Genomic DNA, 56494 nt, shown 5'->3' with positions numbered 1-56494 from the left:
GCCATCGCCCATCCGCGCGACCTGGACCAGGAGCTGATCGAGGCCTATCTGGCGCGCCGGGCGCTGGACTACCTGGTCGGCTTCACCCTGTCGCCCGTCCTGTGGCGCAAGCTGCCGGGGTCGCGCTCCGCCGGCCGGGTCCAGTCGGTGGCGCTGCGGCTGATCTGCGAGCGCGAGCTGGAGATCGAGCGCTTCAAGGCGTGCGAGTTCTGGAGCATCGAGGCGGTGTTCCGCACGCCGAAGGGCGAGGAGTTCACCGCCCGGCTGACCCATATCAACGGCCGCAAGCTCGACAAGTTCGACCTGCCGGACGAGGCCTCGGCCAAGGCCGCGGTGGCGACCATCGACCCGCTGGCCTTCGCCATCGCCGCGGTCGAGGCCAAGCAGGTGCGGCGCCACCCGTCGCCACCCTTCACCACCTCGACCCTGCAGCAGGAGGCGTCGCGCAAGCTGGGGATGAGCGCGACCCAGACCATGCGCACCGCCCAGCGGCTGTATGAGGGCGTCGACATCGGCGGCGAGACCGTCGGCCTGATCACCTATATGCGGACCGACGGCCTGACCCTGGCCGGCGAGGCCATCGCCCAGGCCCGCCAGGCGATCGGCAACCTGTACGGCCAGCCCTATGTGCCGGCCCAGCCGCGGGTCTACAAATCGACCGCCAAGAACGCCCAGGAAGCGCATGAGGCGATCCGCCCAACCGACCTGGCCCGCCGGCCCGAAGACGTCACCCGCTTCCTGTCGCGGGAGGAGCTGCGGCTGTACGAGCTGATCTGGAAGCGCACCATGGCCTGCCAGATGGAATCGGCGGTGCTGGACCAGGTCATCGTCGACGTCGCCGACGAAAGGCAGACCGCGGTGTTCCGCGCGGTCGGCACCGTCATCCGCTTCGACGGCTTCCTGAAGGTCTACCAGGAGGACCGCGACGACCCGGTCGCCCCAGGCGAGGAGACGGATGAGGGCCAGCGCCGCCTGCCCGCGGTGGCCAAGGGCGACGCGGTCGAGCGCCGCAAGACCCTGCCGGAGCAGCATTTCACCCAGCCGCCGCCGCGCTTCACCGAGGCCAGCCTGGTCAAGCGGATGGAGGAGCTGGGCATCGGCCGCCCCTCCACCTACGCCTCCATCCTGCAGGTGCTGCAGGACCGCGAATATGTCCGGCTGGAGAAGAAGCGCTTCTTCCCCGAGGATCGCGGCCGCATCGTCACCGCCTTCCTGGAAAACTTCTTCAAGCGCTACGTCGAATATGATTTCACGGCGAAGCTGGAGGAGCAGCTCGACGACATCTCGGGCGGCAAGCTCGACTGGAAGCAGGTGCTGCGCGACTTCTGGGCCGCGTTCCACGCCGCGATCGACGAGACCAAGGACCTCAAGATCGGCGACGTGATCTCGGCGCTGGACGAGGCGCTGTCGAGCCATCTGTTCCCGCCGAAGAGCGACGGCACCGACCCGCGGCTGTGCCCGTCCTGCGCCAAGGGGCGCCTCGGGCTGAAGCTGGGCCGCACCGGCGCCTTCATCGGCTGCTCGAACTATCCGGAATGCCGCTTCACCCGGCCGCTGGGCGTGCCCGGCGAGGAGGGCAGCGCCGAGGAATCGGCCCTGCCGCGCCTGCTGGGCGAGGACCCCGCGACCGGCCTGCCAGTGTCGATCCGCAAGGGCCCCTACGGCATCTACGCCCAGCTGGGGCCCAAGGACGAGGCCGCGAAGGACGAGGCGGCCAAGGCCGAGAAGCCGAAGCGCGCCTCGCTGACCAAGGCCCAGGACCCGATGGCGATGACGCTGGAGGAGGCCCTGGCACTGCTGTCGCTGCCCCGCGAGATCGGCCGCCACCCCGAATCGGGTGAGCCGATCCTGGCTGGCATCGGCCGCTACGGCCCCTATCTGAAGCATGGCGACAAGTACAAGAACCTGCCGCCGGAAGAGGACGTGCTGAAGATCGGCATGAACCGCGCGGTCGACCTGCTGGCGGCCGATGCCGCCAAGGGCCGGGCCAGCGCCGAGCCGCTGCGCGAGGTCGGGCCACATCCCGAGGGCGGCGATCCGATCAAGGTCTTCGCCGGCCGCTACGGCCCCTATGTCCGCCACGGCAAGGTCATGGCCTCGCTGCCCCGGGGTGTCGAGCCCGAGGCGGTGACGGTGGAGCAGGCGCTGGTCTGGCTGGCCGCCAAGGCGGCGAAGGGCCCGGTCAAGGGCGGCCGAGGCCGGTCGGCACCCAAGGCGGCGGCACCCAAGGCCGCTGCCGCCAAGAAGGTCCCGGCCAAGGCGAAAGCCGCCCCGAAGAAAGCCGCCGCACCGGCACGCAAGACCAAGGCCGCGGAGTGAAGCTCACCCCTTCCCTTCTATCGACCCGCACTTTTGCGAGTCCCCCCTCCCCTCGCGGGAGGGGGTTAGGGGGAGGGGGTTTGCGCCGGGGGAGTTGTTCGACACCGACAGGCCCGGTGGCTGCCAGATCCCGATTCCGCATTAGCGGCTCGCTTCGATCGACAGCCCCCTCCCCCTACCCCCTCCCGCGAGGGGAGGGGGGACTTGTTTTCTCTGCCGGTGACGACGGCTGCGCCGACCCAGGAGCGGCAGGCCAATCCCTGTCGGCCATATCATGAACGAGCCCCCGACCCGGAAGCCGCCGGTCCGCAGGCCGATCAAGCGGAGGAAGGTCCGTAACGTCGTCATCCCGGAAAAGACGCCGCTGGGCAAGGGCAAGAAGGCGGCCAAGCCGTTCCCGACCCGCGAGCAGATCCTGGAGTTCCTGCAGTCGCGCGACGACACGGTGGGCAAGCGCGAGATCGCCCGCGCCTTCCATGTCACCGGCGACGACCGGGTGCGGCTGAAGGAGCTGCTGCAGGAGATGGCCGAGGCCGGCCAGCTGGAGAAGCGCCGCGGCCGCCGCATGCGGGTGCCCGGCGCCGCCCTGCCCGGCGTGGCGGTGCTGCGCGTCGTCGCCATCGACAGCGAGGGCGAGGCCGTGGCCCAGCCGATGCGCTGGGAGGAGGCGGAGCCGCCGCCCCGCATCGCCATGGCGGCGGAAGGCCGCGGCCAGGGCGCGCTGGCGGTCGGCGACCGGGTGCTGGCCCGGCTGGAGGAGAACGAGGACGGCAGCTGGACCGGCCGGACCATGCGCCGGCTGGAGAACCAGGCCGATGTCCGCGTGGTCGGCGTGTTCCGCCGCGGCCGCGACGGCCAGGGCCGCATCGTGCCGGTCGACAAGCGCGCCCGCGACACCTGGCCGGTGCGCGAGGGCGACACCGCCGGCGCCCAGGACGGCGACCTGGTCGAAGGCCTGGTCGAGGCGTCGGACCGGCTGGGGCCCCGCCGCACCGTGATCACCGGCCGCTTCGGCGATGCCGAGGATCCGCGCTCGATCAGCCTGATCGCGATCCACGCCGCCGGCATCCCCACCGAGTTCCGGCCCAAGGCGCTGGCCCAGGCCGAGGCCGCCGAGCCAGCCGCGCTCGGCAAGCGGGTCGACCTGCGTCAGATCCCGCTGGTCACCATCGACGGCGCCGACGCCCGCGATTTCGACGACGCGGTGTGGGCCGAGCCCGACCCCGACCACCCCGGCGGCTGGCACCTGATCGTCGCTATCGCCGATGTCGCGCATTACGTGCCGCCGGGGTCGCCGCTGGACCGCGACGCCTTCGAACGCGGCAATTCCTGCTACTTCCCCGACCGCGTCGTGCCGATGCTGCCCGAGGCGCTGTCGAACGGGCTGTGCTCGCTGCGGCCCAACGAGGACCGCGCCTGCCTGGCCGCCGACCTGTGGATCGACGAGCACGGCCAGCTGAAGCGGCACCGCTTCCGCCGCGGGCTGATGCGGTCCTCCGCCCGGCTGACCTACGAGCAGGTGCAGGCCGCCCGCGACGGCCAGCCGGACGAGACCACCGGCCCGCTGGTGGAGACGGTGATCGCCCCGCTGTACGGCGCCTATGAGACGCTGCTGGCGGCCCGGGCGAAGCGCGGCACGCTGGAGCTCGACCTGCCCGAGCGCAAGGTCAACCTGGGCGAGGATGGCCGCGTCGCCTCGATCGGCATCCGGCCGCGGCTCGGCAGCCACAAGCTGATCGAGGAGTTCATGATCGCGGCCAATGTCGCGGCGGCGGAGACGCTGAGCGACAAGTCCCTGCCCGCGCTGTACCGCGTCCACGACCAGCCCGACCGGGCCCGGCTGGAATCGCTGAAGGAGTTCCTGGGGCCGCTCGGCTACATCCTGTCGCTGGGCCAGGTGATCCGGCCACGCGTCTTCGGCCAGATCCTGGAGCGGGCCGAGGGCCGGCCGGAGGAGCTGATGGTCAACGAGATGGTGCTGCGGTCCCAGGCCCAGGCGGTGTACAGCCCGGACAATCTCGGCCATTTCGGCCTGGCCCTGCCGCGCTACGCCCATTTCACCTCGCCGATCCGGCGCTATGCCGACCTGATGGTGCATCGCGGCCTGATCCGGCTGCTGCATCTCGGCGACGACGGGGCGACCGAGGAGGAGCTGTCGCGGCTGGACGAGATCGGCACCCACATCTCGGTCACCGAGCGCCGCGCCGCCCAGGCCGAGCGCGACGCGATCGACCGCTACCTCGCCAGCTGGCTGTCGGACCGGATCGGCGCGATCCTGCCCGGCCGCATCGGCGGCGTCGCCAAGTTCGGCCTGTTCGTGAAGCTGGACGAATCGGGCGCCGACGGGCTGGTGCCGGTCTCGACCCTGCCCGACGATTTCTACGACTATGACGAAGCGGCCCAGGCCTTGATCGGCCGGCGCTGGAACCGCGTGTTCCGGCTCGGCGCCAAGGTCCGGATCCGGGTCACCGAGGCCGACCCGCTGACCGGCAGCACGGTCTTCGCCCTGGTCGATGCCGGCCACGGCGCCGATCTGGAGGGGATGGCGCCGCTGCCGACCCAGCGCCGCCGGGTCAGCGACCGCGGCCCCAGGTCGCCCTGGAAGCCCCGGCGCTGAACGCAGGCCTGCTGCGCTGCAATATCGCCTTTTTCCTGACAGATCCGTAGCCTAGGATGGGTGGGACCAGTGCTGGGGCCGGAGTTGCATTAAGTGTTTCGTCAGAAGCGTTTCGCGGCTGTTGTTGCGGCGCTGCTCGTGCTCCCGGGCTGTATGGCTTCCGCCCCGGACCCCTCCCTGCCCCAGGCCGAGTCCGAACCCCGTGAAGCCGGCCATTTCTCCGATCCTTCGGTGTTCACCGTCGGCTTCGGCCGGATCCAGGAAGTCTATCTGGTCAAGGAAGATTTCGGGAAGCTGGCCCTGGACGGGCTGAATGGGCTGAGCAAGCTCGACGACACCCTCAGCGCCCGCCGTGACGGCACCCAGGTGCAGCTGATCCGGGCCGGCCATGTCTTCGCCGATTTCGACGCCCCCGCCCCCGACGCCGCCTATGACTGGGGCACCCTGGCCGCCTCGTCGCTCGACGCCGCCTCGCTGGCCTCGCCGAAGGTCGCCACCGCCGGGGTCGAGGCCGGCTACCAGGCGATCTATGACGGGCTGCTGGCCGATCTCGACCCCTATTCCCGCTACGCCAACCCGGACCGCGCCCGCGACGACCGCGCCACACGCGACGGCTACACCGGCGTCGGCATCGTCCTGAGCCAGGACGAGAAGGGGCGCGCCGTGATCGGCGACGTCTTCCCGGACACCCCGGCCGCCCGCGCCAATCTGCTGAAGGGTTCGCTGATCATCGCCATCAACGGCGTGTCGGTGGAGGATGCGAAGGTCGACGAGATCGCCGACCTGATGCGCGGCCCGGTCGGCACCAAGGTCGACCTCACGGTGCGCGAGCCCAGGGGCGGCAGCCGCACCGCGACCATGATTCGCGAGAAGGTGATCGAGAACATGGTCCGCGCCCAGGTGCGCGACAATGTGGTCATCGTCAAGCTGCTGCGCTTCAACACCACCAGCGCCGCCGCCGTACGCAACGCCGTGACCGGCCAGTTGCACGGCCTCAACGGCCGGGCCCGCGGCATCATCCTCGACCTGCGCGGCAATCCGGGCGGGCTGCTCGACCAGTCGGTCGCGCTGGCCGACCTGTTCATGGAGCGCGGCCCGATCATCTCGACCCGCGGCCGCAACCCGGACAGCGTCCAGAACTTCAACGCCCATGGCGAGGACATCACCGGCCACCTGCCTCTGGCCGTCCTGGTCGACGGCCACTCCGCCTCGGCGGCGGAGGTCACGGCGGCGGCGCTGCAGGATTCCGACCGCGCGATCCTGGTCGGCTCGACCTCCTTCGGCAAGGGCAGCGTCCAGACCGTGACCCGGCTGCCCAATGACGGCGAACTGTTCCTGACCTGGAGCCGGATCTACGCGCCCTCGGGCTACACCTGGCACCGCCAGGGCATCGTGCCGACGGTGTGCACCAGCAGCAGCACCGAGACCGACGCCAAGACGGTGATCCAGGCCTTCCGCGCCGGCCAGCTGCCGCGCCCGGCCGACATGATCGCGGACCGCTTCGCTGCGCCGGAGGACGACAAGGCCCTGCGGCGACTGCGCAGCGTCTGCCCCTGGCAGGTGCATGACGCCGATCTCGACATCAACGTCGCCGTCGACCTGCTGACCGACCCGGCGCTCTACGCCCAGGCGATGGGCGCCCAGGACATCCACGCTGTCGCCGCCACCCACGAGCCGTAGAAGCCCGCGGCTGGAGGCTGCGATGCCCATCGCCGGGCTTGACTCGCGCGCGCCGGACGGTATGGTGCGCGCTCCCCGGCCCGTGATGCGGCGCCGAGCATCATTGATATTGGAGCCAGCATCATGGCGAAGCCGAGCACCATCAAGATCCGCCTGAACAGCACCGCGGACACCGGGTTCTTCTACGTGACCAACAAGAACCCGAAGACCAAGACCGAGAAGCTGACGCTGCGCAAGTACGACCCGGTCGTGCGCAAGCATGTCGATTTCAAGGAAGGCAAGATCAAGTAAGCAGGCCTCGCGCTGCTTAGCTTCGATCTTCGCGTCGACGAAGCCCCGCCCTCGGCGGGGCTTTTCGCGTTGGCCTATCCGTCGAGATGCCGCCGCACCGTGGCGATGAAGCCGGCCACGCTGATCGGCTTGGAGATGTAGTCGTCGCAGCCGCCGGCGCGGACCATCGCCTCGTCGCCCTTCATCGCCAGGGCGGTCACCGCGATCACCGGGATCGGCGCCAGCGCCTCATCCGCCTTCAGCCATTTCGTCACCTCCAGCCCCGAGATCTCCGGCAGCTGGATGTCGAGCAGGATCAGGTCGGGCCGGTGCGCCCGCGCCAGCCGCATCGCCTCGGCGGCGTTGTCGGTGCCGATCGTGGCGTAGCCATTCGCCTCGAGCACATCGACGAACAGCTTCCGGTTCAGCTCGTTGTCCTCGACGATCAGCACCGTCTTCGCCATGGCTCGATTCCCCCCTCGCGCCGCTTCCGGCGGCGCCCCCGATGGCAAGGATCGGCCCCCGCATCATGCGTTGTAAAGGCCGCGCGGATCACAACCGCAGATGAGCCTTCGATCGGCGGCGCCGTCGCCCTCCCTGCACCGCTGACGGCCGGGTACAAAAGGAGTACGATGCGCGCCATGACCGAACCGTCCGGGCGCCGCGGCGTTCCCTTCCATGTCTCCGCGGCCACAGCAGGCTGACCTGCTGCCAGGCCTGTGCCGGGACTGCGGCGCGCATCCGCCGCCGGGCGCGCGGCGCTGCGCCAAATGCGGGTCGCCGCGCCTGATCCGCCATGCCGAGCTGCACAGCCTGACCATCGCCCATCTCGACTGCGACGCCTTCTACGCCACGGTGGAGAAGCGCGACCGGCCGGAGCTGGCGGCCCTGCCGGTGGTGGTCGGCGGCGGCACCCGCGGCGTGGTCTCCGCCGCCTGCTATGTCGCCCGGCTGTACGGCGTGCGCTCCGCCATGCCGATGTTCAAGGCGCTGGAGGCCTGCCCCGACGCCGTGGTGCTGCGCCCCGACATGGCCAAATACGCCGCGGTCAGCCGCCAGATCCGGGCGGTGTTCCTGGCCGCCACGCCGAAGGTCGAGCCGCTGTCGCTGGACGAGGCCTTCCTCGACCTGTCCGGCACCCAGGCGCTGCACGGCCGCAGCCCGGCCGAGACCTGCGCCGCCATCGCCCGGCAGGTCGAGCGCGAGATCGGCGTGACCCTGTCGATCGGCCTGGCGCCGAACAAGATGCTGGCCAAGATCGCGTCGGACCTGGACAAGCCGCGCGGCTTCGCCGTGATCGGCCGGGCCGAGGCCATGGCCTTCCTGGCCGACAAGCCGGTCGGCATCATCCCCGGCGTCGGCCAGGTGATGCGCGAGAAGCTGTTCAGCGACGGCATCCGCAGCGTCGGCGACCTGCGCCGGCTGGACGAGAGCCGGCTGGTGCGCCGCTTCGGCGTGTTCGGCCGCCGGCTGTACCGCTACGCCCGCGGCGAGGACCAGCGGCCGGTCGACCCCGACGGCGAAACCAAGAGCATCTCGGCCGAGACCACCTTCAACACCGACATCCAGAACCCGCAGGCGCTGCAGCGCGAGCTGTGGCCGCTATGCGAGACGGTGGCGGCACGGCTGAAGAAGCAGGAGCTGGCCGGCGGCACCGTGGTGCTGAAGCTGAAGACCGCGGGCTTCCGGCAGCTGACCCGCAGCCATCGCCTGGCCGACCCCACCCAGCTGGCCGAGACGATCTGGCGCACCGCCGCGCCGATGATCGAGCAGGTCGCCACCGGCGAGGCCTTCCGGCTGATCGGCATCGGCTGCAGCGACCTGGTCGAGGGCCGCCTGGCCGACCCGCCGGACCTGCTGGACCCCGCCCCGGCCCAGCGCCGCGCGGTGGAAGCGACAATCGACGCCGTGCGCCGCAAGCTGGGCCCGGATATCATCGCCAAGGGCCGGTCCGGCCCGCCGCGGCGAACCGGGTGAGTCGCGCCGCGGCCTTGCTTTGACCTCAGGGACGACAGCGACATGCGCCATCACAGGATCGCGGCGATACCGGGCGACGGCATCGGCGGCGAGGTCATCGCCGCGGGGATCGAGGTACTGCAGGCCCTGGCCGCCCGCGACGGCAGCTTCGGGCTGGCCTTCGAGAGCTTCGACTGGGGCTCGGACTACTACAAGGCGCATGGCGTGATGATGCCGGCGGACGGGCTGGCGCGGCTGAAGCCGTTCGACGCGATCTATTTCGGCGCGGTCGGCGCCCCCGACGTGCCCGACCACGTCACCCTGTGGGGCCTGCGCCTGGCGATCTGCCAATCCTTCGACCAATACGCCAATGTCCGCCCCACCCGGCTGCTGCCCGGCATCGCCGGGCCGCTGCGCGATGTCGGGCCGGCGGATCTGGACTGGGTGATCGTGCGCGAGAACTCCGAGGGCGAGTATGCCGGCCAGGGCGGCCGCAGCCATCGCGGCCTGCCGGAGGAGGTGGCGACCGAGGTCGCGATCTTCACCCGCGCCGGCGTTACCCGCATCATGCGCTTCGCCTTCGCCCTGGCCCGGTCGCGCCCGCGCCGGCACCTGACCGTGGTCACCAAGTCGAACGCCCAGCGCCACGGCATGGTGCTGTGGGACGAGATCGCGGCCGAGGTCGCGGCCGAGTTCCCGGAGGTCACCTGGGACAAGATGCTGGTCGACGCCATGACCATGCGCATGACCCTGAAGCCGCGCACCCTGGACACCGTCGTCGCCACCAACCTGCATGCCGACATCCTGTCCGACCTGGCGGCGGCGCTGGCAGGGTCGCTGGGCATCGCCCCGACCGCCAACCTGAATCCGGAGCGGCGCTTCCCCTCGATGTTCGAGCCCATCCACGGCTCCGCCTTCGACATCACCGGCCAGGGCATCGCCAACCCGATCGGCACCTTCTGGACCGCGACGATGATGCTGGACCATCTCGGCGAGGCCGCGGCCGGGCAGCGGCTGATGCGGGCGATCGAGCGGGTCACCGCCGACCCGGCGCTGCACACGCCCGACCTCGGCGGCCGGGCGACCACCCGCGCCGTCACCGACGCCGTGATCGCCGCCATCCAGGGCGACAACGCCTGAGGAGAGGCCGCGCGTCGTTCGGTCGCGGCGTGTGATCCGCTATGGGCGCAGCCTCATATGAGGGGAAGACTGCGTCCGTCCTTCTCCCTGGTCTCGACGCGATCCGCTGGCCGCCGGCCGGCGCCAACCCGAGGAAGAGCCCCATGAACCCCATGCTGCCCCTGAATCGGCGTGAAGCCCTGATGCTCGGCGGTGCCGCCGCCCTCGCCGCCACCGCCGCCCCCCGCCTGGCGGCAGCCCAGACCGCGGCCGCGGCGACCGGTCCGTTCAAGCAGCCGAAGCTGCCCTTCGCCGAAAGCGCGCTGGCCCCGACCATCAGCGCCGAGACCGTCGGCCTGCACTACGGCAAGCACCACAAGGCCTATTTCGACACGCTGAACAAGCTGGTGCCCGGCACGCCCTATGAGTCGATGACCTTGGCCGAGGTGGTGGTGAAATCCGCCACCAACAAAGACACCGCGATCTTCAACCAGGCCGGCCAGGCCTGGAACCACGATCTGTACTGGGAGCAGTTCACCCCCGGCGGCCCGAAGGCACCGCAGGGCCAGCTGGCCGCAGCCATCGCCGACGCCTTCGGCGACCAGGCCGGCCTGGTCAAGGCCACCACCGAGGCCGCCGGCAAGGTGTTCGGCAGCGGCTGGGTCTGGCTGGTGGCCGATGCCGGCAAGCTCAGCCTGGTCGGCAGCTCCAACGCCGACTCGCCCTTCGCCCATGGCGGCCAGCCGCTGTTCGGCATCGATGTCTGGGAGCACGCCTACTATCTGGACTACCAGAACCGCCGCCCCGACCACGTCAAGGCCGTGCTCGAGACCATCGTCAACTGGTCGATCGTCTCGGACCGGCTGGGGGCCTGAGAGCCCATTCGACAATGCTACTGGTGCGGCCGTCTGATGGCGGTTTCTGCGCTTCCGGTGCTCGCGGACGACCATGTCCGCTGCGCGCCGGTTCTCGAAACCACCACCAGCCGACTCGCACCAGCGCATTCTCGAACGGACTCTGAAACCGAAGGGCCTAGACTCAATCGCAGTGCGGCGCCTCGATCGGCTCGATCTTGTCGAGCTTCGCGGCCATGGCGAAATCGCCGTAGTCGATGACGATCTGGTCGGCGATGCCGTTCTCGAACAGGCGCTGCCGCAGCTCGTAGCCGGGCAGTTCCACGTTCTCGTCCTTGTCCTTGGCCGTCCCGAGAGTGAAGAACGCCATGCTGACGGTGTGCGACGGGCCGCGCAGCAGCGGGTCGGCCGACGGCTCGCCCGACTTGGCGCGGCCGATGGCGACGCTGACATATTGCGGCCCGTCGGTGGAGCTGCCGTCGAAGAAGCCGGCGGTGAAGATCGGCCGGCCCGCCTGCATCGCGCCGATCAGCCGCTCCATATGCATGGTCGGGAACAGGCTGCCGGCCGGGATGCCCTGCTCGAGGTCGGCCGGGGTCTTGAACACCGCATCGCCCTGCCCCGCCCCGTCGAGCTGCGCCGTGCCGCGGATGTCCTCGTTGTCCTTGCCGTTGGTGGAGGAGCTGAGATTGTAGGTCAGCTCATGCCCATCGGCGGATTCCCAGCCGGCGTAGCGGGTCTTGCGCGTCAGCGTGTCGCCCGAGGCGTAGACCATCGCCACCTGGTAGTTCTGCTCGAAGCTGGAGCCGTCGCAGGCCGTGGCCCAGCGATACTCCATCTGGCCGTCGATCGCGATCACGCTGCGCTGGCCGCGCGTCATGTCGAGCTTCAGCGAATAGATCGCCCGGTGCGGCTGCAGCACCACGGTCGGGGCCGCCTGGGCGGCGCCGACCGGCAGCAGGAGGGCGAGAAGGGCGAGGGAGGAGAGCCTGCATTGCATCGCAGCATCTGAGCCCGAGCCGCGGGCGGACGCAAGGCCCACGGCGTCGCCCCTCACTGGGCCGCCCCTCACTTGGCCGCTTCGATCTTCACGCCCTGCAGGCGGATCAGCCCGTCGGGATAGGCGGTGAAGCCGGTGACCGCCCGGCGCATCCCCCACACCGAGGTGTAGTGGTAGAGCACGATCTGCGGCAGATCGGTCAGGAAGACCCCGGCCGCCTGCCGGTACAGGGTCGCCCGGCGCTCGTCGTCGGTGGTCTCGCGGGCCTGGGCCAGGATGCCGTCGAAATCCGGGTTGCAGTAGCGGCCCCAGTTCTGGAATGCCTCGCAGCCGGCCCAGGCCGCGATGTTGGCGTCCGGGTCGGGCCGGCCGCTCCAGATCGCGATCGCCGCCTGGTAGTTGCCGTCATTGGCGCTGGCGGCCAGGGCCGCCGCCTCCAGCGCCTGGACCTTGATGTCGAAGCCGGCCTCGCCCGCCATCGCCTGGATCATCTGCCCGACCTGCTGGGTGACCGGGTTGTTGGTCACCAGCAGGGTGAAGGACGGGCTCGGCACACCCGCCTCGGCCAGCAGGGCCTTGGCCTTGTCGAGGTCGCGGGCCGGCAGCGGGTGGCCGGGATCGTAGAACCGCGTCCCCGGCCCTTCCGGCTGGTTGCTCGGGGTGAACAGCCCGTCATAGGCGACGGCGTTGATCGCCTCGCGGTCCAGCGACAGCTCCAGCGCCTGCCGCACCTTGGCGTTCTGCCCGATCGGGCTGTTGGCCTGGTCGCCGTGATGGATGTTGAAGGTGATCAGATCGTAGGCCAGCGACGGCGCCTGGACCAGCGCCACATCCGGGTCGTCGCGCACCGACGGGATGTCGGTCGGCGCCACATGCTCGACGATGTCGAGGTCGCCGGAGCGCAGGTTGAGCAGCCGCACGGTGCCGTCGGGGATCGGCAGGTATTCGACCGAGTCGAGGAAGATCGCGTCCTTGTTCCAGTACCGGTCGAAGCGCTTCAGCAGGATGTGGTCGCCCTGGCGCCGCTCGACGAACTGGAACGGGCCGGCGCAGACCGGGTGCAGGCCGATGGCGTCTCCCGCCGCGGCGACGGCCTTCGGCGACAGCATCATGCCGGCACGGTCGGACAGCACCGCGATCAGCGGCGCATAGGGCCGCGACAGCGTGATCTGCAGCGTCAGGCGGTCGACCACGGCGATGCTGTCGATCGGCTTCAGCTCGGATTTCCGGCGCGAGACCGGGGCCGAACGGTAGCGTTCGAGATTGGCCTTCACCGCCGCCGCGTCCAGCGGCTCGCCGTCATGGAACACCACGCCGTCGCGCAATGTCAGGGTGAGGACCTTGTTGTCGGGAGACCAGGTCCAGCCGGTGGCGAGCTGGGGGGCGAACCCGCCCTCCGGGGTGGCGGTGACCAGCTTGTCGCACAGGGCCGCGAAGATCTCGCGCCCGGAGACGGACCCGCCCTGCGCCGGGTCCAGGATATCAGGGTCGGCATCGATGCCGATGCGGATGCCGGCCGCGGTGGCCGGCGATGCCATGACATGCATGGCGACGAGCGCCGCAATGACGGCTCCCCCACGAAATCCCAGCATTCGAGTGCTTCCCTGCTTGTTTTGGTCTGCCGGCAGGGCAAACCGCCCGGCGCCGGGCCAGGGATGCAGGCTAACACACTTGTCTGACGAGTCGACCCGATGCGGCGACCGGCGATCGCCTATCGGCTTCCGCCTCACCCCCAATTGTCACTGCCCGGCTTGACCGGGCAGTCCAGGGGCCACCAAGAACTGCTCCGGCCGCCCCTGGATGCCACGGTCAAGCCGTGGCATGACAATAAATGCTGAGACTCGAGCCCCGATCTGCGGCTCAGCCGGCCTTCTTCGGCAGATCGAGCTTGATCGAGAGCTCCTTCAGCCGGGCCGCATCGACCTCGGCCGGGGCGCCCATCAGCAGGTCCTCGGCGCGCTGGTTCATCGGGAAGGCGATGACCTCGCGGATGTTCGGCTCGTCCGCCAGCATCATGACGATGCGGTCGATGCCGGGGGCCGAGCCGCCATGCGGCGGGGCGCCGAAGCGGAAGGCCGACAGCATGCCGCCGAACTTGGCCTCGAGCTCGTTGCGGCCGTAGCCGGCGATCTCGAACGCCTTGATCATGATCTCCGGCTTGTGGTTCCGGATGGCGCCCGAGGACAGCTCGATGCCGTTGCAGACGATGTCGTACTGGAACGCGTTGATGGTCAGCGGGTCCTGCGTCTCCAGCGCCTCCAGCCCGCCCTGCGGCATCGAGAACGGGTTGTGGCTGAAGTCGATCTGCCCGGTCTCCTCGTTCAGCTCGTACATCGGGAAGTCGACGATCCAGCAGAACTCGAAGCGGCTGCCGTCGATCAGCTCCATGTCCTGGCCGATCCGGGTGCGGGCGAAGCCGGCCATCTTGGCGGCCGCGGCCGGCAGGTCGGCGATGAAGAACACCGCGTCGCCATCGGCGGCGCCGGCCGCGGCGCGCAGGGCGGCCTGGGCCTCGTCCGGCAGGAACTTGGCGATCGGGCCCTTCCCGGCCCCGGCCTCGAACAGCACATAGCCGAGGCCCGGCGCTCCCTGCTCCTGCGCCCAGCCGTTCAGCTTGTCGAAGAAGCTGCGCGGGCGGTCGCCCACCGCAGGCGCCCGGATGGCGCGTACCACGCCGCCCTTCTCGATCACGCCCTTGAAGGCGCGGAAGGTCACGTCCTCACGGGCGAAGACCGAGGTGACGTCGCAGATCACCAGCGGGTTGCGCAGGTCCGGCTTGTCGTTGCCGTATTTCAGCATCGACTCGGCATAGGGGATGCGCGGGAACGGCCCGGCGGTGACGGCCTTCTTGGTGCCGGTGAAGTCGGCGAACTCCTCGAACACGCCGCGCAGCACCGGCTCGATCGCCTGGAACACGTCCTCCTGGGTGACGTAGCTCATCTCGAAATCGAGCTGGTAGAACTCACCCGGGGAACGGTCGGCGCGGCTGTCCTCGTCGCGGAAGCAGGGCGCGATCTGGAAGTAGCGGTCGAAGCCGGCCACCATCAGCAGCTGCTTGAACTGCTGCGGCGCCTGCGGCAGGGCGTAGAACTTGCCGGGATGCTGGCGCGCCGGCACCAGGAAGTCGCGCGCGCCCTCGGGGCTCGACGCCGTCAGGATCGGCGTCTGGAATTCGCGGAAGCCCTGGTCGATCATGCGGCGGCGGATCGAGGAGATGACCTCGCTGCGCAGCACGATGTTGCGCTGCATCTTCTGGCGGCGCAGGTCGAGGAAGCGGTGGCGCAGACGGGTGTCCTCGCCGGCCTCCTCGTCGGACGCGACCTGCAGCGGGATCACCTGGGCGGCCGACTGCAGCACGAAGTCGTCGATCCGCACCTCGATGCCACCGGTCGGCAGCTTGTCGTTCGAGGTCTCGGTGTTGCGCTTGACCACGGTGCCGGTGATGGTGACGACGCTTTCGACGCGCACCGCCTCGGCCGCCGCGAAATGCGGGCTGTCGGTGTCGACCACGCACTGGGTCAGGCCGTAATGGTCGCGCAGGTCGAGGAACAGCAGATTGCCATGGTCGCGCTTGCGATGGACCCAGCCGGACAGGCGGACGGTCTGGCCAGCCTGTTCGGGACGGAGCTGGCCGCAGGTGTGGGTGCGGTAGGGGTGCATGGGAGCGCTCTCGGACCAGGGCATGAAACGCCGGTCAGTGACACTCCACGCGCCGGCCTGTCAAGCCGCGGCTGGATAACCCAGACCTCCTTCGACAGAATGGCTGCCGCTTCGCCTCGACAACGGCCCGTGAGCGGCATGCGCCGGATCCTCTCCCTCCTGCTCGTCCTCGCCGCCTCCGGCGCCGTCGCGGAGGAGCCGCAGCCGCCATTCTTCACCGCCCGGGACTGCCCTGCCGGCACGGCGCTGCCGGAGGGGATCGCGGTGCAATGCGGCACCGTCACGGTGCTGGAGGACCGCACCCGCCCGGACGGGCCGCGCATCGCCCTGGCGGTGGCGACGCTGTGGCGGACGGGGCAGGACCTCGCGCCCGATCCGCTGCTGTTCATCCAGGGCGGGCCCGGCCTGCCGACCCATCTCGGCCCCGGGGATCTCAAGGTCTGGGCAGGCATGGTGAAATCCCGCGAATGGCTCGGCCGACAGCGGCTGGTCTTGTTCGACCAGCGCGGCGTCGGCGCGTCGCCGATCCTACCGAGCGGTTGTTCTCCCCTCGACCCCAACGCCGTCAACCGCACGGTCGACCACCTGCAGCCGCCGCGGGCGGCGTGGCTGGCGGACCTGCGGCGCAGCGCCAAGGAATGCTGGGCCCGCTACCGGGACAGCGGACACGGCCCAGGCAACATCACCACGGCGACCATCGCCGCGGATGTCGCGGATCTGCGCCTTGCCCTCGGCTATCCCGCCTGGAATCTCTGGGGCATGTCCTTCGGCTCCCGCGTTGCCCTCGCCGTGATGCGGGATCATCCGGAGGGGATTCGGTCGGTCATCGTCGAAGGCGTGGCCCCGCCGGAAGCGAATCTCGTCCGGGACCACTTGGCCGATCTGGGCAGTGCCTTCGATGCCCTGGTCGGCACCTGCCGCGACGATGCCGATTGCGACGCGGCCTTTCCCGATCTGGAGCGGCGCTACTTCGCGCTGGCGGCGGCACTGGACGCACACCCCCGGATCGCCCCGGTCACCGTGCCCGATGAGCCGACGGTCATGGCGCGGATCGATGGCTGGGCCCTTCGCGACCTCACCTTCCAGATGCTGGGAAGCCCCGAGAGATCCCGCTTCCTGCCGCTGCTCGTCGCCGAGGCCGAGGCCGGGAACATGCGCCTGCTGGACTCGATGAAGACCTGGCAGGTTCTCGTCGCCGAAATCGAGCAGGAGGATCTCGCCAGCGACGTCTATGCCTCGGTGATCTGCGCCGACCTGCTGCCGACGGAAAGCGATTGGGCCGATCGGGCCCGGTCGCAGGATCCGCGCTTCGCCGATCAGGTCTGGAATCCTCAAAGCGACGGCTCCTGCGCCGCATGGCCGGTGGCGCGCAGCCCGGCCGGCGATGCCGCCCCTGTCACGAGCGCGATCCCGACGCTGCTGATCTCCGGCGCCTTCGATCCGATCACGCCGCCCGGTCGGGCCGAGGCGGCTGCGAAACGGCTGGCCAATGGCCACAGCTACGTCTTTCCGGGACAGGGCCACGGCGTTCTGATCCGCGGCCAGCCCTGCGCCCGCAGGATCGCGAACCGCTTCCTCGACGACCCCGGCAGCCGCCCGGACGACGCGTGCTTCACCAGCCTCGCGCCGCCGATCTTCGAGCCGCCGTCACGGCGCCCGTGATAATCTCGGCGGCATGAGAATCGACACCCCGCACGGACGCCAGCGATGAGCGCGAAGGCCCAGCCCAGGCCGGCCCAGGACCGGGTCACGGTCGATCTTTCGGCCGTGGTCGTCGCCGTCGCCGGGGACACGCCGCGGGTGCTGGCGCTGCGGGGGGCGGACGGGGTCGACGCCCTGCCGGCCGGCCCGCTGGAGCCGCAGCACCGGACGCTGGAGCTGGGGCTGCGCGCCTGGGTCGAGACGCAGACCGGGCAGCGCCTGGGCTATGTCGAGCAGCTCTACACCTTCGGCGACCGCGACCGGCAGCTGGCCGGACCGGACCGGATGCTGTCGGTCGGCTATCTCGCCCTGGTGCGCGAGGCCGCGTCGGTCGCCTGGGGCGACAGCCTGTGGAGCGACTGGTACCGCCACTTTCCCTGGGAGGACCGGCGCGACGGCCGCCCCGCCCTGCTGGACCGGATCGAACCCGGGCTGGCGGCCTGGGCGGCAGCGGCCACGACCGAAGCGGAGCGCCGCAGCCGCGACGCCAGGCTGCGCACCGCCTTCGGCCTCGGCGGCATGCCCTGGGGCGAGGAGCGGGTGCTGGAACGTTACGAGCTGCTGTACGAGGCCGGCCTGGCCGCCGAGGCGCAGCGCCACGGCCAGGCGGCGCCGGGCGCCGCCGACGGCGCGGCGATGGCGGCCGACCACCGCCGCATCCTGGCGACCGCGATCGGCCGGCTGCGCGGCAAGATCAAGTACCGGCCGGTGGTGTTCGAGCTGATGCCGCCGACCTTCACCCTGTCGCAGTTGCAGCGCACGGTCGAGGCGTTGGCGGGCCTGCGCCTGCACGCACCGAACTTCCGCCGCCTGGTCGACAGCCAAGGGCTGGTCGAGGAGACCGGCGAAGTCGCCGGCGGCACCGGCGGCCGCCCCGCCCGGCTGGTCCGCTTCCGCCGCGAGGTGCTGCAGGAGCAGCCCGAGCCGGGGGTGAAGCTGCCCCTGTCGCGGCGCCCGGCGTGACAGCTTCCAGCTCGACCACTTCGGCTAAATTGTTGAGATTTTCTTGACAAAACACGGCCGAATCCAGATAAATATTTAGATGCCAAGTATCATCGTGAGATAAATCGCAAAAGCCCAGAAATCATGTAAGCTAAATTCCTTGCTTATAAATTTTATATTTAAATTATGCGTTGATATATTTTCGAAGCCTCCAGAAAGCTGGGAATAGTGAAAAGCTATTGCCAAAGCACTCGATATAACGCATAATTGATATTATGCTCAAAATTTGAAAAATCCATGGATCAAAAAGACAAGCCCCGCAAGCCAGAAGAACAGAAGAACGTCTTTTTGGTTGTTGCGCCTGAAGACGCGATTCAGGGTTCGCCAAGATCACCCTATGCACCACTTGATAGAACATCATGGATTGTTCGTATTGGACAAGCTGCCCTAGCATTCCAATCACATTCAGAAGCAAACCGTTTGATGACTCTATTGGCACATCACACTGAAGATATATCGAGTCAAATACTCAAATACTATTTACTGAGCGAAACATCAGCAAAGACAAATATCGACGATATGAATTTTGGAATTGATGCGATATGGCCTTGGAGAAAATACAACTATAAAGATGAATTACTGAAGAGCATGATTTCCGGTCAAAGAAATATATATGTCAATTTTGAAGAAGAACAAGGACAGGAAATACAAGAGGTACAAAACGAAAATTTTGCTGCACTCGCGTATAAGGCTGTTGCCGAGAAGATCTTTGACGCAAAAACCCATATATGGGAAGAGAGGATTCAAGGCGAACGCTTTGTTCATCTGGATGTTGTTATGAATTCGGAAAAAGAATTTGCGCATGATGAAAAAATTTCTATCATAAACAAAATTCATGATTCAATAGAAGAAAGCAATCCTGATTACCTTGGACAAATTATCATTGATGTGACGCATAATGGCTATAGACCCTGAACGGTTTCTTGAGATAGCGAGATCTATTGTTAACAGCGGAACTGCCTCCGAAGCAGAATTCCGGAATAGTGCTCATTTATCTTACTATGCGACCTATCATTTAGTTTCCACAGAATTGGGGATAGACCCGAATTCTTTACAAGGAAAACATAAGGATATTAGAGCGCTCGTTTTGGGTGGCCTCACGCCGGGATGCACACCAATTGCCTGGCGAGCACGAAGACACTGGAAGTTATTATGGAAAAATAGATTAACTGCTGACTATAATTTAACTTGTTCATTCTCAAGTAAAAATGCGTTAGATTCGGCGAATTCCGCAAAAGACATTTTTGATTACAGAAACTCCGCAATACAAACTCCGATTTTGAGTCAAAACCCGGTCATCCAGCCTCCTAAGAAACCATAAATTCCCCGAAACAAACGGCTTAAACATTTAGTTTCAGATCCCTTCACTACCCCTTTCATGACAACCTGACTCTCGCTTCACCAAAAAGGGGATCTGTTTAGATTGGAGGGCTCACAAGATTTCCGCGTGCAGCAACTCCAGCCCGCTCAGTGCGACAGGATCTTCGACAGGAAAAGCTGGGCCCGGTCACTGCGCGGGCTGCCGAAGAACGCCTCGGTGGCCGCGTCCTCGACGATCTCGCCCTTGTCCATGAAGATCACCCGGTCGGCGACCCGGCGGGCGAAGCCCATCTCATGGGTCACCACCATCATGGTCATGCCCTCCTGCGCCAGCGCCACCATGACCTCCAGCACCTCGTTGATCATCTCCGGATCGAGCGCCGAGGTCGGCTCGTCGAACAGCATGGCGATCGGGTCCATCGCCAGCGCCCGGGCGATGGCCACGCGCTGCTGCTGCCCGCCCGAGAGCTGGCCGGGGAACTTGCCCGCCTGTTCGGTCAGCCCGACCCGGTCGAGCAGCCTGGCGCTGCGCGCCATCGCCTCGTCGCGGCCGCGGCCCAGCACCTTCTGCTGCGCCAGGCACAGGTTCTCGATGATGCGCAGATGCGGGAACAGCTCGAAATGCTGGAACACCATGCCGACCCGGGCGCGCAGCCGCGGCAGGTTGGTGGCCTTGTCGCCCAGCGACACGCCATCGACCCGGATCTCGCCCTGCTGGAACGGCTCCAGCGCGTTGACGCATTTGATCAGGGTCGACTTGCCGGAGCCGGAGGGGCCGCACACCACCACCACCTCGCCCTTGGCGACGCTGGTCGTGCAGTCCTTCAGCACATGGAAGGCGCCGTACCATTTGCCGAGCTTGCTGATCTCGATCATCGGCCCCTCCTCACGGCGCGCGGGTGATGGCGACACGCGCCTGCAGGGTCTTCACCAGCCGCGACGCCAGGTACGAGACCAGGAAGTAGATTGCGGCGGCGAACAGGTACATCTCGACCAGCCGGCCGTCGCGCTGCGCGATCTTGGAGGCGGCGCCGAGGAAGTCGGTGATCGACAGCACATAGACCAGCGAGGTGTCCTGGAACAGGATGATGGTCTGGGTCAGCAGCACCGGCAGCATGTTGCGGAAGGCCTGCGGCAGGACGATGTAGCCCATCACCTGCCAATAGGTCATGCCCAGCGCCTGCGCGGCCGCGACCTGGCCTTTCGGGATCGACTGGATGCCGGCGCGCATGATCTCGGCGAAATAGGCCGCCTCGAACAGGGTGAAGGTGACGATCGCCGACAGCGACGCGCCGACCGCCATCGGGCGCGCGGAGCCGGTGACCCACTGCCCGACATAGGGCATCAGGAAGTAGAACCAGAACAGCACCAGCACCAGCGGCAGCGACCGCATCAGGTTGACGTAGCCGGCGGCGATCCTGGCCAGCGGCCTGAAGCTGGAGAGGCGCAACATCGCCAGCAGGGTGCCGAGCACGACGCCGCTGGCGGTGGCGAGGCCGGTCAGGGTCAGGGTGAAGACCATGCCCTCGCGGAACAGGTAGGGCAGCGACCGCCAGATCACCCCGAAGTCGAAGCTCTCGAACATCGGCCTGCCCCTACCGGGCTGAGACGATGTAGCCGGGCACGGCGACGCGCCCTTCCAGCCAGCGCATGGCGAAGACCACCACGGCGTTGACCAGGAGGTACAGCAGCGTCGCCACCGAGAACGCCTCGAACACCTGGAACGAGAATTCCTGCATGGCGCGGGCCTGGGCGGTCAGCTCGATCAGCCCGATGGTCAGCGCCACCGAGGTGTTCTTGATCGTGTTCAGGAACTCCGAGGTCAGCGGCGGCAGGATGATGCGGTAGGCCATCGGCAGCAGCACGTAGCGGTAGGTCTGCGGCAGGGTCAGGCCCAGCGCGGTGCCCGCCATGCGCTGGCCCGGCGGCAGGGCGGCGATGCCGGCCCGCACCTGCTCCGCCACCCGCGCCGACATGTAGAAACCGATTCCGAAGATCGCGGTCCACAGCGGCGCGTCCGGCAACTGCTTCAGCCACAACCCCCAGGACCTCGGCAGCAGCTCCGGCAGCACGAAGAACCACAGGAACAGCTGCACCAGCAGCGGCACGTTGCGGAAGATCTCGACATAGGCGGTGCCCAGGCGCGGCAGCCATCTCGACGGCAGGCTGCGCAGCACGCCGACCACCGAGCCGAGGATCACCGCGATGGCCCAGGCGCCGATCGCGGTGATCACGGTCCAGGCCAGCCCGGCCAGCAGCATGTCGAAATAGGTGCCCTGCCCATCGGGCGAGAGCTCCCACAGGATGCCCCAGTTCCAGTGATAGGCCATGCGGCCCGGCCCCCGCGGCGCCGGTTCAGTAGGCCGCCGGGTCGCCGCTGTCGTTCGGGTGCTCGAACGCCTTCTTCAGCACCGGATTGAGCGGCACCGCCAGGGTCAGCCCCTTGGGCGGGATCGGCTTGGCGAACCACTTGTCGTAGATCGCCAGGATCTCCGGGCTCTGGTAGAGGCCGGCCGTCGCCTTGTCGACCACCGTCTTGAAGGCCGGATCGTCGCGCCGCAGCATGATGCCGTAGGGCTCCGGCTTCGAGAACGCATCATCCGAGATCACATAGGCGGCCGGGTCTTTCGAGCTGGCGACCAGGCTGGACAGCAGGATGTCGTCCATGACGAAGGCGGCGGCGCGGTCGGTCTCGACCATCAGGAACGCCTCGGCATGGTCCTTGGCCGGGACGATGGTGATGCCGAGGCTGCGCTGGGCGTTCACCTCGGTCAGCTGCTTGATGTTGGTGGTGCCGGAGGTCGACACCACGGTCCGGCCCTTGAGGTCGTCGATGGTGGCGATGTGGTTCTCCTTCTTGGAGACGAAGCGGCTGGCGGTCAGGAAATGGCTGTTGGTGAAGGCCACCTGCTTCTGCCGGTCGGGGTTGTTGGTGGTCGAGCCGCATTCAAGGTCGATGGTGCCGTTGGCGATCAGCGGGATCCGCGTCGCCGAGGTCACCGCGAGCATCTTGACCGCGATCTGGTCGCTCTTCAGCTCCGCCTTGATGGCGTCGACCACCTTCAGGCAGATGTCGATGGCGTAGCCGACCGGCTGCTGGTTCTCGTCGTTGTAGGAGAAGGGCACCGACGATTCGCGGACGCCGAGCGTGATCTCGCCGGTCTCCTGGATCTTCTTCAGGGTACCGTCCAGCGTTTGCGCCCCGGCCGGAAGCGCCAGCAGCGCCGCGGCGCCGAGCGCGATGACAAGCCTGCCGATGAGCATATCTTCCTCCGGTTGACCATGGTCGTTGGAGGAAGCATGGCATCGTTCGGGCCGCGAGCCGACCGAATGTTTCGTCCGGCCGGCTCGCGCGGGATAGGCAAGGACGCCTTACTTGCCGGCGTCGTCGAGCAGCCGGATCTCGTCGGCGGCCAGGGTCAGCCGGGTCGCCGCCAGAAGGTCGTCCAGCTGCTCCAGCGTCGTCGCGCTGGCGATCGGGGCGGTGATGCCGGGCCGGGCGATCAGCCAGGCCAGCGCCACCGTGGCCGGGCGCACGCCATGCGCCTCCGCCACCTTGTCCAGCGCGCCGAGGACGCCGAGGCTGCGGGCGTTGAAGCGGTCCTTCATGCCGCCGCCGCGGACGCTCTTCGCCAGATCGGCCTCGCTGCGGTATTTGCCGCTGAGGAAGCCGGAGCCGAGCGAGGAGTAGGTGATCACGCCGATCTCCTCGCGCCGGCACAGATCCTCCAACGCGCCCTCATAGCCTGAACGATCGATCAGGCTATAGCGCGGCTGCATCGTCTCGTAGCGCGGCAGGCCCTGCTCGCTCAGCTTCAAGGCGGAGGCGAAGCGCTCGGCCGAGAAGTTCGAGGCGCCGATCGCCCGCACCTTGCCGGCCTTGATCAGCTCGGCATGGGCCGCCAGCGTCTCTTCCTGCGGCGTCTCCAGGTCGTCGTGATGCGACTGGTACAGGTCGATCACGTCGATCTGCAGCCGGCGCAGCGAATGCTCGACCTCCTCGCGGATCCAGGCGCCCGACAGGTCCTTGCGCTGCACCCGGCCCGGCATCTCCCAGCCGACCTTGGTGGTGACCACCACCTTGTCGCGCTTGCCGCTGCGCTTCAGCCAGTTGCCGATGATGGTTTCGGATTCGCCGCCCTTGTTGCCCGGCGCCCAGGACGAATAGCAATCGGCGGTGTCGATCAGGTTCAGCCCAGCATCGACGAAGGCATCGAGCAGCCGGAACGAGGTCGCCTCGTCCGCGGTCCAGCCGAACACGTTGCCGCCGAAGGCCAGCGGCCCGACCCGGATGCCGGACCGGCCGAGATTGCGCAATTCCACGGGATCTCTCCTTCGATCGCTTGCCCGCGCGGCGCCGCTCGACGCCCGCACCAAACTCCATGGGGACGCCTGCGACGGCCCCTGTCCTATGTAGACCCCTGGCCGCTCTCGCCAACAGGAGTCTCGTCGCCACTTGATTTTCTTATTCTGAGAATTAGAGTAACTAAAGCGACACCGATTCGGGGCCGCGCCCGTCTTCGTAATTCTCCAAGTGAGTAGAATCGATGACCGCTTCCCTCGCCTACACCCCCGCCATCGCCGCGCGCCTGGCCCCGCTGTATGGCCGGCTGTCCGGCGTCATCCCGGCCTTCGACTGGCCGGGCTTCGCCCCCGACATCGACGCCATCCTGCGGCTGAAGCGCGAGCGCGACGCCGTGATCCTGGCCCACAACTACCAGACGCCGGAGATCTTCCACGGCGTCGCCGACATCACCGGCGACAGCCTGGCCCTGGCCCGCGAGGCGACCCGGGTCGAGGCCCCGGTGATCCTGTTGTGCGGCGTGCACTTCATGGCCGAGACCGCGAAGCTGCTGAACCCGGCCAAGACCGTGCTGATCCCGGATTCCGCCGCCGGCTGCTCGCTGGCCGACTCGATCACGCCCTCGGATGTGCGGCTGCTGCGGCAGCGCTATCCCGGGGTGCCGGTCGTGACCTACGTCAACACCTCGGCCGCGGTGAAGGCCGAGAGCGACATCTGTTGCACCTCGGGCAACGCCGTGAAGGTGGTGGAGAGCCTGGGCGTGCCGCGCGTCATCTTCATTCCGGACGGCTACCTCGCCGCCAATGTCGCGGCCCAGACCAAGGTCGGGATCATCGCCTGGCAGGGCGCCTGCGAGGTGCATGAGCGGTTCACCCCGGGCGACATCCGCCAGTTGCGCGACGCCCACCCCGGCGTGGTCGTGCTGGTCCATCCGGAATGCCCGCCCGAGGTGGTGGCCGAGGCGGATTTCGCCGGGTCGACCGCGGCCATGAGCGACTATGTCGCCAACGAGCGGCCCGGCCGGGTGGTGCTGGTGACCGAATGCTCGATGAGCGACAACGTCGCCGTGCAGTTCCCCGAGATCGACTTCATCCGGCCCTGCAACCTGTGCCCGCACATGAAGCGGATCACCCTGCCGAAGATCCGCCGCGCGCTGGAGACCATGACCGAGGCGGTGGTGCTGGACCCCGCTGTCACCGACCGGGCGCGCCTGGCGGTCGAACGCATGCTGGCGGTACGGTGATGGACATGCCCCATCCGCAGGACCGCATCGTCGTCATCGGCGCCGGCATCGCCGGCCTGGCCACGGCGCTGAAGCTGGCGCCGCTGCCGGTGCTGCTGCTCTCCGCCGCCCCGATCGGGGCCGAAGCCGCCACCGGCTGGGCCCAGGGCGGCATCGCCGCGGCGCTCGGCCCCGACGACGACCCGGCGCTGCACGCCGCCGACACCCTGGCGGCGGCCGCCGGGCTGGGCGACCCCGAGGTGGCGAAGCGCGTCACCGAAGCGGCGCCCGGCTGCATCGCCTGGCTCGACGGGCTCGGCACGCCGTTCGACAGGACCGAGACCGGCGGCTTCGCCCTGGGTCTCGAGGCCGCGCATGGCCGCCGCCGCATCGTCCATGTCGGCGGCGACGGCACCGGTGCTGCGGTGCTGCGCACCCTGATCCGGGCGGCGGAGACAGCACCCTGGATCACCATCCGCCACGCCCGCGCCACCGCCCTGCTGCGCGACGAGTTCGGTATCACCGGTGTGAGGGTGCAGGCGGACGGGGCGCCGGCCGCGATCCCGGTCCGGGCGGTGGTGCTGGCCACCGGCGGGGTCGGCGGCCTCTATGCCCACACCACCAACCCGCTCGGCGCCACCGGCGCCGGGCTGGCGCTGGCGGCCCGGGTCGGCGCGGTGCTGCGCGACCTCGAATTCGTCCAGTTCCACCCCACAGCGATAGCGGTCGGCCGCGATCCGATGCCGCTGGCGACAGAGGCGCTGCGCGGCGAAGGCGCCACCCTGGTGACGGCCGATGGCAGCCGGGTGATGGCCGGGCATCCTCTGGGCGATTTGGCGCCGCGCGACGTTATCGCCCGGGCCATCTGGCGCCATGTCGCGGCGGATGAGCCGGTGTTCCTCGACGCCCGCGGCCTGGGCGACCGGCTGGCGCGCTTCGCCCGGGTCGGGGAGCTGTGCCGCGCCGCCGGCCTCGACCCCATTCGGCAGCCGATCCCGATCCGCCCGGCGGCGCATTACCACATGGGCGGCGTCGCGGTGGATGGCCACGGCCGGACCTCGGTGCCCGGCCTGTGGGCCGCCGGCGAGGTGGCCGGAACCGGGCTGCACGGCGCCAATCGCCTGGCCAGCAACTCGCTGCTGGAGGCGCTGGCCTTCGCCGGCTGGATCGCCGAGGACATTCGTGGCGAGGCGGCGCGGCCAGCCCTCTTTGAGTCCCCCCTCCCCTCGCGGGAGGGGGCTAGGGGGGGGGGGTTCCCGCAGCAAGACCTGCGGCCGAGTCAACCCGGCCCATCGGCTCTGGCTCTCCCGACTCCGTTCCCTTCGATCGGCAGCCCCCTCCCCCTACCCCCCTCCCGCGAGGGGAGGGGGGACAAGGAAGATGGAACCGTCCCCGCCCTGCGGGCCCTGATGGACCGTCACGTCGGCGTGATCCGCGACGGCGCCGGTCTGACCCAAGCGATTGCTGCCTTCCGCCCTCTGGCCCTGTCCCGCTCCTCGCCCGCCGCCGACCGTGCCCTGGTCGGGCTGCTGATCGCGGCGGCCGCGCTGCGCCGGCAGGAAAGCCGCGGCGCCCAGTACCGCCGCGACCGGCCAGACGCCGACCCCGCCTCTGCCCCCTCCTTCCTCACCCTCGCCGATGTGCTGGAGGGCGTCGACGGCGTGCCCCAGTCCGGCGCCGCCAGCCTTTGAGGCCCCCGATCATGGATCTCGCCCCCCTCCCCACCCTGCTGATCGAACCGATCGTGCGGGCCGCGCTGCTGGAAGACCTTGGCCGCGCCGGCGACATCACCAGCGCCGCGGTGATCCCGGCCGATGCCCGCATGGCCGGCGTGATCGCCGCGCGCCAGCCGGGCGTGGTGGCCGGCACCGATGCCGCCGCCCTGGCCTTCCGCCTGCTCGACACCGCCATATCAGTCGCCATCCTCACGCCGGATGGCAGCCCGGTCAGGCCGGGCGACGCGGTGATCCGGATCGGCGGTCCGGCCCGGCCGATCCTGGCGGCGGAGCGGGTGGCGCTGAACCTGGTGTGCCGCCTGTCCGGCGTCGCCACCGCCACGGCGACGCTGGCTGCGGCGGCCCGGCCGCACAAGGCGCGGATCGTCTGCACCCGCAAGACCACCCCCGGCCTGCGGGCCCTGGAGAAGCATGCGGTGCGGGCCGGCGGCGGCGCCAACCACCGCTTCGGCCTGGATGACGCGGTGCTGATCAAGGACAACCACGTCGCCGTGGCCGGCGGGGTGCAGCCGGCGATCGCCCGGGCCCGCGCCGCGGTCGGGCATCTCGTCAAGATCGAGGTCGAGGTCGATACCCTGGCCCAGCTCGACGAGGCGCTGGCCGAGGGCATCGACGCGGTGCTGCTGGACAACATGACGCCGGACCAGCTGCGCGAGGCGGTGTGCCGGGTCGCCGGCCGCGCGGTGACCGAAGCCTCCGGCCGGATCACGGTCGAGACCGTGCCGGCGATCGCGGCCAGCGGCGTCGACCTGATCTCCACCGGTTGGATCACCCACAGCGCCCCCATTCTCGACCTCGGGTTGGATTGGGAAGGCTGAGAGGCCCTGGCGACAGCGTCGCCGCCGGTTGCTAGGCTGGCGGCGACGCTGGGACAGAGGCGGGCCGATGCGGATCATCGACATCCGGGAGCGTTCGGTCGCGATCTCGCGCTATGCCGACCCGGCCGTGCCCCCCGGCGGCCTAACCACCAGCATGGTCGCGGTGATCACCGACGTGGTGCGCGACGGCCGGCCGGTGGTCGGGTACGGCTTCGCCTCGGTCGGCCGCTACGCCCAGGGCGGCCTGATCCGCGAGCGCTTCGCCCCCCGGCTGCTGGCCGCGACCGAATTTGCCGACGCGGCCAACACCAATCTCGACCCGTTCCGGGCCTGGGCGGCGATGATGGCCGGGGAGAAGCCCGGCGGCCATGGCGAGCGCTGCGTCGCGGTCGGCACGCTCGACATGGCGGTCTGGGACGCCGCCGCGAAGATCGCCGGGCTGCCGCTGCACCGCTTCCTGGCGGACCGCCTTGGCCGGGCCGACGCCGTGCCGGACCGCGTGCCGGTCTATGCCGGCGGCGGCTACCCCTACCCCAGTGACGATATCGCCCACCTGTCGGACGAGATGCGCCGGCTGGCCGATCTCGGCTACACCAGGGCCAAGATCAAGATCGGCGCCGCCGGGCTGGCGCAGGACCTGAGACGGATCGAGGCGGCGACGGCGCAGCTGGCAGCACCTAGCCATCTGGCGGTCGACGCGATGAATGCCTACGACCGCGCATCCGCCCTGGCCGCCGCGGCCGCCCTGGCCCCGCTCGGGCTGTGGTGGTTCGAGGATGTCTGCGACCCGCTCGATTTCCCGGTCCAGGCCGAGGTGGCGGCGGCGTATCCCGGCCCGATCGCCGCCGGGGAGGCCCTGTTCTCGGTGGCCGAGGCCCGGCTGCTGGCCCGGCATGGCGGGCTGCGGCGCGACCGCGACATCCTGCTGTTCGACCCGGTGCATTGCTACGGCCTGCCGGGCTATCTGCAGATCGCCGAGCACATGGTCGCGGACGGATGGCCACGGCACGCGTTCTGGCCGCATGGCGGGCACTTGTTCACCCTGCACGTGGCCGCCGCGCTGGGGCTGGGCGGCGCCGAGGTCAACCCGCTGTGCTTCCAGCCCTTCGGCGGGCTGACCGACGATGCCGTGGTGACCGACGGGTCCGTCGCCCTGCCCGACCGGCCCGGCATCGGCTTCGAAGGGCGGGCCGGGCTGCACCGCCTGTTCGGCACCCTGCTCGACGCCGAAGGCTAGCGGCCGGCCGTCAGCGTGAGTCGGGCTCCCTTTCGAATCAGGGCGTCAACGTATTCCCGTCCGCAGTGAGGCCGCCTTTAGTGTGGTTTCATGAACTCCCGCAGCAATTCTTCCCGCATCCGGTGCAGCGTCGATTGCTGGTTTTCCGAATCCTCCAGGATCCGGGCGAGCGCCCAGCACGTGATGGCGGAGCTCAGCATCGAAACAAGAAAGACAGCACCTGCGAAAAAGTCTCCCGTTCCCGAAGACCAAGCCCTGAGAGCCAAGACGACACCAAACAAAAGCGATAAAATTGCGATAATTCGCAATGCTGAAAGCAAGATCCCCTCCCACTGCAGGCTCGTCACCGAGCGATAATGAGAATTCAATAGACTTCAACTATTGATCGCACGGCCCTTCGATTCGCTCGACCGACAAGATCGGCGTCGCCGCGGCGCCCCGGCGTTCGAACCGGCCGAGCACCATGAGGCAGCCGCCCGTCGCCCAGGCGCGCCGGATCTCCGCCTGAGCCCGGTCCAGCAGCTCCGGCGGGGCGGCGATCACCGGCGGCGCCTCGCCGACATAGGCCGGGTCGGCCGCGCCGGCGCCACCCGCGTCATTCACCGGCACCACGCCGCGCCAGGGGCATGGCGCCCGCTTGCAGCGGATGCCGGTGTCGCCGACCCGCAGCAGGGTCGGCGCCGCCTGCTCGGCGGTCGCGGCGGCGGCCGGCAGCAGGGTCAGCATCACGGCGAACGCGGCTGCGGCCAGGGGTCGTGTCATGGCTGTCCTCCTCCACCTCCGCGCACCGTCCGGGATGGCCGTGGCGAAACCATGGCCTGGTTCGGAACCGCCCAACTGCCGGACCAGCGTAGCCGAACGCGCCGGCCGCGATCATTTCGTTTGACGCATCGGGCGCAAACTTCTCGGCAACAGGGGGGTTCATCCGCTACAACGCTGGGGATGACACTGATCACCTCCTCCGACGAGCTCGCCGCCTTCTGCGACCGGATGATGGCCGCCGAGTACATCGCCATCGACACCGAGTTCATGCGCGAGCACACCTTCTGGCCGAAGCTGTGCCTGGTGCAGATCGCCGGGCTGGACGAGGCCGTGGCGATCGACCCGCTGGCCCCCGGCATCGACCTGGCGCCGCTGTTCACCCTCGTGAACAACCCCAAGGTGCTGAAGGTCTTCCACTCCGCCCGCCAGGATGTGGAGATCTTCGTGCACCTGACCGGCCAGGTGCCGAAGCCGCTCTTCGACACCCAGGTCGCGGCCATGGTCTGCGGCTTCGGCGAATCGGTCAGCTACGAGAACCTGGTCGGCAAGCTGGCCAACGCCCGGATCGACAAGTCCTCGCGCTTCACCGACTGGTCGCACCGGCCGCTGACCGAGCGCCAGATCGAATACGCCCTGGCCGATGTGATCCATCTGCGGCCGGCCTATGAGGCGCTGCGCCAGCAACTGGGCAAGTCCGGCCGCGAATCCTGGCTCGACGAGGAGATGGCGATCCTCTGCGCGCCGGAGACCTACCACACCGAGCCGGACCAAGCCTGGCTGCGGCTGAAGCCGCGCAACGCCTCGGCCAAGTTCCTGGCGATCCTGCACGAGGTCGCGGCCTGGCGCGAACGCGAGGCGCAGAAGCGTGACATCCCGCGCGGCCGCATCCTGAAGGACGAGGCGCTGCTGGAGATCGCGGCGCACAGCCCGCGCGACATCGAGGGCATGGCCCGGGTCCGCGGCATGAGCCGCAACATGGCCGAGGGCTGGCAGGGCCAGGGGCTGATCGCGGCGGTCGAGCGCGGCCTGGCCACCCCGCCCGAGGACGCGCCGAAGCTGGCCCAGCGCCCGCCGACGCCGCCCGGCATCGCGCCGCTGGTCGAGCTGATGCGCGTGCTGCTGAAGATGAAGTGCGAGGATGAGGGCGTGGCCCAGAAGCTGGTCGCCGGCAGCGACGACCTCGAGGCCATCGCCATGGATGACGACGCCGACGTGCCGGCGCTGCACGGCTGGCGCCGCGCCATGTTCGGCGACCATGCGCTGGCGCTGAAGCGCGGCGCCATCGCGCTGGCGGTGCAGGGCCGGCGCATCCGGGTGGTCACGCTCTAGGGGTGGCGACGATGCGGCGTGCTCTGTTCGGGCTTCTCCTTCTCGCCGCGCCCGCTGCCGCCCAGGCGCAGGACGAGCCGCGCTTTTCCTGGCCGGTCGCCTGCACCGTCGGCAAGGACTGCTTCGTCCAGAACTACGTCGATGCCGATCCGGGCCCCGGCCGGGCCGATTTCCATTGCGGCCCGCTGACCTATGACGGCCATGACGGCACCGACATCCGCCTGCCCGACCTGGCCACCATGCAGCGGGGCGTCGCCGTGGTGGCGGCGGCCGACGGCACCGTGCTGCGGGTGCGCGACGGCGAGCCGGACGTGTCGGTCGACGACCGCGGCAAGGCCGCGATCGAGGGGCGCGAGGCCGGCAACGGCGTGATCATCGACCATGGCAATGGCTGGCAGACGCTGTACGGCCACATGAAGCGCGGCAGCCTGAAGGTGCACGCCGGCGATGTGGTGAAGGCCGGCCAGCCGCTGGGCCAGGTCGGCCTGTCCGGCGACACCGAGTTCCCGCACCTGCATTTCGGCATCCTGAAGGGCGAGCAGCGCATCGACCCCTTCACCGACGAGCCGACCGGCGCTGGCTGCAACGTCACCCGGCATTCGCTGTGGACGGCCGACGTGCCCTACATCGCCACCGGGACGCTGATCGCCGGCTTCGCCACCGGCCCGGCCGACGCCAATTCCGCCCGGCTGGGCCGCTACTCCGACATCACGGGCTCGCGGCTGGCGCCGCTGGTGTTCTGGGCCGAGAGCTTCGGCGTTCAGGCCGGCGACGTGCAGATCATCACCATCGCCGGCCCCGACGGCGCCCTGGCGTATCAGGACCAAAAGGCGCTGCCGGCCTCGAAGATCATCTGGTTCGCCTTCAGCGGCAAGCGCCCCCCGGCGACGCAGGGCTGGAAGCCGGGGACCTACACCGGCCGCTACCGGCTGGAGCGCAACGGCGCCGTGGTGGCAGAGGCCGAGCGCACCCTGGTGGTGCCGTGAGCCCGCGGCCGATCCTGTATGGCGCCCGCTACAGCGCCTATGTCCGCACCGCGCTGATGGTGCTGCAGGAGAAGGGTGTCGCCTTCGACCTGGTCGAGGTCGACATCTTCGCGCCCGGCGGGCCGCCGCCCGACCATCTGCCGCGCCACCCCTTCGGCCGCATCCCGGCCTTCGAGCATGACGGCTTCGCCCTGTACGAGACCGCGGCGATCACCCGCTATGTCGACGAGGCCTTCGACGGGCCCGCGCTGCAGCCGGCCGATGCCCGCGGCCGCGCCCGGCTGACCCAGATCATCGGCATCCTCGACGCCTATGCCTATCGCCCGCTGGTCTGGGACATCTATGTCGAGCGAGTGTCGAAGCCGGCGACCGGATCGCCGGCCGACGAATCGCTGATCGCCAACGCCCTGCCCCGGGCCGAACTGTGCCTCGACGTGCTGGCCGGATTCCTCGGCGACGGTCCCTGGCTGCTGGGCGACGCGATCAGCCTCGCCGACCTGCATGCCGCGCCGATCCTCGACTATTTCAAGATGGCGCCGGAAGGCCGCGCCCTGATGGCCGGCCGCAACCGGCTCGAAGCCTGGTGGGACCGCCTCACCGCCCGGCCGTCGGCGACGGTGCTCGGCCCGGAGTAGCCTGCAGCCGCTGCACCCAATTGGGCCTCACCGTGCCCAATAGCGTCTCATCGGCGATCCGACTCCGCTTTGCATAAAATTTGCGCTATCTTTGCTTAAGAAGCGATTCAATAGATCTGCATACGATCGTCGTCGAGACCATAAAGGCTAGAATTTTTACAAATAATACATGTCCAGGGAGTTTTATTGTGACCGTTTTGATCGGTACGGCGTTCGGTGAGTCCCTGTTCGGCAGCAATTCGAACGACAGTTTTCAGGGACTGGGCGGCGACGACTACCTGTACGGGCAGCAGGGCGTCGACAGCTTCGACGGCGGCGACGGGGTCGACACGGCCTATCTCGACCGCTCCAACCTGGGAACCGCCCTGATCCTGACGCTGGACGCCCCGACGACGACCACCACCGCATCCGACGGCACGACGCTGTTCAATGTCGAGCAGATCGACGTCTATGGCGGTTCGGGTGCCGACCGCATCACCGGCGGCGCGGGCAACGACACGATCCGCGGCGGGTCCAACGACGACATCCTGATCGGCGGCAACGGCCGCGACACCCTGTATGGCGGCACCGGCAACGACCAGCTCGACACCGGGAACGGGTCCGGCTCGATCTATGACCGGGAATATGCCTATGGCGAAGGCGGGAACGACATCCTCACCGGCGGCGCCGGACCGCAATCCCTCGACGGCGGCAGCGGCAACGACACCCTCTCCGCCGGCGGCGACAACGACGTGCTCAATGGCCAGGACGGCAACGACACGCTGAATGGCGGCGACGGCGACGACGAGATCTATTCGGGCACGGGCGTTGACGCGATCGACGGCGGCGCCGGCGCGAAGGATTGGGCCGAACTCGACCGCAGCGCCCTGTCCGTCGCCTTCACCCTGACGCTGGGTTCGCCGGGCACTACCAGCACGGCGAGCGACGGCACCACCATCCGCGGCGTCGAGACCCTGTCGGTCTATGGCGGCGCCGGGACGGACACGATCACCGGTGGCGCCGGGGGCGACACCCTCCGCGGCAACAACGGCAACGACGTGCTGAATGGTGGCGACGGGGTCGACACCCTCTACGGCGGTGAAGGCAATGACACCCTGTCGACCGGGGCCAACACGTTCAGCACCTACGCCGAATATGCCTATGGCGAGGACGGCAACGACACGCTCATCGGCGGGATCGCCTCCGCCAGCCTCAACGGCGGATCCGGCGACGACACCCTTTCCGGCGGCGATGACGACGACACGCTGGATGGCGGCACCGGCAATGACAGCCTCTCCGGCGGCGCCGGCGGCGACTACCTCTATGGCGGCGATGGGATCGACCGGATCGACGGCGGCACCGGCAACGACCGGATCTATGGCGACGCCGGCGCGGACGACATCAAGGGCGGGCTCGGGGACGACTCCATCTCCTCCGGCCTCGGCGCCGTCCTCGGTGCCGGGACGGAGGCGATCGACGGCGGCGGCGGCATCGATTGGCTGTCGCTCGACCGGTCCAACCTGACGACCGCCTTCACCCTCGCGCTCGGCGCGCCCGGCGCGGTGGCGACCGCCAGCGACGGCACCACGATCACCGGCATCGAGACCTTCGAATTCGCCGGCGGATCCGGCATCGACACGGTCACCGGCGGCAGCGGCAACGATCGCCTCGGCGGCAATGCCGGCGCGGACCGGCTGAATGGCGGCGCCGGCGACGACACCCTGTCGGGCGGGGCCGGCGGCGACCAGCTGAACGGCGGCGACGGCACCGACTACCTCTATGGCGGCGATGGCGACGATACGCTCGACACCGGCGTGGCGAATCCGTCCGGCTACACCGAGGGCGCCTATGGCGAGGACGGAAACGACACCCTCATCGGCGGCGACGGACGGAGCAGCCTCAGCGGCGGGACCGGCAACGACATCGCCTCGGGCGGGGCCGGCGACGACGACCTCTCCGGCAACGAAGGCAACGACCGCCTCGGCGGCGGTCTCGGCAACGACTACCTCTATGGCGGCACCGGCAACGACACGATCGACGGCGGCGACGGCGACGACCGCATCCAGTCGGGCACCGGCGTCGACGCGATCGACGGCGGCGCCGGAACCGACCAGCTGGTGCTGGACCGGACGGACCTCGCCGTCGCCTTCACCCTGACCGTCGCATCGCCGGCGGTGTCGGCCCTGGCGTCGGACGGGACCACCGTCATCGGCATCGAAAGCCTCGATTTCCGCGGCGGGGCCGGGGTGGACACCGTCACCTCCGGCGCGGGGGAAGACACATTGTCCGGCGAGAACGGCAACGATGTCCTCGATGGCGGCGCCGGGCGGGATTACCTCTATGGCGGAACCGGCGACGACCGCCTCAAGGGCGGGGCCGGAAACGACACCCTGAACGGGAACCAGGGGGACGACATCCTCGAGACCGGGGCGGGGAGCGATTCCGCCTATGGCGACATCGGCCTGGACACCGCCGTGGTGGACCGCAGCGCCGTGACCGCCGACCTGACCTTCCAGCTGCTGGCGCCGGACACGTCGTCCTCGTCATCGGATTTCAGCGTCTACATGACCGGAGTGGAGCGCATCCGCTTCACCTCCGGATCCGGCAGCGACACCCTCACCGGCAACGCCCTGGACGATGTCCTGGCCACCGGCGCCGGGACGGACCGGCTGGTCGGCCTCGGCGGCAATGACGTGCTGAGCGGGGGTGCCGGAGCCGACAGCATGACCGGCGGCACCGGCAACGACACCTACATCGTCGACAATGCCGGCGACATCGTCACCGAGAATGCGAACGAGGGCACGGACACGGTGCAGAGCTCGATCACCTATGTCCTCGGCCCGACGCTGGAGATCCTGGTCCTGACCGGCGCCGCGGCGATCAACGGCACCGGCAACGCCCTGGCCAACACCATCGTCGGCAATGCCGCCGCCAACCTGCTGAACGGCGGCGCCGGGGCGGACCGCATGACCGGCGGCGGCGGCAACGACACCTATATCGTCGACAATGCCGGCGACGTCGTGGTCGAGGCGGCAGGCGGCGGGGTCGATACGGTGCAGTCTTCCGTCACCCACACGCTGGGCGCCGAGGTCGAGACCCTGATCCTGGCCGGCGCCGCCGCCATCGACGGCACCGGCAACGCCCTGGCCAACACCATCACCGGCAACGCCGCCGCCAACACCCTGAACGGCGGTGCCGGGGCGGACCGGATGACCGGCGGCGGCGGCCACGACACCTATGTCGTGGACAATGCCGGCGACGTCGTGGTCGAGGCGGCCGGCGGCGGCACCGATGCGGTGCGGTCGTCGGTCAGCTTCACCCTCGGCGCCGAAATTGAGACCCTGGTCCTGACCGGCGCCGCGGCGATCAGCGGCACCGGCAATATCCTGGCCAACGTCATCGTCGGCAACAATGCCGCCAATATCCTGGACGGCGGCGCCGGGGCGGACCGGCTGTTCGGTGGCGGCGGCAACGACATCTTTGTCGTGGACAATGCCGGCGACGTCGTGACCGAAGCCGCCGGCGGCGGCATCGACACGGTGCTGTCGCGGATCACCTGGTCGCTCGGTGGCGAGATCGAGAACCTGACCCTCCTCGGGGCCGGCGCGATCAACGGCACGGGCAATGCGCTGGCCAACGCCCTGGTCGGCAACGCCGGCGTCAACGTGCTGGCTGGGAATGACGGGAACGACACCTTGGAGGGTGGTGCCGGCGCGGACACGCTGACCGGCGGGGCGGGCGCCGACCGCTTCATCCTGTCGGCCGTCGCGCACAGCCCGGTGGGGGCGGCGACGCACGACCTGATCACCGATTTCAGCCATGCGGCCGGCGACCGGATCCAGCTCACGCTGATCGATGCGAACACGGCCGTCGCCGGCGATCAGGCCTTCGCCTTCATCGGCGCGGCGGCCTTCTCGGCAGCGGGACAGATCCGGGTCATCCAGTCCGGCGGCCAGACGCTGGTGGCCGGCGACGTCAATGGTGACGGCGTGGCGGATTTCGACATTGCGCTCACCGGCGCGGTCACCCTGGCGGCCGCAGATTTCGTGCTGTAGGCGGCCTGCCCCTAGTCCCAGTGGCGCACGCCGGCGGGCGCCAGCAGCACCGCCTTGAGGTGCTCGACGATCCGGGACTGGTTCTTCGGTGCCCGCCCGCCCGCGATGACCAGCCCCTCCGGCACGGCGGTGAGCCGGTCCGGTTCATGCCACCCGTCCGATGCATCGGCGGCGCCCGAACCGTCGAGCGGATCCGGCTGCCCCCCTGTCTGCGGCGGCTCCGCCGGACGACCACTGCGATCCACAACCATCCGCTTCACCTGTCACTACTTATAAACAAGAGAAAGAAACCAGACCTTCAGTTTCCTGAATTTACTTCTCCGTCCGTTCGATATGAACAGAGTTTCCCCAGTTAACCGATAATTAACCTCCGCCACATTTGGAAAATGGCTGATCGTCGGCGATAAATCGCATATCATATCTTTGACAGCTTGTTGTCCGGGGATGCGATTTGCAGACGCTGACGATTCTCCTGATCGAGGACGATGCCGACACCGCGGCCTATGTCGCCGAGGGCCTGGCCGGCGCAGGGCATCGGGTCGAGACCGTGGCCGAAGGTCCGCGCGGCTTCCTCGCCGCCGCCGGCGGCGCCTTCGACCTGCTGATCGTCGACCGGATGGTGCCCGGCCTGGACGGCCTCGCCCTGGTCCGGCGCCTGCGCGCCGCCGACATCCGGACCTCGGTCCTGTTCCTGACCGCGCTCGGCGACATCGACGAGCGGGTGGCCGGGCTGGAGGCTGGCGGCGACGACTACCTGCCGAAGCCCTTCGCCCTGGCCGAACTGCTGGCGCGGGTCGACGCGCTGGGCCGGCGGGCGCGCCAGGCCTCGGCCGAGACGGTGCTGCGCGTCGCCGATCTCGAGGTCGACCTGATCCGCCGCACCGTGGTCCGGGCCGGCCAGCCGATCGAGCTGCAGCCGCGGGAGTTCCAGCTGCTCGAATACCTCCTGCGCAACGCCGGCCATGTGGTGACCCGGACGATGCTGCTGGAAAAGGTCTGGCACCTGCGCTTCGACCCCACCACCAATGTGGTCGAGGCCCATGTCAGCCGGCTGCGACGGAAGCTGGACCGGCCCTTCGCCGGAGAGCTGCTGACCACTATCCGCGGCGCCGGGTACCGCCTTGGCCCGCCCGGTTAGGATCTTCCGCACCACCAGCTTCCGGCTGACCGCGCTGTACACCGGGGTGTTCGGCCTGTCGGTCGCGGCGATCCTCGGCGTGCTCTACTGGGCGACCGCGGGCTATACGGCACGGCAGTTCGACGGCTCGCTGACCGCCATCGTCGCCGAGTTGACCGAGGACTATCCGCGCGATCCGCCCGAGGAGATCGCCTCGGACATCGAACAGAGCCTGAAGAGCGATCCGAACAGCCCCGGCTTCTTCCTGTACCAGGACCGCGACGGCAAGCGCCTTGTGGGCAACCTGCCGGTGATGCCGCCGACGGCGGGGGCCCAGGACCTGAGCCTCCCCGGCCCCCCCGGAGACGACCGCGACCTCCGCGGCGTCGGGAAGATCCTGCCGGATGGCGCATTCCTGCTGGTCGCCGCCGACCGCGCCCCGCTCGAGGACCTCCGCGAGCTGTGGCTGCGTGGCCTTGGCTGGAGCCTGCTGGCGACCGCCATCCTCGGCGTCGGCGGCGGGCTGCTGGTCAGCGCCGGCGTCCTGCGCCGGGTCGATGCCATCAACCGCATCTGCCAGAAGATCATGGACGGCGACCTGACCCAGCGCCTGCCGGGCCGCGAGACCGGCGACGAGTTCGACCGGCTGACCGACATCGTCAACACCATGCTCGACCGGATCGAGGCCCTGATGGACGGGCTGCGCCAGGTCTCCACCGACATCGCCCACGACCTGCGCACCCCGCTGGGCCGGCTGCGCCAAAGGCTGGAGGGGGCGGTGCTGAAATCACGGTCGACGGCGGAATACGAACGGGCGGTGGAGGGCGCGATCGTCGAGGCGGACCAGCTTCTGGCCGTGTTCAACGCCCTGCTGCGCATCGCCCGGCTCGAGGCCGGCAGCGCGCGCCGGGGCTTCGCCCGCTGCGACCTGTCGGAGCTGACCTCGACCATGGTCGAGGTGTTCCAGCCGACGGCCGAGGAAAGCGGCCAGACCATCCGGTGGGACAGCCCGCCGCCGGTCGAGGTCACGGGCGACGTCGACCTGCTGTCGCAGATGGTCGCCAACCTGATCGAGAACGCGCTGCGCCACACGCCGCCCGGAACCCAGATCGACATCCACCTGGCCCGCCGGCCCGACGGGCGGGCCGAGCTGGTGATCGCCGATGACGGCCCCGGCATTCCGGAGGAGCAGCGCGACAAGGTGTTCCAGCGCTTCTACCGGCTGGAGCAGAGCCGCAACACGCCGGGCAACGGGCTGGGGTTGAGCCTGGTGTCGGCCACCGCCCAGCTGCACCGCATCACGGTCGCGCTGTCGGACAACCGCCCGGGGCTGAGAGTGTCGCTGCTGTTCCCTTGACCGGCCGCTAGTCCCAGACCTGCGAGCGGTCGCCGATCAGCAGGGTGGAGCGCAGATGTGCGACGATCCGGGCCCGGTTCTCGGCCGAGCGGCCCCCGCCGCAAGCGGGCTGTGCCGTCATGGACGGCGCATGCCGGGCGGCCTCGTCGGCATCCGGCCGCTCGATGTCGAAAGCGTCATTGTGGTCCAGGCTCATCCTCTTCCCCCGCTGCTGGTCGATCGCCAGTTGAGAGGGGGAAGATGGTTTCTTTGGGCCGATCCCCGTCCGGCCTGCCACAATTCGGCGGCTACTCGGAGAATCGCCCAGGGGTCACGCCGAAGCCGGCCCGGAAACGGGTGATGAAGGCGCTGACGCTGTCATAGCCGACGGCGAACGCCGTGTCGGTCACCGAACCCCCGGCGCCGAGCAGCGCCGCCGCCCGGATCAGCCGGGCGTGATGACGCCACTGCACGAAGCTCAGCCCCGTTTCTGCCTTGAAGCGCCGCACCAGCGTGCGCTTCGGCAGGGCCAGTTCGGCCGCCCAGTCGTCGAGGCGGCGCGGATCGGCCGGGTCCGCAGCCAGCGTTGCGGTCATCCGGCGCAGCCGCGGGTCGCGCGGCGTCGGCAGGCGCAGGGGCTCTTCCGGCGCCGCCCGCAACTCGTCCAGCAGCACCGCCAGCAGCCGGGAGCGGCGGTCCGCATCGGCCTCGACCTCGGCGATCCGGACCAGCAGCGACAGGGCCAGCGGCGGCGCCCGCAGCACCTGCGGCCGGTCCGGCAGGCCCGCGCTTGTCCCGGCATCGAAATAAAGACTAAGCCCAGCCACCGGCCCCAGCGTCAGCACGCCGTGCGGCACGCCTTCCGGCATCCAGCACAGCCGGCCCGGCGGCATGATCCAGTCGCCCGCGGCGCTGCGGATCAGGGCGGTGCCATGGTCGAGGGCGAAAAGCTGGCCGCGGCCATGGGCATGGATCGGGCCGTCGAAACGGCCGTCATGGCGGAAGCGGCGGATCTCAATCGGCACGACCTGGCCAGAATGCGCAATTGGCGGGCCCGATCCGGTTAGCACGCCATTTCACGGGCCGCTAGGGTGCCGCCATCACCCGATCGAGGTCCCCGATGACGCCCCTGACCCCCGGCCCGTTGCACGAGTCCCTCGCCCGCCTTGAAGGCGCCTGGGAGGGCGAGGAGGAGGTGTTCCCCAACCCCTGGGGCCCCAGCGGCCCGGCGAAGGGGCGCTGGGACTTCCGCTTCGATCCGGCCCGGCTGTCGCTGATCCACGACTTCGCCGAGGAGCGGGCGGGCGGCTGCCGCTTCGACGCGCATGGCGTGCTGACGGTCGACCCGGCGGCGCAGGAGATCGTCTGGTTCTGGTTCGACAGCTACGGCTTCCCGCCGCTGGCCCCGTCGCGCGGCAGCTGGGAGGGCGACCGGCTGATCCTGGTCAAGCACACCCCGCGCGGCATCGGCCGGTCGGTCTTCACCGTCGGGCCCGACCGCTTCCGCCACGAGATCGAGACCCGGCTGGCCGATCAGGCCGATTTCACCCCGATCATGCGCGGGGAATTCCGGCGCCTGAGGTGACCGGCCCGTCCGGATCGGCGAAGACGAAGGGCCGCACCAGCAGCCGGCGCTTCCAGTGCAGCAGCCCCAGCCGCCCCTGCTCCGCCGCGCCGTACAGCAGGAAGCGCGCGCCCAGCACCCGCGGATCGTCGCGGCGCAGCAGCCAGCGCACGATCTCGACGAACAGCAGCTTCATCGCGCCCGAGGACAGGTGGTCGGCATGGCCGAGGAAGCTGACGATGCGGATGATGTTGCCGATCCGGCGCAGCACGATGGTGCCGACCAGCCGGTCCCGCCCGCCATCGTCGACGAAGACGCCCCAGTCGGCCGCCCAATGCGCCGGGCAGGCCGAATCGAGCCACGGGTCGCCCTTCACCCCGCTGCCCCGGCCGAAGCGCTGGGCGAAGGCCTGCGGCACCGGCCCGCCGGAGCGGAACAGCTTCGACGCCTCGATGTCGCGCATGTCGTCGCCCTGGCCGAAGCGGTCGAACATCCGGCAGCGGTAGCCGGCCTTGGCCGCCTTGCGCGTCTCCCGCAGGATGTAGCCGAAGCTGTGCTTCCGGATGTCCCGCTCATAGGCCGCGGCGTCCGCGAAGCCGTCGAGGTCGAGCAGGCAGGGCGTGCCGTACCACAGGCCGGCGGTGCCGTCCGGGCCGCGCCGGGCGAATTTGGCGAGATAGTCGCGATGCTTCTCGACCATGTGGCGGCAGCGCTCGTCGGTGCAGCCCTCCGCCTCCAGCGTCAGCGGGGCCTCGGGCAGGTCGGCGGCGCTGTGCCCCCACAGGCGCAGCCGCGGCTGCTTCCGCAACCGGAACAGCAGCGGTTCGACGCCGCCAAGATAGAACCGCATCGCGATGGCATCGGGAGAGATCGACACAGAAATCCTTGTCCTGGCATCATGCAGATGAAGGCCAACTATGCTGGACAATCCGATCTTTCACCCATGAATCCAAGATGAAATTCTTCAGCCATTGAGTTCAAATTTTGTGAAAATTACTCCAATTCATCAGAATATCTGGCGCCTTCATGCCGCCGCCGGCCGGTTCCACCGGCGCCGGATCTCTGGCAGGCTGTGCCGACCGGCAAGGCCGGAGGAGACCCGATCATGACGCTCGACGACTACCTGCTCTTCCTGCCCGCCTGCTTCGCCATCAACATGGCGTTCGGGCCGAACAACCTGCTGTCGCTGTCGAACGGCGCCCGCGACGGCACATTCCGCGCGGTGGCCGCCGCATCGGGCCGGCTGGTCGCCTTCGCCATCATGATCGCGGTCGCCGGGCTGGGCCTCGGCACGCTGCTGACCGCCTCGGAGGTCGCCTTCGCGGCGGTGAAGTGGATAGGCGCCGCCTATCTGGTCTGGCTCGGCATCAAGCTGCTGCGCGCCGACGCGCCGGTGCTGGACCGCGACGCCGCCGGCCGGCCGCAGCCGTTGCAGGCCCTGATCCGGCAGGAGTTCTGGGTCGCCGCGGGCAACCCGAAGGCGATCCTGGTTTTCACCGCCTTTTTCCCGCAATTCGTGGTGCCGTCGGACTACGCCGCCAGCTTCGCCCTGCTCGGCGCCAGCTTCCTGGTGCTGGAAGTCGTGGCGATCACCGCCTACGCCCTGATCGGCGCCCGGCTGGGCCGCGTCTTCCGCACCGCCCGGCCGTTCCGCTGGCTCAACCGCATTTCCGGCAGCCTGATGATCGGCTTCGGCCTGCTGCTGGCCGCCGCAAGACGGCCGGCGGGGTAGATCGGTCGAAGTCTCAGCCCAGAAAATCTTCGACCGCGGCGCCGAAGGCGTCGGGCTGTTCGATGTTGGCGATGTGTGCGGCGTCGAGGGCCAGGAATTGTGCCCCCGGAACCGCCGCGGCGATCTCCCGCCCCCGCTCCGGCGGGGTGCCGGCGTCGTGCGCGCCCGAGATCACCAGGGTCGGCGCCGCGATGCGGCCGATCGCGTCGCGCTGGTCCATGTCGCGGATCGCGGCGCAGCAGCCGGCATAGCCTTCCGGCGAGGTGCCCAGCAGGGTCTGGCGCACGCCGGCGATGGTGCCGGGCGCGCGCTTACGGAAGCCCGGCGTGAACCAGCGCTCGATCACGCCGTCGGCCAGCGCCGCCATGCCGCCCGCCTGCACCGCCGCGATCCGCGGGTCCCACACCGCGGCGCCGCCGGCATAGGCGGTGGTGCAGCAGGGCACCAGCCGGTCGACCCGGTCCGGCGCGTGGATGCCGAGCCACAGCGCCACCATCCCGCCCATCGACAGGCCGGCGACATGGGTCCGGGCGATGCCGAGCGCGTCGAGCAGCCCGACCGCATCCCGCCCCAGCCGGTCGAGGCTGTAGGCCCCCACCGGCACGTCGCTGCCGCCATGGCCGCGATGGTCGTAGCGCAGCACCCGGAAGCGGCCGGCGAAGCGATCGGCCTGCGGCGCCCACATGCCGAGATCGACCCCGACGGCGTGGATCAGCAGCAGCGGCGGCGCATCCTCCGCCCCATCGAGGCGATAGTGCAGGCGGCATCCGTCGACGGTGACGTGAGGCATGGTCGGTGCTCCGTGTCGGGTGGGGTCAGCGCGCCAGGGCGTAGGGGCCGCCCTTCGCCACCGCGGCCTGGTAGGCCGGGCGATCCTGCATCCGCCGGTTCCAGCCGTCGAGATCGGGATAGGCGCCGCGCCGGCCCTGGGCGCCGGCGACCTCGCCGATGAAGCTGAGCTGGATGTCGGCGGCGGTCAGCGAATCGCCGAGCAGGTAGGGCCGGCCCTGCAGCGCCCCGTCGACATAGGCGAGGTGGCTGGCCACCTGGCTGTCGATCCGCGGCTGCACCGGCGCCGCGGCCGCGCCCAGCCGCCCGGCATAGAGGTTCAGGATCAAGGGCAGCATGGCCGAGCCCTCGGCGAAGTGCAGCCAGTGCACATAGTCGTCATAGGCCGGCGTGTCGGGCGCCGGCTGCAGCCGGCCGCCGCCGTGACGGCGGATGAGGTAGTCGATGATGGCGCCTGATTCGGCCATCACCCGGCCGTCATCGACGATCACCGGCGCCTTGCCCAGCGGATGCACCGCCAGCAGCTCGGGCGGGGCCAGCCGGGTCTGCGGATCGCGCCGGTAGTACTCGACCGCATAGGGCAGCCCGAGTTCCTCCAGCAGCCACAGGATGCGGTGCGACCGGGAATCGTTGAGGTGATGGACGGTGATCATGGCGTCTCCAGCCGCGCGGCGTGTCTTGGCGCCGCAGTGTGGCCGGAGGGCACGCCGAAGTCGACCGCGCCCGGTTGGATCGCCGGGGGCGGCGTGCGATCCTGGCGGGATGATGACCGATCACCGCCAGCATGCCCCCGCCGCGGCGCGCAACCGCGACCCGATCCTGACCGTGCTGCGCGAGGTGCTGCCCCGCGCCGGCACGGTGCTGGAGATCGCCAGCGGGTCGGGCGAGCACATCCTGCATTTCGCGCAAGCCATGCCGGACCTGGTCTTCCAGCCATCCGACCCCAGCCCGGAGGCGCGGCAGAGCATCGCGGCCTGGGCGGCGGAGAGCGGCCTGGCCAATCTGCGCCCGCCCCTGGTCCTGGACGCGGCGGCGCCGCCCTGGCCGATCGCGGCGGCCAATGCGGTGCTGTGCATCAACATGATCCACATCTCGCCCTGGGCGGCGACGGAAGGGCTGATGCGCGGTGCCGCCGCCCTCCTGCCGCCCGGCGCACCCTTGTACCTCTACGGCCCGTATCGCCGCGCCGGCGCGCCGACCGCGCCGAGCAACGAGGAATTCGACCGCAGCCTGCGCAGCCGCGATCCGGCCTGGGGCCTGCGCGACCTGGAGGCGGTCGCCGCCCTGGCGGCCGCCGCCGGATTCGCAGGCCCGGCGGTCACCGAGATGCCGGCGAACAACCTCAGCGTCGTGTTTCGGCGGGCCTGACCGCCAGCCGTCAGCCGAAGCGGGTGGGATAGGCGGTGCGGACCCGGCCGGCCGCATCCACGCCCCAGACCAGGCGCCAGCGGTCCAGGCAGGTGCAGGGATGGGAAATGCCGAATTCGACCACGTCGCCGACCGCGACCGGGCTGTCCGGCCGCAGCGCCAGGAAGCTGTGCTGGTCGTTCAGCTTGGCCACCCGGGCGTCGTCCGGCCCGGCGAAATCGGCCAGCACCCGGCCGTTGCGGTGCAGACGCAGCGGCATCGGCAGGTCCTGGTCGTAGGACACGTCGCGCATGCCCATACCGCACAGGGCCAGGCCGGGCTCCGGCCGCGACAGCACCTCGGCCCACAGCCGCAGCGCCGGGCGGAAGCCCTGGGCCGCGCTGCGGACCTCGCCGCCGATGCGGAAGCCCTGGCGCGCATCGATCTCGGCAAGGCCGCGGGCGGTGAAGGCGTGGTCGCCCAGGAACAGCGACCCGCTGCGCAGCACCAGCGTCGCCGCGCCATCCGCCGCGACCACCGGGCCGAGATGGCGCACCACCAGGTCGAAATAGTAGGACCCGCCGGCGGTGACAATCAGCGGCGCGCCGGCGCCCGCCGCGGCGCGGACGCGCTGGAAGGTCGCCGCCGCCAGCTCGGCCAGCCCGGCGACGACGGCTTCGGCCCGGCCCGGGGCGGCGCTGGCCGCCGCGGCCTCATAGGTGGCGACGCCGGCCAGGCGCAGCCGGCCCTGGCTGGCCGCCACCGCGGCGATCACCCGTTCGGCCGCGGCCAGGTCGCGGGCCCCGGCGCGGCCGGCACCGATCTCGACCAGCACCGGCAGCGGCGGCCGCCCGGCCTCGCGCCAGGCGGTGTCAAGCGCCTGGGCCGCCTCGACCGAATCGACGAAGGGATACAGCTCGGCCTGCGGATAGGCGTCGAGCAGCCGGGCCAGGCGCCCGGCGCCGCCCAGGCCGCCGACCTCGTTGGCCAGGATCAGGCGGTTCAGCCCGGCATGCAGCATCACCGCGGCCTGGCGGATGTCGGCCACGGTGGCGCCCCAGGCCCCGGCCGCGACCAGCGACCCCGCCAGCTCCGGCAGCATCGGCGTCTTGCCATGCGGCGCGATCGCCACGCCCTGCTCCGCCGCATAGCGCAGCATCAGGTCGCGGTTGCCGGCGAAGGCGGCCTCGTCCAGCGTCAGCACCGGCAGCGACATCACACCTTCGGCGGGGTGCCAGCCCTGCGCCGCCACCGCCGCCAGCGGCAGCGGCGCGGTCCCCGGCGGCACGCCCCGGATGCGGTCGTCCAGCACGGTGATATCCAACGCATCGATCGCGACAGCCACGGACGAATTCCTTCCGATGAGTTCCGGCCCCATCGAAGGCGGCACCGGCGGCCGCGTCAAGCGAGGATCTGTTCCCCTCACCGCACCGTCGAATCTGGGGTAGACCAGCACCGACCCGATTCCTCGCCTTCTCCAGGGAGCCGCCGATGATCACCTGCCACATCCGCTACATCGTCGATCAGGACAAGCTTCCCGAGTTCGAGACCTATGCCCGGATGTGGCTCGAGCTACTGCCGCGGTTCGGCGGCACCCATCACGGCTATTTCCTGCCGTCCGAGGGCGAGAGCGACGTGGCGCTGGGGCTGTTCAGCTTCCCCAGCTTCGCCGCCTACGAGGACTACCGGCGCAAAGCCGCCACGGATCCGGAGGTCGCCAAGGCCATGGCCTATGCCAAGGAGACGCGCTGCTTCCTGCGCTACGAGCGGTCATTCTTCCGGCCGGTCGGGACTGAGGGCTGAGCCGGACGGGGCAGTCGGCGTTCACAGCCGGTACGGCTACAAAGCCGTCACGTCCAAATCCGCTCCCACAAACTTGTAGGCCACGAGCGACTCGGTGCGCGGTTTGTATTTGAACCAGATGACCATCAAGGTAATGCCGACCGCATCCTCTTCGATCCTATAGATCTCGCCATCTTCGGATTCCGGCACTATCCCCTCGGCCAGGAGGCCATCTCGAAGGATCTCTCGGCAATTCCGGATCGAGATGCGGGTCGGCGGGCACATCTCAACCGGGGACAAAGCAAATTCGTTCACTTCGATGTGAATCACGCTGCCCTCCACGGAGAGACGGGCAATCGTCGCGTCGTGAAACACTGCTGAGCTGATCATCGGCACAGGCTAGCACCCGCCCTGAACCACGGCCATCCGGGAGCGGCCCGGCATCCGGCACTGACATGATCCTGCCCAGAAGGCGAGGCAGAATGGGCCACCCAATCTGACAGAGCCTTGCCGATGGAGCTGCTCGAACGGGGCTACGAACTGCAGCTGCTGGCCGCCGCCCTGAAGGAGGCGTGCGCCCACGCGGGACGCATCGCGCTGGTCAACGGCGAGGCCGGTATCGGCAAGACCTCACTCGTCGATCGCTTCATCGCGACGAGCGGCCAGGCGATGCGCATCCTCAAGGGGCATTGCGACGCGCTGTTCACCCCCTCGCCGCTCGGCCCGTTGCACGACATCGCCCGCCAGACCGGCGGAAGACTGCTGGCGCAGCTGCAGGACGAGGCGCCGCGCACCGCGGTGTTCTCGACCGTGCTCGACCTGCTTGACGAGCCGAGCCGGCCAACGCTCCTCGTGATCGAGGACATCCATTGGGCCGACGAGGCGACGCTCGACCTCATCAGGTTCCTGAGCCGCCGCATTGCGCAGACCAAGGTTCTTCTCATCCTCACCTATCGCGACGACGAGGTCGGCGCCCGGCATCCCCTCCGCGTGCTCCTCGGCGACCTGGCGACGTCGGGGGCGACCCTCCGCATCGAGCCGCCGCGCCTGACGATCGACGCCGTGCGCAGCCTGATCGCGGGCCGACCGTTCGACCCCGAGGCGCTGTACCGGCAGACCCGCGGCAACCCATTCTTCATCACCGAGATCCTGTCTTGGGCGGAGCGGGGACTTCCGAAGACGGTGCGCGACGCGGTGCTGGCCCGGGCGGCGAAGCTGACGCCGGCCGGCCGATATGTGCTGGAGGCCGCGGCCGTGATCGGCAGCCGGATGGACCATATCGCGGTGGAGCGGGTGCTTGGCGGCGCAGCCGAGGGCCTGGCCGAATGCATCAGGGCCGGACTGCTCGAGGCGACGCAAGGTGGCATCTCCTTCCGGCACGAGCTGGTTCGCGAGGCGGTGCTGACCGATCTCGAGCCCGGACGCCGCCGGGAGCTCCATCGATCGGCGCTCGACGGCCTGAGGACCTCCGGGGCCGGGCGCATCGACCTGGCGCAGCTGGCGCAGTTCGCCGAGGGCGCGGGCGATGGCGACGCGGTCCTCGAATTCGGGCCGGCGGCGGCCCGTGCCGCCGTCGCTGCCGGGGCCCACCGGGCGGCGGCGGCCCAGTATCTCCGTGTCCTCGGCTTCGCCGGCGATCGGCCGCCGGCCGAACGGGCGCAGCTGCTCGAGGCCTATGCCGAGGAATGCGCCATCATCGACGACCTCGCCGAAGCCAGCCGGGCCCGCCAGGAGGCGATCGAGCTGTGGCGCCAGGCCGGGGACCGACTGAAGGAGGGGGAGAACCTCGCCGCCCTCGCCTGGCCCCTGGTCCGGAGCGGCCGCAACGCCGCCGCCGAGGAGGCGAGCCGCCGCGCCATCGAGGTGCTGGAGGCGCTGCCCCCGACGCGCCAATTGGCCGCCGCCTATCGGATCCAGGCCCATCTGCGGATGCTGCACCGGGATCGCGAGCCGGCGGTGCGTTGGGGCCGGAAGGCGATCGCACTGGCCACGCGTCTTGGGGACGAGGCCACCATCGCGGCCGCCGAGAATGTCGTGGGGTCGGCGATGCTCGCCTTCGGAGACGAGCGCGGCCGCCCGCATCTCGACCGCAGCCTCGCCCTGGCGCGCCGCGCGGGGCTGGACTCCCTGGTCGGCCTCGCCCATTCGAATCTGGGCTCGTGCTATGGCGAGCAGTACCAGTTCGCCGAGGCGGAGCGCCATCTCGCCGACGGCATCGCCTACACGGCCGAACGCGACCTGGATCATGCGAACCACTACATGCGGTCCTGGCTCGCCTTGACGCGGTTCTATCAGGGCCGCTGGGACGAGGCCGGCGACATCGCGGTGTCGCTGGTCGAGCGCCCCCATGTCGGGGCCGTCAGCCGGATCATGGCGCTGATCGCCCTGGGCCGCGTGCGGACCCGGCGCGGTGATCCGGGTGCCGCCGCGGTGCTTGACGAAGCCCTCGAGCAGGTGCTGCAGACCGACACGCTGCAGCGCCTGGCGCCGGCCCGCGCCGCCCGGGCGGAGGCGGCATGGCTCGCCGGCGAGCCTGACCGCGCGATGGCGGAGGCGACGGCGGTCTACGATCTCGCGATCAGGCATCGCCACCCCTGGCATGCGGGCGAGTTCTCGTTCTGGCGCTGGCGGGCCGGCGACACCATCGCCGCGCCGGGCTGGGCCGCGCCACCCTTCGTCCTGCAGATCAGGGGCGATTGGCACCGCGCGGCCGAAGCCTGGCACCGCCTGGGCTGCCCCTATGAGCAGGCGCGCGCGCTGGCCGATGGCGACCAGCCGGCGCAGCTGGCGGCGCTAGAGATCTTCGATCGGCTCGGCGCGGCCCCCGCGGCCGCGATGCTGCGCCAGCGGATGCGCGGCGAGGGGGTTCGCCGCATCCCGCGCGGGCCCAGGGCCAGCACACGCCGGAACCCGCTTGGCCTGACCAGGCGCGAGGTGGAGATCCTGGGCTGCCTGGCCGAAGGCCTCAGCAACGGCCGGATCGGCGACCGGCTCCACGTCTCCTCCAAGACCGTCGACCATCATGTCTCGTCCGTGCTGGCCAAGCTCGGTGCCGCGACGCGTGGCGAGGCGGTTCGCATCGCCCATGAGCAGAATCTGATGGCGAAAAATGGGGAAGGCCCCACCGCAAAATGGGGAAGCCCTCCCGATGTGCGGGAACGCCGCGGCGCATAGCCTGATCACCTCAACACGGCCCGATGCCGCAAGCAGGAGATACGACGCCATGCCCCGCTATCTGATCGAACGCCATTTCCCGGATGGACTCGGTCTCGCCCCCGACCAGCCGGGCCGCCAGACGGCGGCCACCGTCATCGCCAACAACGCCCAGCACGGGGTGACCTGGGTGCATTCCTATGTGACCGCGGACAAGAAGCAGACCTTCTGCATCTACGACGCCCCGACCCCGGAGGCCATTCGCAAGGCCGCGGACCGCAACGGGCTGCCGGTGGAGCGGATCACCGAGGTCCGCGTGCTCGATCCGTATTTCCACCTCTAGGGTGGATTTCCAGCGGGGCGGGTGACGGACTCCGCCGCGTCAGCCGAAGATGGCGGGCCGCGCCCCGCAAGGCCGAGCGCGCCGGGCCTGCCCAGGCCGCGCCTGACCGGATCGGGGCCGACGCCTCGATTCCCTTCCGAAACCGCAAACATCCCGATCGACGCCGCAGGCACGGTGGCCAGCCCGGCCCCGCCGCCTGCGGCGCCCGATCCACAATCAAATGGAGAGGCAGATGAAATCACGTCGCCATGCCCGGACTCTCGTCGTCATATCCCTGATGGTCATCGGCACCGCGGTCGCCCATGCGGCCGGCAATCCGCTGGCGGACAAGGTGCGCACGGCCAACGACCGCTTTCACGACGTGTCGGCGGCCACGGCCGAGGGCTACACCCCGATTCCCTGCGCCAGCGGCGTGAGCGGGGGGGCCATGGGGATCCACTACGTCAATGCCGCCTATCTGAAGGACGACGCGATCGATCTGGCCAGGCCCGAAGCGGTGATGTACGAGCCGAAACCCGACGGCAAGCTCGAGCTGGTGGCGGTCGAGTACATCACCTCCAAAGGCCCGGCCGCGATCGAGGGCCAGCTGTTCAACTTCAACAGCGCCCCCAACCGCTACGGGCTGGATGCGTTCTACGAGCTTCATGTCTGGGCCTGGCGGCCGAACCCGACCGGGACCTTCGCCGACATGAACCCGAACGTCTCGTGCGACGCGGCGATGGAGATGGGCAAATAGGCCGCGCCGGGCGGCCCGCTTCTCCACCCTTGGTTCGATGGGCAGCGATCATGTTCATTCTGGTTGCGGCGGCGCGCGTGGCACGCCTGTCCCTGCTGCGCGCCGCCGTCTGGTGGCGTCCGGCCCGCCGGACCAGGGCAGCCCGCAAGCCGCCCGACATCAGCGCGCTGAGCGAGCACCTCAGAAACGACGTCGGATTGTACCTTTGAGGGTTCGGAAGCGGCCGCCGGCCGTGCCTATGCCTCCACCCGCCAGCCCGGCACGGTCTTGCCGCGGAAGACATGGACGTCGTCGCCGCCCGGGACCGCCAGCCGCTCCGGCAGGTCGTCCTCGCCGCGGACCAGGGTGATGGTCTCGTCGTTCACCGGCAGCTGGTAGAAGGCCGGGCCGTTGAGCGAGGCGAAGGTCTCGAAGCGGTCCAGCGCCCCCTCCTCCGCGAACACCTCGGCGTAGCAGGCCACCGCGGCCAGGGCGTTGAACACGCCGGCGCAGCCGCAGGCCGCCTCCTTGGCATGCACCGGATGCGGCGCGGAATCGGTGCCGAGGAAGAAGCGCGGGTCGCCCGAAGTCGCGGCCGCCCGCAGCGCCAGGCGGTGGCTTTCGCGCTTCACCACCGGCAGGCAGTAGTAGTGGGGGCGCACCCCGCCGACGAGCAGGTCGTTGCGGTTCAGGATCAGGTGATGCGGCGTGATGGTGGCGCCGACCAGGCCGTCGCCCTGGTCCAGCACGAAATCCACCCCGTTCCGGGTGGTGACGTGCTCGAACACGATGCGCAGTTCGGGGAAGTCGGCGCGGATCGGCTGCAGGTGGCGTTCGATGAACACCGCCTCGCGGTCGAAGATGTCGATCGCGGGGTCGACCACCTCGCCATGCACCAGCAGCGGCAGGCCGATCGCCTGCATCCGCGCCAGCACCGGCCGGACCTTGGCGAGGTCGCGCACCCCGGCATGGGAGTTGGTGGTGGCGCCGGCCGGATACAGCTTGACCGCGGTCAGCACGCCCTCTTCCTTGCCGCGGGCGAGGTCGTCGGGGTCGGTGCCCTCGGTCAGGTAGGCGGTCATCAGCGGGGTGAAGCGCGCCCCGGCCGGCAGCGCCGCCAGGATGCGGTCGCGATAGGCGACGGCATCGGCGGTGGTCACCACCGGCGGCGTCAGGTTCGGCATGATGATGGCGCGGCCGAAATGCGCCGTGCTGTGCGGCAGCACCGCCCGCAGCATGGCGCCGTCGCGCAGATGCAGGTGCCAGTCGTCGGGGCGGCGGAGGGTCAGGCGGTCAGGCTGGGTGGTCATGGCGGGGTCCCTGAAGCGGCGCGCGGATCATGGCCATGCGGGCTTTCCCCCGCAAGCCCGCTTGCCAGATGGCTGTCCCCGCCCTAAGACGCGCAAACCCCTGCGCCGGAGCCCGCCATGATCCTCTCGACCAGCTTTGCCGACCGCAAGACCATCGCCCGCCTGACGGTCCAGGCCTATCTCGAGGCCGGGGCGATCAGCTTCAACGTCGAGACGCCCTACAAATTCACCTCGGGCTGGGCCAGCCCGGTCTACACCGACACGCGGCGGCTGATCTCCTTCCCCCGCATCCGCGGCGTGCTGATGGACTTCGCCACCTCGATCATCCTGAGCGAGATCGGCTTCGAGAAGATCGACGCGGTGGCGGGCGGCGAGACCGCCGGCATCTCCTACGCCGCCTGGATCGCCGACCGGCTGGCGCTGCCGATGCAGTATGTCCGCAAGAAGCCGAAGGGCTTCGGCCGCAACGCCCAGATCGAGGGCGTGCTGACCGAGGGCCAGCGCGTGCTGCTGGTCGAGGATCTGAGCACCGACGGCCGCAGCAAGGCCAAGTTCTGCCAGGCACTGCGCGACGCCGGCGCGGTGGTGGAGCACGTCTTCGTCATCTTCAACTACGGCATCTTCAAGGACACGCCGAAGTTCTTCCACTCGATCGGGGTCGAGCTGCACGCTTTGGCCACCTGGTGGGACGTGCTGGAGGTGTGCAAGGCCGGCAACCACTTCGACACCAAGACCCTGGGCGAGGTCGAGACATTCCTGCACGACCCGGTGTCCTGGTCGGCCGCGCATGGCGGCATCGACCAGATGCCGACCGACTGAGCCCCGGAGCTTCGGTTCCGGCACATGAGCCATGCCCGATGCGCGCAAGACGGGCGCGGCATCGAGGGATGAACTGGGTTGAGGCGGCGGGCGGCGACGGAGGGGGCGCCGCCCTGCGCACTCAACGGCTCAAGAGGCTCCGACATGCAGGGATGGACCGCCCAGCAGCGCAGCGTCGTCGTCGCCAGCTTTCTCGGCTGGACCCTCGACGCCTTCGACTTCTTCCTCCTCATCTTCATCCTGACCGACATCGCCCAGGAATTCGGTACCGGGGCCGAGGCCACGTCGTGGCTGGTGACGCTGACCCTGGTGATGCGGCCGCTGGGCGCCTTCCTGTTCGGCCGCGCCGCCGACCGCTTCGGCCGCCGGCCGACGCTGATGGTCGACGTGCTGCTGTACTCGCTGCTCGAATTCGCCTCGGGCTTCTCCCCGACCTTCACCGTGCTGCTGATCCTGCGCATGCTGTACGGCATCGCCATGGGCGGCGAATGGGGCGTCGGCGCCTCGCTGACCATGGAGACGGTCCCGGTCAGGTCGCGCGGCTTCGTCTCCGGCCTGCTGCAGGCGGGCTATCCCACCGGCTACCTGCTGGCCTCGGTGGTCTACGGCCTGTTCTACGAATCGATCGGCTGGCGCGGCATGTTCATGATCGGCGTGCTGCCCGCCCTGCTGGTGCTGTACATCCGCCGCAGCGTGCCGGAATCCCCGTCCTGGACCGAGACCCGCACCGCCGCCGCCCCGATCTCGCTGCTGGACACCATCCGGCGGCACTGGCGGCTGGGGATCTACGCCATCCTGCTGATGACCGCGTTCAACTTCTTCAGCCACGGCACCCAGGACATCTACCCGACCTTCCTGAAGGTCCAGCACGGCATGACCCCGCACGAGGTCAGCCTGATCGCCATCGTCTACAACATCGGCGCCATCATCGGCGGCCTGGCCTGCGGCATCCTGTCGGAACGCTTCGGCCGGCGCCGGGTCATCGTCATCGCCGCCCTGCTGGCGCTGCCGGCCCTGCCGCTGTGGGCCTTCTCCTCCGGCGCCGTGACGCTGGCCGCCGGCGCCTTCCTGATGCAGGTCGCGGTGCAGGGCGCCTGGGGCGTGATCCCGGCGCATCTGAACGAGCTGTCGCCCGAGGAGGCGCGCGGCACCTTCCCCGGCTTCGTCTACCAGACCGGCAACCTGCTGGCGGCGATCAACCTGACGCTGCAGACCCACATCGCCGTCGGCAACGGCAACGATTACGGGATGGCGATGGCGCTGGTGACCGGGATCGTCGCCGTGGTCATCGCCGTGCTGATCGCCTTCGGTCCCGAGCGGCGCGGCGTCGCCTTCGGCAAGGCCCGGCTCGATTCCGAAATCGCGTCGGCCCCGGCGGAGTAGCGGGGGGCGCCGGACCGCCGATGACGACGGTTGCGGCGTGCTATATCACTCCGTTGCCGGGATCGGCCGCCCGGTCAGGGGCCGGTCCGCCACCATCGTGATTCTTCATGCCGGATGAACGCGCGTTCCTGAATCTGATCGGACAGCTCTACGACGCCGCGGTCGGCGACACGGATTGGGCCGTGGCGCTGGACACCCTGTCGGGGATACTCGGCGGCCGGGCCGCGGTGCTGCAGCGGCGCAGCGCCCCAGGGCAGGCGGTGCAGACCCTGGTCGCTGGGATCGACCCCGCCTATGTCGAGCTCTACGGCGCCTATTACCATGAGATCCTGCCGATCCGATCCTGGCTGCCGCGCCTGCCGGCGGGGTCGGTCTTCCTCGACCGCATGCTGCTGTCCGACCGGGACTATGTCAGGACCGAATTCTACAACGACTTCCTGATGCCGCAGGACCAGCACGCCAGCCTGTCCTGGATCGACAGCGGCCGGGAGGAGGAAGGCGTCCTTCCCACCACGATCTCGCTGTGGCGGCCGCGGCGAGCGCCGGAATGGGAGCCTGAGCAGCTTCGCCTCCTGCGCCAGATCGGCCCCCATCTCGGCCAGGCGCTGGAGATCGAGCGGCGCCTCGTCGACGCAGCGGTCCGCCGGGCGGCCGTCGGCCTGCTCCAGAGCGGGGCCGACCTGACCTGGCGCGAGCGGGACTGCCTGGCCCGGATCGCCCAGGGCGCCTCCAGCGCCGACATCGCCCGCCAGCTCGAACTGCCGACCCACGCCGTCAACGACCATGTGGCATCGGCGATGCGCAAGCTGGAGGCGACCAGCCGCACCGAGGCGGTCGCCACGGCGCGGGTGCTGGGCCTGCTCGACGACTGATCCTCGCCGCGATCGACCCCAGCCGTCCCCTAATCTTGGGGGATTGAGGGCCTCGTCCCGATCCGGGACACTGATGGCGTCACGGAGGTTCCGTGAATCGCGCCCGGACAGGATGTCACCTGTCGATTTTTGCGTTTCGAACGAACCAATTCGACGCAAATGCCGTTGTTGTCGCAAGGCGAGGTCGACTTGCGATCCCGGTGCCGGCGGGCGTGGCGCGGGGAAGCAGGGTCTGGGAGGACGAGCGATGCATGCGGTTCTGATGGCGAGTGTCGGGCTGTTCGCGGTGCTGCTGTGGCGCGCCGGGCCGGCCTTCGCCGCCGTGGCGGGCGGGACGGCGCTGTCGGCGACGGCCCTCCTCCTCACCCTGCACTGGTGAACGGACGCCGCGTCAGGCCGTCGCCTGGGAGCGCAGTCCGGCACAGCGACAGGCCATAGGCACATATCCCCTAATCCTCGGGGATTGAGGCCTTTCGTCCACTCCACGATATTTCCCGGCATCGGAGCGCTGCCCGGCAGGCCGGAAGCAGCGCCCACGCCAAGAGCCGATCAAGGCGCAGGAAACAGGGCGGCTTTCTGACATCTCAGGTCCCACGGACCTCGCAGCTCTCAAGGAAGCAGAATGTCCATTGAAGCGATCGCGGCCAATCTCGCCGTCGTCGACGCCCATATCCGCGGCGAGGCGCAGGATCCGGCCTCCGTCATGGGGCTCTACACCGACGACATCGTGCTGGAGGCGCCGGCCAGCGGCCTCGTCCTGACCGACAAGGCCGCGATCCAGGCGAACTACGTCAGGATCTTCTCCTCCATCGCCGATGTCGAGATCGAGCCGCTGGACCGATTCGCCACCGCAGACCGGGTGGTGGATGACTGCATCGTCCGCTGCCGGCTGACCGCGGATGGCTTCGCCGATGCCTCCTACTCGGTCGGCGAGAGGATCGAACTCCGGCTGCTGCATGTGTTTCACATGCGCGACGGCAAGATCGCTCGCGAGCAGGTGTTCGAAAGCTGGAAGCGTCTGGCCTGACGGTCGCGAAGCGCCAAGCGGCGACGGACGTCCCGCGACCACCGCAGACCCTCCCCACGTGATCACGATCCGCCTGCGCGCCGGCTGGGCAAGCCCGCGCGGCCCGGCCGTCGCGCTTCGCTCAGTCGGGCGGCGTCACCACCGTCAGCGGCGACGTCAACGGCGACGGCACCGCCGATTTCAGCATCGCCCTGACCGGCGCTATCGCCTTGCAGGCGACGGACTTCCTACCCTAGGACAAGGCAAGTCGGGGCACCCTGGCGGGGCCTGGCCGCCAAAGATCCCAAATCCCGACATAGTCCTCAATGGTGTCGGCCGATCTTTCCGTCGCTGCAGGTTCAGTGCATGCTTTCCCTTGTCATGTCGGATGATCGCACAATCGCCAGTCTGGTTGGCCAAACCTACGACGCCGCGCTCGGCGACGAGGATTGGACGGTCGTGCTCGGCCGGGTGTCGACGCTGCTTGGCGGCGAGGCCGCGGCCCTGCATCCGACCGGCTCGCCGAAGCCGACCGACGTGGCGCTCCGGGTCGGCTGCGACCCCAGCTATATCCCGGTCTACAACGCCCATTACCACCAGACCTGGCCGATCATCCCGATGCTGCCGCGGCTGCAGGCCGGGTCCGTCTTCATCGACCGCATGCTG

The 56494-nt window shown here is 69.4% G+C and carries 54 protein-coding genes (2 of these 54 cut by a window edge); 34 read left to right on the top strand and 20 right to left on the bottom strand.

Annotation, left to right across the window (positions count from 1 at the left end; all coding sequences use genetic code 11):
- The 4 genes from topA to rpmG form a co-directional block, all read left to right on the top strand.
- A protein-coding gene (topA, locus tag E9232_RS01130; RefSeq protein ID WP_309791614.1) for a type I DNA topoisomerase crosses the window boundary here: on the top strand, positions 1 to 2319 show its 3' portion. The gene continues 375 nt to the left of window position 1, outside the view; 2319 of the gene's 2694 nt are visible here — the last part of the coding sequence; the start codon falls outside the window, past its left edge; it ends in the stop codon at positions 2317 to 2319.
- A gap of 274 nt (positions 2320 to 2593) precedes the next feature.
- Positions 2594 to 4936, top strand: a complete 2343-nt coding sequence (gene rnr / locus E9232_RS01125; RefSeq protein ID WP_309791613.1) for a ribonuclease R — start codon at positions 2594 to 2596, stop codon at positions 4934 to 4936.
- A 231-nt stretch (positions 4937 to 5167) separates the two neighbouring features.
- The gene (locus tag E9232_RS01120) at positions 5168 to 6616 is read left to right on the top strand and encodes a S41 family peptidase (RefSeq protein WP_309791612.1); all 1449 of its coding nucleotides are present in this window, start codon (positions 5168 to 5170) and stop codon (positions 6614 to 6616) included.
- A gap of 123 nt (positions 6617 to 6739) precedes the next feature.
- Positions 6740 to 6907, top strand: coding sequence for a 50S ribosomal protein L33 (gene rpmG, locus E9232_RS01115; protein WP_309791611.1), 168 nt, complete (start codon positions 6740 to 6742; stop codon positions 6905 to 6907).
- Between the two features lie 74 nt (positions 6908 to 6981).
- Here the strand turns inward: rpmG and E9232_RS01110 are convergent, their stop codons facing one another.
- Entirely contained in the window at positions 6982 to 7350 is a 369-nt protein-coding gene (locus tag E9232_RS01110) for a response regulator (RefSeq protein ID WP_309791610.1), read from the bottom strand.
- 214 nt (positions 7351 to 7564) lie between these two features.
- On the opposite strand from E9232_RS01110, the gene E9232_RS01105 reads away from it, so the two are divergent.
- From E9232_RS01105 to E9232_RS01095, 3 genes are all read left to right on the top strand, one after another.
- Entirely contained in the window at positions 7565 to 8863 is a 1299-nt protein-coding gene (locus tag E9232_RS01105) for a DNA polymerase IV (RefSeq protein WP_309791609.1), read from the top strand.
- Between the two features lie 42 nt (positions 8864 to 8905).
- Positions 8906 to 9982 carry a tartrate dehydrogenase gene (locus tag E9232_RS01100; RefSeq protein ID WP_309791607.1) on the top strand — a complete coding sequence of 359 codons (1077 nt, stop codon included), beginning with the start codon at positions 8906 to 8908 and terminating at the stop codon, positions 9980 to 9982.
- Positions 9983 to 10125: 143 nt separating this feature from the next.
- A complete protein-coding gene (locus E9232_RS01095) occupies positions 10126 to 10836 on the top strand; it encodes a superoxide dismutase (protein WP_309791606.1) in 711 nt (236 codons plus the stop codon).
- A 163-nt stretch (positions 10837 to 10999) separates the two neighbouring features.
- On the opposite strand, the gene E9232_RS01090 is transcribed toward E9232_RS01095, so the two are convergent.
- The 3 genes from E9232_RS01090 to aspS all read right to left on the bottom strand — a co-directional run bounded on the left by E9232_RS01090 (position 11000) and on the right by aspS (position 15475).
- A complete protein-coding gene (locus tag E9232_RS01090; protein ID WP_309791605.1) occupies positions 11000 to 11815 on the bottom strand; it encodes an EipB family protein in 816 nt (271 codons plus the stop codon).
- Positions 11816 to 11883: 68 nt separating this feature from the next.
- On the bottom strand, positions 11884 to 13407 hold the full coding sequence (locus tag E9232_RS01085) for an ABC transporter substrate-binding protein (protein ID WP_309791604.1): 1524 nt from the start codon (positions 13405 to 13407) through the stop codon (positions 11884 to 11886).
- A 268-nt stretch (positions 13408 to 13675) separates the two neighbouring features.
- Positions 13676 to 15475, bottom strand: a complete 1800-nt coding sequence (gene aspS / locus E9232_RS01080) for an aspartate--tRNA ligase (RefSeq protein WP_309791602.1) — start codon at positions 15473 to 15475, stop codon at positions 13676 to 13678.
- Between aspS and E9232_RS01075 the strand changes: the two genes are divergently transcribed.
- From E9232_RS01075 to E9232_RS01065, 3 genes are all read left to right on the top strand, one after another.
- Positions 15377 to 17137 (top strand): alpha/beta fold hydrolase, encoded by a 1761-nt coding sequence (locus E9232_RS01075; protein ID WP_309791601.1) that lies wholly within the window; start codon positions 15377 to 15379, stop codon positions 17135 to 17137. The two genes, aspS and E9232_RS01075, sit on opposite strands and share 99 nt — an antisense overlap.
- 45 nt (positions 17138 to 17182) lie before the next feature.
- Entirely contained in the window at positions 17183 to 18139 is a 957-nt protein-coding gene (locus tag E9232_RS01070) for an NUDIX hydrolase (RefSeq protein WP_309791600.1), read from the top strand.
- Between the two features lie 276 nt (positions 18140 to 18415).
- Positions 18416 to 19093, top strand: a complete 678-nt coding sequence (locus E9232_RS01065) for a hypothetical protein (RefSeq protein ID WP_309791599.1) — start codon at positions 18416 to 18418, stop codon at positions 19091 to 19093.
- Positions 19094 to 19645: 552 nt separating this feature from the next.
- On the opposite strand, the gene E9232_RS01060 is transcribed toward E9232_RS01065, so the two are convergent.
- The 5 genes from E9232_RS01060 to E9232_RS01040 form a co-directional block, all read right to left on the bottom strand.
- Complete coding sequence (locus E9232_RS01060; protein ID WP_309791598.1) at positions 19646 to 20374, bottom strand: amino acid ABC transporter ATP-binding protein; 729 nt, start codon at positions 20372 to 20374, stop codon at positions 19646 to 19648.
- 10 nt (positions 20375 to 20384) lie between these two features.
- Positions 20385 to 21083, bottom strand: a complete 699-nt coding sequence (locus E9232_RS01055) for an amino acid ABC transporter permease (RefSeq protein ID WP_309791596.1) — start codon at positions 21081 to 21083, stop codon at positions 20385 to 20387.
- 10 nt (positions 21084 to 21093) lie between these two features.
- On the bottom strand, positions 21094 to 21828 hold the full coding sequence (locus tag E9232_RS01050; RefSeq protein WP_309791594.1) for an amino acid ABC transporter permease: 735 nt from the start codon (positions 21826 to 21828) through the stop codon (positions 21094 to 21096).
- 25 nt (positions 21829 to 21853) lie between these two features.
- The gene (locus E9232_RS01045; protein ID WP_309791593.1) at positions 21854 to 22762 is read right to left on the bottom strand and encodes an amino acid ABC transporter substrate-binding protein; all 909 of its coding nucleotides are present in this window, start codon (positions 22760 to 22762) and stop codon (positions 21854 to 21856) included.
- A gap of 108 nt (positions 22763 to 22870) precedes the next feature.
- Positions 22871 to 23821, bottom strand: coding sequence for an aldo/keto reductase (locus E9232_RS01040; RefSeq protein WP_309791591.1), 951 nt, complete (start codon positions 23819 to 23821; stop codon positions 22871 to 22873).
- Between the two features lie 224 nt (positions 23822 to 24045).
- Here E9232_RS01040 and nadA point away from each other — a divergent pair, with 224 nt between their 5' ends.
- The 4 genes from nadA (at position 24046) to E9232_RS01020 (ending at position 28814) form a co-directional block, all read left to right on the top strand.
- Entirely contained in the window at positions 24046 to 25044 is a 999-nt protein-coding gene (gene nadA / locus E9232_RS01035; RefSeq protein WP_309791590.1) for a quinolinate synthase NadA, read from the top strand.
- Between the two features lie 5 nt (positions 25045 to 25049).
- Positions 25050 to 26714 (top strand): L-aspartate oxidase, encoded by a 1665-nt coding sequence (locus tag E9232_RS01030; protein WP_309791588.1) that lies wholly within the window; start codon positions 25050 to 25052, stop codon positions 26712 to 26714.
- Positions 26711 to 27577: a carboxylating nicotinate-nucleotide diphosphorylase gene (gene nadC / locus E9232_RS01025; RefSeq protein WP_445351976.1), complete on the top strand. Its 867-nt coding sequence runs from the start codon at positions 26711 to 26713 to the stop codon at positions 27575 to 27577. Before E9232_RS01030 ends, nadC begins: the two co-directional genes overlap by 4 nt.
- A 67-nt stretch (positions 27578 to 27644) precedes the next feature.
- A complete protein-coding gene (locus E9232_RS01020; RefSeq protein ID WP_309791585.1) occupies positions 27645 to 28814 on the top strand; it encodes an enolase C-terminal domain-like protein in 1170 nt (389 codons plus the stop codon).
- Positions 28815 to 28891: 77 nt separating this feature from the next.
- On the opposite strand, the gene E9232_RS01015 is transcribed toward E9232_RS01020, so the two are convergent.
- Positions 28892 to 29134, bottom strand: a complete 243-nt coding sequence (locus E9232_RS01015; RefSeq protein WP_309791583.1) for a hypothetical protein — start codon at positions 29132 to 29134, stop codon at positions 28892 to 28894.
- A 58-nt stretch (positions 29135 to 29192) separates the two neighbouring features.
- Complete coding sequence (locus E9232_RS01010) at positions 29193 to 29576, bottom strand: hypothetical protein (protein ID WP_309791581.1); 384 nt, start codon at positions 29574 to 29576, stop codon at positions 29193 to 29195.
- A gap of 180 nt (positions 29577 to 29756) precedes the next feature.
- Between E9232_RS01010 and rnd the strand changes: the two genes are divergently transcribed.
- The 4 genes from rnd (at position 29757) to E9232_RS00990 (ending at position 36560) form a co-directional block, all read left to right on the top strand.
- Entirely contained in the window at positions 29757 to 30905 is a 1149-nt protein-coding gene (gene rnd, locus E9232_RS01005; RefSeq protein WP_309791579.1) for a ribonuclease D, read from the top strand.
- A gap of 11 nt (positions 30906 to 30916) precedes the next feature.
- Positions 30917 to 31891 carry a M23 family metallopeptidase gene (locus tag E9232_RS01000; protein WP_309791577.1) on the top strand — a complete coding sequence of 325 codons (975 nt, stop codon included), beginning with the start codon at positions 30917 to 30919 and terminating at the stop codon, positions 31889 to 31891.
- Positions 31888 to 32526, top strand: a complete 639-nt coding sequence (locus tag E9232_RS00995; RefSeq protein ID WP_309791576.1) for a glutathione S-transferase family protein — start codon at positions 31888 to 31890, stop codon at positions 32524 to 32526. Before E9232_RS01000 ends, E9232_RS00995 begins: the two co-directional genes overlap by 4 nt.
- Positions 32527 to 32714: 188 nt before the next feature.
- On the top strand, positions 32715 to 36560 hold the full coding sequence (locus E9232_RS00990) for a calcium-binding protein (RefSeq protein WP_309791574.1): 3846 nt from the start codon (positions 32715 to 32717) through the stop codon (positions 36558 to 36560).
- 11 nt (positions 36561 to 36571) lie between these two features.
- Here E9232_RS00990 and E9232_RS00985 read toward each other — a convergent pair whose 3' ends face one another.
- Positions 36572 to 36811, bottom strand: coding sequence for a hypothetical protein (locus E9232_RS00985; RefSeq protein ID WP_309791573.1), 240 nt, complete (start codon positions 36809 to 36811; stop codon positions 36572 to 36574).
- A gap of 209 nt (positions 36812 to 37020) precedes the next feature.
- Here E9232_RS00985 and E9232_RS00980 point away from each other — a divergent pair, with 209 nt between their 5' ends.
- The gene (locus tag E9232_RS00980) at positions 37021 to 37698 is read left to right on the top strand and encodes a response regulator transcription factor (RefSeq protein ID WP_309792236.1); all 678 of its coding nucleotides are present in this window, start codon (positions 37021 to 37023) and stop codon (positions 37696 to 37698) included.
- Positions 37682 to 39034: a sensor histidine kinase gene (locus E9232_RS00975; protein WP_309791572.1), complete on the top strand. Its 1353-nt coding sequence runs from the start codon at positions 37682 to 37684 to the stop codon at positions 39032 to 39034. Before E9232_RS00980 ends, E9232_RS00975 begins: the two co-directional genes overlap by 17 nt.
- Before the next feature lie 7 nt (positions 39035 to 39041).
- Here E9232_RS00975 and E9232_RS00970 read toward each other — a convergent pair whose 3' ends face one another.
- Positions 39042 to 39230 carry a hypothetical protein gene (locus E9232_RS00970; protein WP_309791570.1) on the bottom strand — a complete coding sequence of 63 codons (189 nt, stop codon included), beginning with the start codon at positions 39228 to 39230 and terminating at the stop codon, positions 39042 to 39044.
- A gap of 91 nt (positions 39231 to 39321) precedes the next feature.
- Positions 39322 to 40038 carry a helix-turn-helix transcriptional regulator gene (locus E9232_RS00965; RefSeq protein WP_309791569.1) on the bottom strand — a complete coding sequence of 239 codons (717 nt, stop codon included), beginning with the start codon at positions 40036 to 40038 and terminating at the stop codon, positions 39322 to 39324.
- A gap of 95 nt (positions 40039 to 40133) precedes the next feature.
- Between E9232_RS00965 and E9232_RS00960 the strand changes: the two genes are divergently transcribed.
- On the top strand, positions 40134 to 40598 hold the full coding sequence (locus E9232_RS00960; RefSeq protein WP_309791568.1) for a DUF1579 family protein: 465 nt from the start codon (positions 40134 to 40136) through the stop codon (positions 40596 to 40598).
- On the opposite strand, the gene E9232_RS00955 is transcribed toward E9232_RS00960, so the two are convergent.
- Positions 40567 to 41427, bottom strand: a complete 861-nt coding sequence (locus tag E9232_RS00955) for a hypothetical protein (protein WP_309791566.1) — start codon at positions 41425 to 41427, stop codon at positions 40567 to 40569. The two genes, E9232_RS00960 and E9232_RS00955, sit on opposite strands and share 32 nt — an antisense overlap.
- Before the next feature lie 255 nt (positions 41428 to 41682).
- Between E9232_RS00955 and E9232_RS00950 the strand changes: the two genes are divergently transcribed.
- Positions 41683 to 42309 (top strand): LysE family translocator, encoded by a 627-nt coding sequence (locus E9232_RS00950; RefSeq protein WP_309791565.1) that lies wholly within the window; start codon positions 41683 to 41685, stop codon positions 42307 to 42309.
- A 13-nt stretch (positions 42310 to 42322) separates the two neighbouring features.
- Here the strand turns inward: E9232_RS00950 and pcaD are convergent, their stop codons facing one another.
- Positions 42323 to 43099, bottom strand: coding sequence for a 3-oxoadipate enol-lactonase (pcaD, locus tag E9232_RS00945; protein ID WP_309791564.1), 777 nt, complete (start codon positions 43097 to 43099; stop codon positions 42323 to 42325).
- A 25-nt stretch (positions 43100 to 43124) separates the two neighbouring features.
- Positions 43125 to 43751, bottom strand: a complete 627-nt coding sequence (locus E9232_RS00940) for a glutathione S-transferase family protein (protein WP_309791562.1) — start codon at positions 43749 to 43751, stop codon at positions 43125 to 43127.
- 109 nt (positions 43752 to 43860) lie between these two features.
- Here E9232_RS00940 and E9232_RS00935 point away from each other — a divergent pair, with 109 nt between their 5' ends.
- Positions 43861 to 44466, top strand: coding sequence for a DUF938 domain-containing protein (locus tag E9232_RS00935; protein ID WP_309791560.1), 606 nt, complete (start codon positions 43861 to 43863; stop codon positions 44464 to 44466).
- Positions 44467 to 44476: 10 nt separating this feature from the next.
- Here E9232_RS00935 and E9232_RS00930 read toward each other — a convergent pair whose 3' ends face one another.
- Positions 44477 to 45790 (bottom strand): alanine racemase, encoded by a 1314-nt coding sequence (locus E9232_RS00930; protein ID WP_309791558.1) that lies wholly within the window; start codon positions 45788 to 45790, stop codon positions 44477 to 44479.
- A gap of 146 nt (positions 45791 to 45936) precedes the next feature.
- Here E9232_RS00930 and E9232_RS00925 point away from each other — a divergent pair, with 146 nt between their 5' ends.
- A complete protein-coding gene (locus E9232_RS00925; protein WP_309791557.1) occupies positions 45937 to 46248 on the top strand; it encodes an NIPSNAP family protein in 312 nt (103 codons plus the stop codon).
- A gap of 36 nt (positions 46249 to 46284) precedes the next feature.
- Here E9232_RS00925 and E9232_RS00920 read toward each other — a convergent pair whose 3' ends face one another.
- The gene (locus E9232_RS00920; protein WP_309791555.1) at positions 46285 to 46623 is read right to left on the bottom strand and encodes a hypothetical protein; all 339 of its coding nucleotides are present in this window, start codon (positions 46621 to 46623) and stop codon (positions 46285 to 46287) included.
- A gap of 117 nt (positions 46624 to 46740) precedes the next feature.
- Here E9232_RS00920 and E9232_RS00915 point away from each other — a divergent pair, with 117 nt between their 5' ends.
- From E9232_RS00915 to E9232_RS00900, 4 genes are all read left to right on the top strand, one after another.
- The gene (locus E9232_RS00915) at positions 46741 to 49401 is read left to right on the top strand and encodes an ATP-binding protein (RefSeq protein ID WP_309791554.1); all 2661 of its coding nucleotides are present in this window, start codon (positions 46741 to 46743) and stop codon (positions 49399 to 49401) included.
- 49 nt (positions 49402 to 49450) lie between these two features.
- Positions 49451 to 49723 carry a DUF4242 domain-containing protein gene (locus tag E9232_RS00910; RefSeq protein ID WP_309791553.1) on the top strand — a complete coding sequence of 91 codons (273 nt, stop codon included), beginning with the start codon at positions 49451 to 49453 and terminating at the stop codon, positions 49721 to 49723.
- A 232-nt stretch (positions 49724 to 49955) separates the two neighbouring features.
- Positions 49956 to 50459, top strand: coding sequence for a hypothetical protein (locus E9232_RS00905; protein WP_309791552.1), 504 nt, complete (start codon positions 49956 to 49958; stop codon positions 50457 to 50459).
- Positions 50460 to 50509: 50 nt separating this feature from the next.
- Positions 50510 to 50668 carry a hypothetical protein gene (locus tag E9232_RS00900; protein WP_309791551.1) on the top strand — a complete coding sequence of 53 codons (159 nt, stop codon included), beginning with the start codon at positions 50510 to 50512 and terminating at the stop codon, positions 50666 to 50668.
- 27 nt (positions 50669 to 50695) lie between these two features.
- On the opposite strand, the gene pyrC is transcribed toward E9232_RS00900, so the two are convergent.
- Positions 50696 to 51748, bottom strand: coding sequence for a dihydroorotase (pyrC, locus tag E9232_RS00895; protein ID WP_309791550.1), 1053 nt, complete (start codon positions 51746 to 51748; stop codon positions 50696 to 50698).
- A 117-nt stretch (positions 51749 to 51865) separates the two neighbouring features.
- Here pyrC and E9232_RS00890 point away from each other — a divergent pair, with 117 nt between their 5' ends.
- From E9232_RS00890 to E9232_RS00865, 6 genes are all read left to right on the top strand, one after another.
- Positions 51866 to 52567 (top strand): orotate phosphoribosyltransferase, encoded by a 702-nt coding sequence (locus tag E9232_RS00890; protein WP_309791548.1) that lies wholly within the window; start codon positions 51866 to 51868, stop codon positions 52565 to 52567.
- A gap of 144 nt (positions 52568 to 52711) precedes the next feature.
- On the top strand, positions 52712 to 53950 hold the full coding sequence (locus tag E9232_RS00885) for an MFS transporter (RefSeq protein ID WP_309791546.1): 1239 nt from the start codon (positions 52712 to 52714) through the stop codon (positions 53948 to 53950).
- A gap of 107 nt (positions 53951 to 54057) precedes the next feature.
- On the top strand, positions 54058 to 54822 hold the full coding sequence (locus E9232_RS00880) for a helix-turn-helix transcriptional regulator (RefSeq protein ID WP_309791544.1): 765 nt from the start codon (positions 54058 to 54060) through the stop codon (positions 54820 to 54822).
- A gap of 247 nt (positions 54823 to 55069) precedes the next feature.
- Positions 55070 to 55201, top strand: coding sequence for a hypothetical protein (locus E9232_RS00875; RefSeq protein WP_309791542.1), 132 nt, complete (start codon positions 55070 to 55072; stop codon positions 55199 to 55201).
- A gap of 243 nt (positions 55202 to 55444) precedes the next feature.
- A complete protein-coding gene (locus tag E9232_RS00870; protein ID WP_309791540.1) occupies positions 55445 to 55849 on the top strand; it encodes a nuclear transport factor 2 family protein in 405 nt (134 codons plus the stop codon).
- A gap of 345 nt (positions 55850 to 56194) precedes the next feature.
- On the top strand, positions 56195 to 56494 hold the start of the coding sequence (locus E9232_RS00865; protein ID WP_309791538.1) for a response regulator transcription factor. Its footprint extends 459 nt past the window's final position; only the first 300 of its 759 coding nucleotides appear in the window; the start codon lies at positions 56195 to 56197; the stop codon falls past the right edge of the window.

This window comes from Inquilinus ginsengisoli (assembly GCF_031453975.1).
GTDB classification, from domain to species: Bacteria; Pseudomonadota; Alphaproteobacteria; order DSM-16000; family Inquilinaceae; genus Inquilinus; species Inquilinus ginsengisoli_A.
The sequence above is the reverse complement of the archived record's forward strand: the minus strand, read 5'-3'. Positions and strand labels throughout refer to the sequence as shown.

Excerpts from the sequence above, each read along its gene's own strand:
- pcaD (WP_309791564.1), bottom strand. The coding sequence starts at position 43,099 with ATGCCTCACGTCACCGTCGACGGATGCCGCCTGCACTATCGCCTCGAT.
- E9232_RS00960 (WP_309791568.1), top strand. The coding sequence starts at position 40,134 with ATGACGCCCCTGACCCCCGGCCCGTTGCACGAGTCCCTCGCCCGCCTT.
- E9232_RS00870 (WP_309791540.1), top strand. The coding sequence starts at position 55,445 with ATGTCCATTGAAGCGATCGCGGCCAATCTCGCCGTCGTCGACGCCCAT.
- E9232_RS00955 (WP_309791566.1), bottom strand. The coding sequence starts at position 41,427 with ATGCGGTTCTATCTTGGCGGCGTCGAACCGCTGCTGTTCCGGTTGCGG.
- E9232_RS01060 (WP_309791598.1), bottom strand. The coding sequence starts at position 20,374 with ATGATCGAGATCAGCAAGCTCGGCAAATGGTACGGCGCCTTCCATGTG.
- E9232_RS01070 (WP_309791600.1), top strand. The coding sequence starts at position 17,183 with ATGAGCGCGAAGGCCCAGCCCAGGCCGGCCCAGGACCGGGTCACGGTC.
- E9232_RS01085 (WP_309791604.1), bottom strand. The coding sequence starts at position 13,407 with ATGCTGGGATTTCGTGGGGGAGCCGTCATTGCGGCGCTCGTCGCCATG.
- E9232_RS01075 (WP_309791601.1), top strand. The coding sequence starts at position 15,377 with ATGGTCGCGCTTGCGATGGACCCAGCCGGACAGGCGGACGGTCTGGCC.
- E9232_RS01030 (WP_309791588.1), top strand. The coding sequence starts at position 25,050 with ATGCCCCATCCGCAGGACCGCATCGTCGTCATCGGCGCCGGCATCGCC.
- E9232_RS01090 (WP_309791605.1), bottom strand. The coding sequence starts at position 11,815 with ATGCAATGCAGGCTCTCCTCCCTCGCCCTTCTCGCCCTCCTGCTGCCG.
- E9232_RS01010 (WP_309791581.1), bottom strand. The coding sequence starts at position 29,576 with ATGACACGACCCCTGGCCGCAGCCGCGTTCGCCGTGATGCTGACCCTG.
- rnr (WP_309791613.1), top strand. The coding sequence starts at position 2,594 with ATGAACGAGCCCCCGACCCGGAAGCCGCCGGTCCGCAGGCCGATCAAG.
- E9232_RS01095 (WP_309791606.1), top strand. The coding sequence starts at position 10,126 with ATGAACCCCATGCTGCCCCTGAATCGGCGTGAAGCCCTGATGCTCGGC.
- E9232_RS01110 (WP_309791610.1), bottom strand. The coding sequence starts at position 7,350 with ATGGCGAAGACGGTGCTGATCGTCGAGGACAACGAGCTGAACCGGAAG.
- E9232_RS01045 (WP_309791593.1), bottom strand. The coding sequence starts at position 22,762 with ATGCTCATCGGCAGGCTTGTCATCGCGCTCGGCGCCGCGGCGCTGCTG.
- E9232_RS00900 (WP_309791551.1), top strand. The coding sequence starts at position 50,510 with ATGTTCATTCTGGTTGCGGCGGCGCGCGTGGCACGCCTGTCCCTGCTG.
- E9232_RS00910 (WP_309791553.1), top strand. The coding sequence starts at position 49,451 with ATGCCCCGCTATCTGATCGAACGCCATTTCCCGGATGGACTCGGTCTC.
- E9232_RS01055 (WP_309791596.1), bottom strand. The coding sequence starts at position 21,083 with ATGTTCGAGAGCTTCGACTTCGGGGTGATCTGGCGGTCGCTGCCCTAC.
- rpmG (WP_309791611.1), top strand. The coding sequence starts at position 6,740 with ATGGCGAAGCCGAGCACCATCAAGATCCGCCTGAACAGCACCGCGGAC.
- E9232_RS01050 (WP_309791594.1), bottom strand. The coding sequence starts at position 21,828 with ATGGCCTATCACTGGAACTGGGGCATCCTGTGGGAGCTCTCGCCCGAT.
- E9232_RS01100 (WP_309791607.1), top strand. The coding sequence starts at position 8,906 with ATGCGCCATCACAGGATCGCGGCGATACCGGGCGACGGCATCGGCGGC.
- E9232_RS00875 (WP_309791542.1), top strand. The coding sequence starts at position 55,070 with ATGCATGCGGTTCTGATGGCGAGTGTCGGGCTGTTCGCGGTGCTGCTG.
- nadA (WP_309791590.1), top strand. The coding sequence starts at position 24,046 with ATGACCGCTTCCCTCGCCTACACCCCCGCCATCGCCGCGCGCCTGGCC.
- E9232_RS01000 (WP_309791577.1), top strand. The coding sequence starts at position 30,917 with ATGCGGCGTGCTCTGTTCGGGCTTCTCCTTCTCGCCGCGCCCGCTGCC.
- E9232_RS01065 (WP_309791599.1), top strand. The coding sequence starts at position 18,416 with ATGGATCAAAAAGACAAGCCCCGCAAGCCAGAAGAACAGAAGAACGTC.
- rnd (WP_309791579.1), top strand. The coding sequence starts at position 29,757 with ATGACACTGATCACCTCCTCCGACGAGCTCGCCGCCTTCTGCGACCGG.
- aspS (WP_309791602.1), bottom strand. The coding sequence starts at position 15,475 with ATGCACCCCTACCGCACCCACACCTGCGGCCAGCTCCGTCCCGAACAG.
- E9232_RS00970 (WP_309791570.1), bottom strand. The coding sequence starts at position 39,230 with ATGAGCCTGGACCACAATGACGCTTTCGACATCGAGCGGCCGGATGCC.
- E9232_RS01020 (WP_309791585.1), top strand. The coding sequence starts at position 27,645 with ATGCGGATCATCGACATCCGGGAGCGTTCGGTCGCGATCTCGCGCTAT.
- E9232_RS01105 (WP_309791609.1), top strand. The coding sequence starts at position 7,565 with ATGTCTCCGCGGCCACAGCAGGCTGACCTGCTGCCAGGCCTGTGCCGG.
- E9232_RS00915 (WP_309791554.1), top strand. The coding sequence starts at position 46,741 with ATGGAGCTGCTCGAACGGGGCTACGAACTGCAGCTGCTGGCCGCCGCC.
- E9232_RS00940 (WP_309791562.1), bottom strand. The coding sequence starts at position 43,751 with ATGATCACCGTCCATCACCTCAACGATTCCCGGTCGCACCGCATCCTG.
- E9232_RS00935 (WP_309791560.1), top strand. The coding sequence starts at position 43,861 with ATGATGACCGATCACCGCCAGCATGCCCCCGCCGCGGCGCGCAACCGC.
- E9232_RS00885 (WP_309791546.1), top strand. The coding sequence starts at position 52,712 with ATGCAGGGATGGACCGCCCAGCAGCGCAGCGTCGTCGTCGCCAGCTTT.
- E9232_RS00950 (WP_309791565.1), top strand. The coding sequence starts at position 41,683 with ATGACGCTCGACGACTACCTGCTCTTCCTGCCCGCCTGCTTCGCCATC.
- E9232_RS00925 (WP_309791557.1), top strand. The coding sequence starts at position 45,937 with ATGATCACCTGCCACATCCGCTACATCGTCGATCAGGACAAGCTTCCC.
- E9232_RS00985 (WP_309791573.1), bottom strand. The coding sequence starts at position 36,811 with ATGGTTGTGGATCGCAGTGGTCGTCCGGCGGAGCCGCCGCAGACAGGG.
- pyrC (WP_309791550.1), bottom strand. The coding sequence starts at position 51,748 with ATGACCACCCAGCCTGACCGCCTGACCCTCCGCCGCCCCGACGACTGG.
- E9232_RS00890 (WP_309791548.1), top strand. The coding sequence starts at position 51,866 with ATGATCCTCTCGACCAGCTTTGCCGACCGCAAGACCATCGCCCGCCTG.
- E9232_RS00905 (WP_309791552.1), top strand. The coding sequence starts at position 49,956 with ATGAAATCACGTCGCCATGCCCGGACTCTCGTCGTCATATCCCTGATG.
- E9232_RS00880 (WP_309791544.1), top strand. The coding sequence starts at position 54,058 with ATGCCGGATGAACGCGCGTTCCTGAATCTGATCGGACAGCTCTACGAC.